This is a genomic window from Flavobacterium flevense (assembly GCF_900142775.1).
Lineage (GTDB): Bacteria > Bacteroidota > Bacteroidia > Flavobacteriales > Flavobacteriaceae > Flavobacterium > Flavobacterium flevense.
Window position 1 is genome coordinate 1 of sequence record NZ_FRCC01000003.1, and the last position, 57,671, is coordinate 57,671.

At 35.1% G+C, this 57,671-nt stretch carries 43 protein-coding genes (1 of these 43 running past the window's edge); 21 read left to right on the forward strand and 22 right to left on the reverse strand.

The genetic code is table 11. The annotated features are described in order from the left end of the window. The 9 genes from BUB89_RS06125 to BUB89_RS06165 form a co-directional block, all read right to left on the reverse strand. Positions 1-670 (reverse strand): PorP/SprF family type IX secretion system membrane protein (locus tag BUB89_RS06125; RefSeq protein ID WP_073243785.1); only part of this gene is annotated, 670 nt, incomplete at its 3' end. Positions 671-731: 61 nt separating this feature from the next. Further along, positions 732-8,378 carry an HYR domain-containing protein gene (locus BUB89_RS17985; protein ID WP_073243077.1) on the reverse strand — a complete coding sequence of 2,549 codons (7,647 nt, stop codon included), beginning with the start codon at positions 8,376-8,378 and terminating at the stop codon, positions 732-734. 491 nt (positions 8,379-8,869) lie between these two features. Next, positions 8,870-11,290, reverse strand: a complete 2,421-nt coding sequence (gene pheT / locus BUB89_RS06135; RefSeq protein ID WP_073243079.1) for a phenylalanine--tRNA ligase subunit beta — start codon at positions 11,288-11,290, stop codon at positions 8,870-8,872. A 332-nt stretch (positions 11,291-11,622) separates the two neighbouring features. After that, positions 11,623-12,486, reverse strand: coding sequence for a bestrophin family protein (locus BUB89_RS06140; RefSeq protein ID WP_073243081.1), 864 nt, complete (start codon positions 12,484-12,486; stop codon positions 11,623-11,625). Between the two features lie 115 nt (positions 12,487-12,601). Then, positions 12,602-13,912, reverse strand: a complete 1,311-nt coding sequence (locus BUB89_RS06145; RefSeq protein ID WP_073243083.1) for a TolC family protein — start codon at positions 13,910-13,912, stop codon at positions 12,602-12,604. A 6-nt stretch (positions 13,913-13,918) separates the two neighbouring features. Then, positions 13,919-17,020, reverse strand: coding sequence for an efflux RND transporter permease subunit (locus tag BUB89_RS06150; protein ID WP_073243085.1), 3,102 nt, complete (start codon positions 17,018-17,020; stop codon positions 13,919-13,921). A 110-nt stretch (positions 17,021-17,130) separates the two neighbouring features. Further along, on the reverse strand, positions 17,131-18,189 hold the full coding sequence (locus tag BUB89_RS06155) for an efflux RND transporter periplasmic adaptor subunit (RefSeq protein WP_073243087.1): 1,059 nt from the start codon (positions 18,187-18,189) through the stop codon (positions 17,131-17,133). 230 nt (positions 18,190-18,419) lie between these two features. Further along, positions 18,420-20,531 carry an ATP-dependent DNA helicase RecG gene (recG, locus tag BUB89_RS06160; RefSeq protein WP_073243089.1) on the reverse strand — a complete coding sequence of 704 codons (2,112 nt, stop codon included), beginning with the start codon at positions 20,529-20,531 and terminating at the stop codon, positions 18,420-18,422. A gap of 140 nt (positions 20,532-20,671) precedes the next feature. Continuing rightward, entirely contained in the window at positions 20,672-21,133 is a 462-nt protein-coding gene (locus BUB89_RS06165; RefSeq protein WP_073243091.1) for a cupin domain-containing protein, read from the reverse strand. A 159-nt stretch (positions 21,134-21,292) separates the two neighbouring features. Between BUB89_RS06165 and nadC the strand changes: the two genes are divergently transcribed. Genes nadC through priA form a run of 4 tightly spaced genes read left to right on the forward strand, consistent with a single transcriptional unit; the run spans position 21,293 to position 26,048 of the window. Then, positions 21,293-22,153 (forward strand): carboxylating nicotinate-nucleotide diphosphorylase, encoded by an 861-nt coding sequence (gene nadC / locus BUB89_RS06170; protein ID WP_073243093.1) that lies wholly within the window; start codon positions 21,293-21,295, stop codon positions 22,151-22,153. A gap of 20 nt (positions 22,154-22,173) precedes the next feature. Beyond that, positions 22,174-23,121 (forward strand): YihY/virulence factor BrkB family protein, encoded by a 948-nt coding sequence (locus tag BUB89_RS06175; protein ID WP_073243095.1) that lies wholly within the window; start codon positions 22,174-22,176, stop codon positions 23,119-23,121. Beyond that, on the forward strand, positions 23,118-23,549 hold the full coding sequence (locus tag BUB89_RS06180; protein ID WP_073243097.1) for a DUF2147 domain-containing protein: 432 nt from the start codon (positions 23,118-23,120) through the stop codon (positions 23,547-23,549). Before BUB89_RS06175 ends, BUB89_RS06180 begins: the two co-directional genes overlap by 4 nt. 45 nt (positions 23,550-23,594) lie before the next feature. Beyond that, complete coding sequence (gene priA, locus BUB89_RS06185) at positions 23,595-26,048, forward strand: replication restart helicase PriA (RefSeq protein ID WP_073243099.1); 2,454 nt, start codon at positions 23,595-23,597, stop codon at positions 26,046-26,048. On the opposite strand, the gene BUB89_RS06190 is transcribed toward priA, so the two are convergent. After that, the gene (locus BUB89_RS06190) at positions 26,045-26,740 is read right to left on the reverse strand and encodes a LytR/AlgR family response regulator transcription factor (protein ID WP_073243101.1); all 696 of its coding nucleotides are present in this window, start codon (positions 26,738-26,740) and stop codon (positions 26,045-26,047) included. The two genes, priA and BUB89_RS06190, sit on opposite strands and share 4 nt — an antisense overlap. 166 nt (positions 26,741-26,906) lie before the next feature. Between BUB89_RS06190 and rpsF the strand changes: the two genes are divergently transcribed. The 17 genes from rpsF to BUB89_RS06275 all read left to right on the forward strand — a co-directional run bounded on the left by rpsF (position 26,907) and on the right by BUB89_RS06275 (position 42,870). Beyond that, positions 26,907-27,248, forward strand: a complete 342-nt coding sequence (gene rpsF, locus BUB89_RS06195; protein WP_072944700.1) for a 30S ribosomal protein S6 — start codon at positions 26,907-26,909, stop codon at positions 27,246-27,248. Between the two features lie 5 nt (positions 27,249-27,253). Next, a complete protein-coding gene (rpsR, locus tag BUB89_RS06200; protein ID WP_007138295.1) occupies positions 27,254-27,550 on the forward strand; it encodes a 30S ribosomal protein S18 in 297 nt (98 codons plus the stop codon). A gap of 69 nt (positions 27,551-27,619) precedes the next feature. Continuing rightward, positions 27,620-28,063 (forward strand): 50S ribosomal protein L9, encoded by a 444-nt coding sequence (gene rplI, locus BUB89_RS06205; RefSeq protein ID WP_073243103.1) that lies wholly within the window; start codon positions 27,620-27,622, stop codon positions 28,061-28,063. Between the two features lie 240 nt (positions 28,064-28,303). After that, a complete protein-coding gene (locus BUB89_RS06210) occupies positions 28,304-28,777 on the forward strand; it encodes a DUF6495 family protein (protein ID WP_073243105.1) in 474 nt (157 codons plus the stop codon). Between the two features lie 75 nt (positions 28,778-28,852). After that, a complete protein-coding gene (gene ligA, locus BUB89_RS06215; protein WP_073243787.1) occupies positions 28,853-30,853 on the forward strand; it encodes an NAD-dependent DNA ligase LigA in 2,001 nt (666 codons plus the stop codon). 154 nt (positions 30,854-31,007) lie between these two features. Further along, complete coding sequence (locus tag BUB89_RS06220) at positions 31,008-31,526, forward strand: DUF6913 domain-containing protein (RefSeq protein ID WP_073243107.1); 519 nt, start codon at positions 31,008-31,010, stop codon at positions 31,524-31,526. Between the two features lie 9 nt (positions 31,527-31,535). Further along, positions 31,536-32,417, forward strand: a complete 882-nt coding sequence (gene dapA / locus BUB89_RS06225) for a 4-hydroxy-tetrahydrodipicolinate synthase (RefSeq protein WP_073243109.1) — start codon at positions 31,536-31,538, stop codon at positions 32,415-32,417. Positions 32,418-32,553: 136 nt separating this feature from the next. Then, on the forward strand, positions 32,554-33,348 hold the full coding sequence (locus BUB89_RS06230) for an outer membrane protein assembly factor BamD (protein ID WP_073243111.1): 795 nt from the start codon (positions 32,554-32,556) through the stop codon (positions 33,346-33,348). 9 nt (positions 33,349-33,357) lie between these two features. Then, complete coding sequence (locus BUB89_RS06235) at positions 33,358-33,675, forward strand: DNA-directed RNA polymerase subunit omega (protein ID WP_073243113.1); 318 nt, start codon at positions 33,358-33,360, stop codon at positions 33,673-33,675. Positions 33,676-33,681: 6 nt separating this feature from the next. After that, positions 33,682-34,893 (forward strand): bifunctional phosphopantothenoylcysteine decarboxylase/phosphopantothenate--cysteine ligase CoaBC, encoded by a 1,212-nt coding sequence (gene coaBC / locus BUB89_RS06240; RefSeq protein ID WP_073243115.1) that lies wholly within the window; start codon positions 33,682-33,684, stop codon positions 34,891-34,893. Beyond that, the gene (gene porD / locus BUB89_RS06245) at positions 34,886-35,770 is read left to right on the forward strand and encodes a type IX secretion system protein PorD (protein ID WP_073243117.1); all 885 of its coding nucleotides are present in this window, start codon (positions 34,886-34,888) and stop codon (positions 35,768-35,770) included. Before coaBC ends, porD begins: the two co-directional genes overlap by 8 nt. Before the next feature lie 53 nt (positions 35,771-35,823). After that, positions 35,824-37,476, forward strand: coding sequence for a DNA repair protein RecN (gene recN, locus BUB89_RS06250; RefSeq protein WP_073243119.1), 1,653 nt, complete (start codon positions 35,824-35,826; stop codon positions 37,474-37,476). Between the two features lie 100 nt (positions 37,477-37,576). Continuing rightward, positions 37,577-38,767 (forward strand): enoyl-ACP reductase FabV, encoded by a 1,191-nt coding sequence (gene fabV, locus BUB89_RS06255; protein ID WP_073243121.1) that lies wholly within the window; start codon positions 37,577-37,579, stop codon positions 38,765-38,767. Between the two features lie 156 nt (positions 38,768-38,923). Then, on the forward strand, positions 38,924-39,922 hold the full coding sequence (locus BUB89_RS06260) for a glycosyltransferase family 2 protein (RefSeq protein WP_073243123.1): 999 nt from the start codon (positions 38,924-38,926) through the stop codon (positions 39,920-39,922). 3 nt (positions 39,923-39,925) lie between these two features. After that, complete coding sequence (gene coaE, locus BUB89_RS06265) at positions 39,926-40,501, forward strand: dephospho-CoA kinase (RefSeq protein WP_073243125.1); 576 nt, start codon at positions 39,926-39,928, stop codon at positions 40,499-40,501. An 80-nt stretch (positions 40,502-40,581) separates the two neighbouring features. Further along, complete coding sequence (locus tag BUB89_RS06270; RefSeq protein ID WP_073243127.1) at positions 40,582-42,162, forward strand: sensor histidine kinase; 1,581 nt, start codon at positions 40,582-40,584, stop codon at positions 42,160-42,162. A 3-nt stretch (positions 42,163-42,165) separates the two neighbouring features. Next, positions 42,166-42,870: a response regulator transcription factor gene (locus tag BUB89_RS06275; RefSeq protein ID WP_073243129.1), complete on the forward strand. Its 705-nt coding sequence runs from the start codon at positions 42,166-42,168 to the stop codon at positions 42,868-42,870. Between the two features lie 54 nt (positions 42,871-42,924). Here the strand turns inward: BUB89_RS06275 and BUB89_RS06280 are convergent, their stop codons facing one another. From BUB89_RS06280 to BUB89_RS06335, 12 genes are all read right to left on the reverse strand, one after another. Continuing rightward, entirely contained in the window at positions 42,925-45,333 is a 2,409-nt protein-coding gene (locus tag BUB89_RS06280; RefSeq protein ID WP_073243131.1) for an alpha-ketoacid dehydrogenase subunit alpha/beta, read from the reverse strand. Positions 45,334-45,517: 184 nt separating this feature from the next. After that, positions 45,518-48,352: a gluzincin family metallopeptidase gene (locus BUB89_RS06285; RefSeq protein ID WP_307723322.1), complete on the reverse strand. Its 2,835-nt coding sequence runs from the start codon at positions 48,350-48,352 to the stop codon at positions 45,518-45,520. Between the two features lie 92 nt (positions 48,353-48,444). After that, a complete protein-coding gene (locus BUB89_RS06290) occupies positions 48,445-49,173 on the reverse strand; it encodes an LOG family protein (protein ID WP_073243133.1) in 729 nt (242 codons plus the stop codon). A 328-nt stretch (positions 49,174-49,501) separates the two neighbouring features. Then, positions 49,502-50,383 (reverse strand): DUF808 domain-containing protein, encoded by an 882-nt coding sequence (locus BUB89_RS06295; RefSeq protein WP_073243135.1) that lies wholly within the window; start codon positions 50,381-50,383, stop codon positions 49,502-49,504. Positions 50,384-50,463: 80 nt separating this feature from the next. Continuing rightward, the gene (locus BUB89_RS06300) at positions 50,464-50,793 is read right to left on the reverse strand and encodes a hypothetical protein (RefSeq protein ID WP_073243138.1); all 330 of its coding nucleotides are present in this window, start codon (positions 50,791-50,793) and stop codon (positions 50,464-50,466) included. A gap of 456 nt (positions 50,794-51,249) precedes the next feature. Further along, positions 51,250-52,434, reverse strand: a complete 1,185-nt coding sequence (gene nhaA / locus BUB89_RS06305) for a Na+/H+ antiporter NhaA (protein WP_073243140.1) — start codon at positions 52,432-52,434, stop codon at positions 51,250-51,252. A gap of 130 nt (positions 52,435-52,564) precedes the next feature. Then, the gene (locus tag BUB89_RS06310; RefSeq protein ID WP_073243142.1) at positions 52,565-53,653 is read right to left on the reverse strand and encodes a PAS domain-containing sensor histidine kinase; all 1,089 of its coding nucleotides are present in this window, start codon (positions 53,651-53,653) and stop codon (positions 52,565-52,567) included. A 260-nt stretch (positions 53,654-53,913) separates the two neighbouring features. After that, a complete protein-coding gene (locus BUB89_RS06315; protein WP_141384534.1) occupies positions 53,914-54,672 on the reverse strand; it encodes a GDSL-type esterase/lipase family protein in 759 nt (252 codons plus the stop codon). Positions 54,673-54,793: 121 nt separating this feature from the next. Further along, positions 54,794-55,693: a pirin family protein gene (locus BUB89_RS06320; protein WP_073243144.1), complete on the reverse strand. Its 900-nt coding sequence runs from the start codon at positions 55,691-55,693 to the stop codon at positions 54,794-54,796. Positions 55,694-55,832: 139 nt separating this feature from the next. After that, the gene (locus tag BUB89_RS06325; RefSeq protein ID WP_073243158.1) at positions 55,833-56,624 is read right to left on the reverse strand and encodes a 3-keto-disaccharide hydrolase; all 792 of its coding nucleotides are present in this window, start codon (positions 56,622-56,624) and stop codon (positions 55,833-55,835) included. 151 nt (positions 56,625-56,775) lie between these two features. Continuing rightward, positions 56,776-57,207, reverse strand: a complete 432-nt coding sequence (locus BUB89_RS06330) for a hypothetical protein (RefSeq protein ID WP_073243160.1) — start codon at positions 57,205-57,207, stop codon at positions 56,776-56,778. 28 nt (positions 57,208-57,235) lie between these two features. Beyond that, positions 57,236-57,671, reverse strand: partial view of a DUF418 domain-containing protein gene (locus BUB89_RS06335; RefSeq protein ID WP_073243162.1) — the 3' end only. Its footprint extends 743 nt past the window's final position; the window shows 436 of its 1,179 coding nt (coding positions 744-1,179); its start codon lies off the right edge, out of view; its stop codon occupies positions 57,236-57,238.

The following is a 57,671-nucleotide window of genomic DNA, read 5'->3' on the forward strand; positions in this document are numbered from 1 at the left end:
GTAAAGGAGCACCTTGTACCATTTTAGTGAGTAATGCCGGTTTGAATTTCAGGTTATAATTTAAATCCATTACATAACCCGCAATTAAATAGTAGCTCATTTTTTCTTTGAATACTTTTACATCATTGTCATTGTATCTGTTGGATTCAATAAAATTAGGAATCGAAAGTCCTACATAGGCTTTATCAGAGTGCAGGTAAATACCCGCTCCAATGTTAGGCGAAATTTTGTTACTAAACCCCTGTAATGATGGGTCACCGCCTTGAGCAGGTGTTAGTTTATTGATGTCAATATCAAACAAGTTAACAGTAGCTTTAAGACCAAAGGATAGTTTTACCGTTTCCGAAGTAGGAATGGTGTAGGAGAGGTCAGTAGAGATGGTGTTTTCCTGCATGGGTCCAATTTTATCATTGATAAGAGATACCCCTAAGCCCAATCTACTATTATTAAAAGGAGTGTTGATAGAAACCGCATTGGTTGTAGGTGCCCCGTCTAATCCGACCCATTGGGTACGATGTAAGGCAAATATGCTCATTGCTCCTCTGGATCCGGCATACGCAGGATTTACATTTATAGTGTTGTACATGTACTGAGTAAATTGTGCATCCTGTTGCGCATAACTTCCCAGAGCAGTAAACATCAAGCTGATTAGTAGTAGTTTTGTTTTCATTTGACTTCTTTTTTAGGAACCAGAGATTTATTAGACCTCTGGTATTAGATTTGAGATTTTATTATCTGGTAAGGTATAAATACCCTTGTTCTCTTTTAGGTATGATTTCATCTTGTAAGCCCACGGTAGTGTAGTTCAGTATGTAGAAGTAGGTTCCGGCAGGTAATCCAGCCGATTTGTCTACGGTTACTCTACCTTCAGAAAAGCCTTTGAAAGAGACCTCTTCATTATTGTATCCTTTGGCCTCGTAAACCAATATTCCCCATCTGTTGTAAATCTCTACAGAGTTTTCAGGGTAACAAATGGTGTCATCGATGTTGTCAATCACAAATTTTTCATTGAATGCATCTCCGTTTGGAGTGAAAGCATTGTGAACAAGGATTGTTCCACAACCTAACACGAAGCTTTGATCAATTTTCAGATTGATAACATAGCTTATTGGACAAGTTTCTGTTTCAATATTGTATTGGAAAGTATAATCTCCAGTTGCAGCATTGTTAGGGTCTAAAATACTACCGTTTAACAGGCCTGAGTTATTCACATCGACCCATGTTCCGTTTGATGGAGCATCTTGCGGTAAGTAAGTAGTTAAATCTACAGGAGTTCCATTAATGCTATTGATAAACTCAGGAACTGTAATTGTTGTAACATCTGTAATAATATTTACGTTTACAGTCTGGATATAATCAGCAGTATTGTTACAAGCATCTTTAACATTCCATTTTCTGATAATGGAATAAGAAGTCGAAGAATTGTTAATGATATCCTCAGAATACACCACTATAGGAGCCATTTCAGAGCAACTGTCTGCAAATAGTAATTCCGGTTTTACAGGAACTTCAGCACAAGTGGTATTGATTACTGTTTGAAATGCAGTTGTAGGTGCAGGAGCTGTATTGTCTTCTACATTTATGGTTTGTGACGCAGTTGTTGTATTGCCTCCAGCATCAGTAGCTGTCCATGTTCTGGTTACTGAATAAGTACCTGCACAAGTACCATTTGTTCTGACATCTACAGATGTTAAACTGATAACGGTACAGTTGTCAGTTGCAGTAGGTGTTACAAATACTGGTGAATTTGGACAGTATATTGTTGACGCTGTTGGTAATGTAGATATTACCGGCTTAATATTATCTGTTACGGTTACTGTTTGTGTACAAGTAGCGGTATTTCCGGCGTTGTCTTCGACAGTCCAGGTTACAGTAGTGTTTCCAATAGGGAACAGTGCAGGAGCATCGTTGGTTACGGATTTTACTCCGCAATTATCAGCCGTAGTTGGAGTTCCCAGCGTTACATTGGCCTGAGCCGTAGTACAAGAAGCCGCATCTACATTTACACTCACAGGAGCAGCACAAGTGATTGTTGGAAGGATATTATCTATTACTGTTACTGTTTGCGTACAAGTAGCTTTGTTTCCGGCATTGTCTTCCACAGTCCAGGTTACAGTAGTGTTTCCAATAGGGAACAGTGCAGGAGCATCGTTGGTTACGGATTTTACTCCGCAGTTATCAGCAGTAGTTGGCGTTCCCAGCGTTACATTGGCCTGAGCCGTAGTACAAGAAGCCGCATCCACATTTACACTCACAGCAGCGGCACAAGTGATGGTTGGATTGATGTTATCGGTTACTGTTACAATTTGAGTACAAGTAGCGGTATTTCCGGCATTGTCTTCCACAGTCCATGTTACGGTGGTGTTTCCAATAGGGAACAGTGCAGGAGCATCGTTCGTTACGGATTTTACTCCACAATTATCAGCCGTAGTTGGAGTTCCCAGCGTTACATTAGCTAAAGCAGTAGTACAGGAAGCCGCATCTACATTAACGCTCACAGCAGCAGCACAAGTGATTGTTGGATTGATATTATCGGTTACTGTTACAATTTGAGTACAAGTAGCGGTATTTCCGGCGTTGTCTTCCACAGTCCATGTTACGGTGGTATCACCGATAGGGAACAATGCAGGAGCATCGTTCGTTACGGATTTTACTCCACAATTATCAGCCGTAGTTGGAGTTCCCAGCGTTACATTGGCCTGAGCCGTAGTACAAGAAGCCGCATCCACATTTACACTCACAGCAGCGGCACAAGTGATGGTTGGATTGATGTTATCGGTTACTGTTACAATTTGAGTACAAGTAGCGGTATTTCCGGCATTGTCTTCCACAGTCCAGGTTACGGTAGTATCACCGATAGGGAACAGTGCAGGAGCATCGTTCGTTACGGATTTTACTCCGCAGTTATCAGCCGTAGTAGGTGTTCCCAGCGTTACATTGGCCTGAGCCGTAGTACAGGAAGCCGCATCCACATTTACACTCACAGGAGCAGCACAAGTGATTGTTGGAAGGATATTATCGGTTACCGTTACTATTTGAGTACAAGTAGCGGTATTTCCGGCGTTGTCTTCCACAGTCCAGGTTACGGTAGTATCACCGATAGGGAATAGAGCAGGAGCATCGTTGGTTACGGATTTTACTCCACAGTTATCAGCCGTAGTTGGCGTTCCCAGCGTTACATTGGCCTTAGCCGTAGTACAGGAAGCCGCATCTACATTTACACTCACAGCAGCAGCACAAGTGATTGTTGGATTGATATTATCGGTTACTGTTACGATTTGTGTACAAGTAGCGGTATTTCCGGCCTTATCAGTTACAGTCCATGTTACAGTTGTGTTTCCGATAGGGAACACAGCAGGAGCATCATTAGTTACAGAATCTACCTGACAGTTATCAGCCGTAGTTGGCGTTCCCAGCGTTACATTGGCTAAAGCTGTGGTACAAGAAGCCGTATCTACATTAACGCTCACAGGAGCCGCACAAGTAATGGTTGGATTGATATTATCGGTTACTGTTACAATTTGAGTACAAGTAGCGGTATTTCCGGCATTGTCTTCGACAGTCCAGGTTACAGTAGTGTCACCGATAGGGAACAGTGCAGGAGCATCGTTCGTTACAGATTTTACTCCGCAGTTATCAGCAGTAGTTGGTGTTCCCAGTGTTACATTGGCCTGAGCCGTAGTACATGAAGCCATATCAACATTAACGCTCACAGGAGCCGCACAAGTAATGGTTGGAAGGATATTATCGGTTACTGTTACTGTTTGCGTACAAGTAGCGGTATTTCCGGCATTGTCTTCCACAGTCCATGTTACGGTGGTGTTTCCGATAGGGAACAATGCAGGAGCATCGTTCGTTACGGATTTTACTCCACAATTATCAGCCGTAGTTGGAGTTCCCAACGTTACATTCGCCTGAGCCGTAGTACAGGAAGCCGCATCCACATTTACACTCACAGGAGCAGCACAAGTGATTGTTGGAAGGATATTATCGGTTACCGTTACTATTTGAGTACAAGTAGCGGTATTTCCAGTGTTGTCTTCTACAGTCCATGTTACGGTGGTGTTTCCGATAGGGAACAATGCAGGAGCATCGTTCGTTACGGATTTTACTCCACAATTATCAGTCGTAGTTGGAGTTCCCAGCGTTACATTAGCTAAAGCCGTAGTACAGGAAGCCGCATCTACATTTACACTCACAGGAGCAGCACAAGTGATTGTTGGAAGGATATTATCGGTTACTGTTATAATTTGAGTACAAGTAGCGGTATTTCCGGCATTGTCTTCCACAGTCCAGGTTACGGTAGTCTCTCCGATAGGGAATAGAGCAGGAGCATCGTTGGTTACTGATTTTACTCCACAGTTATCAGCCGTAGTAGGAGTTCCAAGGGTTACATTAGCTAAAGCTGTGGTACAAGCCGCAGTATCAGTAAATACGCTCACAGCAGCAGCACAAGTAATGGTTGGCTTAATATTATCTATTACTGTTACTATTTGCGTACAAGTAGCGGTATTTCCGGCATTGTCTTCTACAGTCCAGGTTACAGTTGTGTTTCCGCTAGGGAATACCGAAGGAGCATCATTAGTTACGGATTTCACGCCGCAGTTATCTGTAGTAGTTGGAGTTCCAAGAGTTACATTAGCTAAAGCTGTGGTACAAGCCGCAGTATCAGCATTAACGCTCACAGGAGCAGGACATATAATCACTGGTTTTTCATTATCTAAAACCGTTACCGTTTGTTTACAGCCAGCAGAATCATTCCCGGCAGCATCCGTAGCAGTCCATGTTATAGTGGTTACCCCTACAGGATAATTAGCAGATAAAGCCAATGCATCAGAGCGTACCCCGGTAAAAGTGAAAGTAGTAGAACAGTTATCCGTAGCTGTTGGGTTTACGATAGTAACCGCAGCAGCACACATTCCAGCATCTACATTAACGTTCACAGGAGCAGGACATATAATCACCGGTTTTTCATTATCCAAAACCGTCACCGTTTGGTTACAGCTTAGAGAAACATTCCCGGCAGCATCCGTAGCAGTCCATGTTATAGTGGTTACTCCTACAGGATAATTAGCAGATAAAGCCAATGCATCAGAGCGTACCCCGGTAAAAGTGAAAGTAGTAGAACAGTTATCCGTAGCTGTTGGGTTTACGATAGTAACCGCAGCAGCACACATTCCAGCACCTGCATTAACGCTCACAGGAGCAGGACATATAATTACCGGTTTTTCATTATCCAAAACCGTCACCGTTTGTGTACAGCTTAGAGAATCATTCCCGGCAGCATCCGTAGCAGTCCATGTTATAGTGGTTACTCCTACAGGATAATTAGCAGATAAAGCCAATGCATCAGAGCGTACCCCGGTAAAAGTAAATGTAGTAGAACAATTATCCGTAGCGGTTGGGTTTATAATAGATACCGCAGCAGCACAAATTCCAGCATCTGCATTAACGCTCACAGGAGCAGGACACATAATTACTGGTTTTTCATTATCTAAAACCGTTACCGTTTGTGTACAGCTTAGAGAATCATTCCCGGCAGCATCGGTAGCAGTCCATGTTATAGTGGTTACTCCTACAGGATAATTATCAGATAAAGCCAACGCATCGGAGCGTACCCCGGTAAAAGTAAATGTAGTAGAACAATTATCCGTAGCGGTTGGGTTTATAATAGATACCGCAGCAGCACAAATTCCAGCATCTACATTAACGCTCACAGGAGCAGGACATATAATTACCGGTTTTTCATTATCTAAAACCGTTACCGTTTGTGTACAGCCAGCAGAATCATTCCCGGCAGCATCCGTAGCAGTCCATGTTATAGTAGTTACCCCTACAGGATAATTAGCAGATAAAGCCAATGCATCAGAGCGTACCCCGGTAAAAGTAAATGTAGTGGAACAATTATCCGTAGCTGTTGGGTTTACGATAGATACCGCAGCAGCACAAATTCCAGCATCTGCATTAACGCTCACAGGAGCAGGACATATAATCACTGGTTTTTCATTATCTAAAACCGTTACCGTTTGTGTACAGCCAGCAGAATCATTCCCTGCAGCATCGGTAGCTGTCCATGTTATAGTGGTTACCCCTACAGGATAATTAGCAGATAAAGCCAACGCATCGGAGCGTACCCCGGTAAAAGTAAATGTAGTAGAACAGTTATCCGTAGCTGTTGGGTTTACGATAGTAACCGCAGCAGCACACATTCCAGCATCTGCATTAACGCTCACAGGAGCAGGACATATAATTACTGGTTTTTCATTATCTAAAACCGTCACCGTTTGTGTACAGCCAGCAGAATCATTCCCGGCAGCATCGGTAGCAGTCCATGTTATAGTTGTTACTCCTACAGGATAATTAGCAGATAAAGCCAACGCATCGGAGCGTACCCCTGTAAAAGTGAATGTAGTAGAACAATTATCCGTAGCTGTTGGGTTTGCGATAGTTACCGCAGCAGCACACATTCCAGCATCTGCATTAACGCTCACAGGAGCAGGACATATAATTACTGGTTTTTCATTATCTAAAACCGTCACCGTTTGTGTACAGCCAGCAGAATCATTCCCGGCAGCATCGGTAGCAGTCCATGTTATAGTGGTTACCCCTACAGGATAATTAGCAGATAAAGCCAATGCATCAGAGCGTACCCCGGTAAAAGTGAATGTAGTAGAACAATTATCCGTAGCTGTTGGGTTTACGATAGTAACCGCAGCAGCACAAATTCCAGCATCTACATTAACGCTCACAGGAGCAGGACATATAATTACCGGTTTTTCATTATCTAAAACCGTCACCGTTTGTGTACAGCTTAGAGAAACATTCCCGGCAGCATCCGTAGCAGTCCATGTTATAGTGGTTACTCCTACAGGATAATTAGCAGATAAAGCCAATGCATCAGAGCGTACCCCGGTAAAAGTAAATGTAGTGGAACAATTATCCGTAGCTGTTGGGTTTACGATAGATACCGCAGCAGCACAAATTCCAGCATCAGCATTAACGCTCACAGGAGCAGGACATATAATCACTGGTTTTTCATTATCTAAAACCGTCACCGTTTGTGTACAGCCAGCAGAATCATTCCCGGCAGCATCCGTAGCAGTCCATGTTATAGTTGTTACTCCTACAGGATAATTAGCAGATAAAGCCAATGCATCAGAGCGTACCCCGGTAAAAGTAAATGTAGTAGAACAATTATCTGTAGCGGTTGGGTTTACAATAGTAACCGCAGCAGCACAAATTCCAGCATCAGTATTTACATTAATATTAGTTGGGCAAGTGATTGTTGGAGGCGTTAAATCTTTAGCAGAAATGACTTTAGTAATTGTATTGGTATTACAAGGTGCAATTCCGTTTGGGTCAGTTACCGTTAATTGTACTGTATAATCACCATTTGCATTGTAGGTATGAGATGGGTTTTGTAGCGTACTAGTAGCAGAACCATCACCAAAGTCCCATAAATAAGTAGTATTAGCGCTTCCGTTTGTAGCAGTTCCATTAAAGTCAACTACATTATTACACGTTCCAGGGAAATTATTAGTTATGCCTGCTACCACAGCATTTCTAAATACAATTGTAATATTTCTGTGAACGGTTACAATTGTGGTTAAACATGTAGAGCTTAAAGGAACCTGTACCTGAACATCAAATACATAAGTTCCGGCTGTACTAACATTAACAGTGGTAATATCTGCATTGTCAGGGGTAAATGTAGCAGTGCCGGGACCACTGATTTTTGTCCATAAAAATGTTGGAGTACCATATGCGTATCCATTAATAACTACCTGAATATTTAAAGGACCTAAACAAACTTCATTTCCTGAACCACTAATTACATTAAAGCTTGGATCTATTTGAATCGTACCTCCATTTTCAATTAAAGTAGAGAATAATACACATACGTTTCCTTGTCCTGTACAAGCTGAATAATCGACGTTTCCTATTTTTATTTTTTCAGTGTTATTACAAGGATGAGTATCAAAAGTACCGATTGCATCAGTTTGATTATTACTCACTGTTAAATCTTCAATTACAATGGCCGAATTTGTAGCAAGCGTTAATGTGACACTATTTTGACTCCATAAAATATGACCACCATCTTTTATTACTATTCGGTCTATCGTAGATGGAATAGTAATACTGGTATCCATATCTATCGTTATTCCGCTTGGAATGGTGATTGTTCCACTACAAGTATTAGCAAATGCTAAAAATTGTGTTGCATTCATGTTGTTAGGTACCGTACAATCTGCTTTCGCCTGAAATATTCCTAAAAATAAAAATGCAAAAATCAGTATTTGCGATTTAAAATTGATTTTTTTATGGAATAGAAGCAATTCTAAACTATTATAAAACCTAAAAAAAGTAATTTTTTTCATAATATTTATTATTTAAATAAAACAGCAATGAATTTGTTAGAACAGGGAGTTCCCTATATTATTACCAATATAAAATCAGTAATTGTTAAATATTTACATTACAACCTGAGTAGGTACAAACAGTAATTAGTATTACACTAACTGTTGGGGTCTTGAAAAAGCTGTTTATTGTAGGGAAATGAACAAGCCGAATATTTTAGATAAGAAGAGTATTTTTTGTTTTCATAAATAATCACGTTTTAGATATATAGTTGGAGCTTAGTGCATTCCTTTTATGAAAAAAATAGGCTAGCCTAATAATTTAATGCTAATCTACAGATAATAAAATTCTGTAATAAATTTTCTCTTCAAACAACCCAAATAACCGTTTAAAGTAATTTTTAACGGAGTGAAGAGCTTATAAATCAGGTATGTATTTGGTTACAGAATATGAAAAACAAAAAAACCTCGAAGTTAATTCGAGGTTTTTGATTTTTTTTTGGTTGAATTTTTTATCTTAAACTTGCTCCAAGTTCTGTTTCAAAATTCTTCTGTAATTTACCCATGATTTTATCAATTTGAGCATCCGTAAGTGTTTTGGAATCATCCTGAAGGATAAAACTTAAAGCGTATGATTTTTTGCCTTCAGGCAAATTGTTACCTTCGTAAACATCAAACAGATTGATGTCTTTCAACAAGCTTTTTTCTGTTTGTCTCGCAATAGCATAAATACTATCGTAACTTATATTTTGATCGATAAGCAACGCTAAATCTCTTCGTACTTCCGGATATTTTGTAATTTCACTGTACTTGATTTTGTTTGGGATTGTTTTTAAAACAGTTTCCCAGTTAAAATCAGCATAAAAAACCTCTTGTTTGATTCCGAAGTGCTTTAGGATTGATTTTTTTACAACACCAAATTCTACTAAAATATTATGACCGGTACCAATAGCAATTCCTTCTGAGAAAACATCCGATTTTACAGGACTGTTTTGTGTTTTCTGGATTCCTAATCGCAATAATATCGCATCAATATATCCTTTGAACAAAAAGAAATCAGATGGTTTTTGAGGATTTGTCCAGTTTTCCTGATTTTTGTTCCCGGTTAAAAATAAAGTCAGATGTTTTTGTTCTTCATATCCGGAAAGAAATTTATGGTAGGATTTCCCAAATTCAAACAATCTTAAATCGGCATTTTTACGGTTGATATTATAGGCAATAGCTTCTAATCCTGAAAACAATAAGGACTGACGCATAGTAGCTAAATCATTACTCAACGGATTTAACATAGTCACATTATGCTCTTCTTTTAACATCTCAGAAAGCTGAACATAAGAAGCTGTAGTCAATGAATTAGCCATCATTTCATGAAAGCCCTGAGAATTCAATTGACTTCCCACAATATTTTGCAGCTTGTAATCTTCATTTCTGGGTGCATTAAATACCGTAGCACTCAGTTTATTTGAAAAATCAATTTTATTGTAACCATATACTCTTAGGATTTCTTCAATAACATCAATTTCTCGCTGTACATCTACACGGTAAGCAGGTATTGTCAAACCTAATCCGGCATCTGATACACTGTTTACTTTTATGTCTAATGAAACTAAGATTTGTTTGATGGTGTCTTTTGGTATTTTTTGACCAATAATTTTAGTGACTTTATCAAAATTTAAAAAGACGGTGAAATCCTCAATTTTCTTAGTATAAATATCAATAATTTCAGAGGTAATGTTTCCTCCGGCCACTTCCTGAATTAATAAAGCGGCACGTTTTAAGGCATAAGCTGTAATTGTTGGGTCTATTCCTCTTTCAAATCTAAAAGAAGCATCGGTGTTTAACTGATGTCTTTTAGCTGTTTTTCTAATGCTTACAGGATTAAAATAAGCACTTTCTAAGAAAATAGAAGTAGTGTTGTTAGTTACTCCTGAATTTTGTCCTCCAAATACACCTGCAATACACATAGGGCCTTTATCGTCACAAATCATCAGATCTTCTTCGTGTAACGTTCTTTCAACTTCATCCAGAGTGGTGAATTTTGTTCCCGCTTCAACTGTTTTTACATGAATTTTACCATTGATTTTTGCAGCATCAAAAGCATGTAACGGCTGTCCTAAATCATGCAAAACATAATTAGTAACATCCACAATATTATTTTTTGGATTGATTCCAATAGCTTTCAGACGATCCTGCAACCATGCTGGTGAAGGTTTAACCGTAATTCCCGAAATGGTAACACCGCAGTAACGTGGTGCTAAAAGCGGAGCCTCCACTTTAACATCAATTTTTAAAGTGCGCATGTCAACTCTAAAATTACTTACTGATGGGGTAATTAATTCCACACTTACACCATTTTGTAACAATCCGGCTCTTAAGTCTCTGGCTGTACCTAAATGGCTCATAGCATCGGCACGATTTGGCGTTAAGCCTATTTCAAAAACTTCGTCATTTTCTATTTTGAAAACTTTTGCCGCCGGAGTTCCGGGAACCAAATCCGGATCTAACACCATAATTCCCTCATGACTTTCTCCTAAACCTAATTCATCTTCGGCACAAATCATCCCGTGACTTTCCTGTCCGCGTATTTTTCCTTTCTTTATCGTAAACGGATTTCCTTCTTTATCATATAGTACAGTACCAATAGTGGCTACAGGTACTTTTTGACCAGCAGCTACATTAGCAGCACCACATACCACCTGAATAGGAGTTCCTGTGCCAATATCAACAGTTGTTACTTTTAATCTGTCGGCATCCGGATGTTGCTCACATGTAAGCACATGTCCAGCTACAACACCTTCTAATCCGCCTTTTACAGATTGATATTTTTCAACAACTTCTACTTCAAGACCTAAATCAGTCAGTAATGCTGCTGTTTCTTCTGAATTCCAATCGGTTTTAATGAATTGTTTTAACCAGTTGTATGATATTTTCATTTGTAATTTTTAATAAGGTTGCAAATATAAACATTGTCAACCGAGCTTCAAAGTTATTAAAGTCTCTTTTTGTTAATATTATGAATCATTTTAGGAGTACGGCATTTGTTTTTTTAGGGAAGTATCTCCCTGCCATTCCTTACAAGCTTTAAGGCTTCAGGCTCTTTTTCTAAGAAGCTACAGGAGCTTCCGTTGGTCGCTCTGTAGCTTCATGAAAAAGTAGCCTTCATTCCTTAAAGGCTTTTCACTACTGTCAGGACTAGGAGGGAAGTTTATGTTTTCTTTTTTGAAACCTATCATTTTGTGAAAATCTGCATAATTTGTGGTTAAAACTAAATCAGTTCTTCCACATGTTTTTTAATGTTTTCGGCAATTTTAGAGGTAGGTAAATCATTCGCATCATGCCCAAAAGGTTCTTCAATTTCCTCGGCAATGAGTTCTAAACTCGCCAACACGTAAAAAATAAAAACCACCACCGGAATAACAAAATAACCCAGACTAAAAACATAACCAAAAGGCAGTGTCATCACATAGAAAAAGATAAATTTTTTCAGAAACACACTATAAGAATAGGGGATAGGAGTATTCTTAATCCGTTCGCAGGCACCACATATATCAGTGAACGACTGTATTTCGCTGTTCAGAATAATCAATTGGTCGCCTGTAATTTTTTGATTTTTATAGAGCTCATTAATTCTCATGAACATCATTTTTGCCACCTGATTAGGACGATGATGGTGATGATCAACCGGCAGGATGATATCTTCCGCTAATTGCTTACTTGTTTCTTCATCTTTTAAGTGTTTATTCAAAATGGAAGCATAACCGGGAATGATTTTTCTAAAAAAGGCACGGTCTTTTTCATCATCTAAAATAGCATGAAGCTTTAGGGCTAAATTCCGACTATTATTGACCAAAGCTCCCCATAATTTTCGCCCTTCCCACCAGCGGTCATAAGCTGTATTGGTTCTGAAAACTAATAAAAGTGAAATGACAAATCCCAGCATTCCATGCATTATAGAAAGATTTTTTACACGACTATCCTCAGGTAAATCCCAATATTCGAGTTCGAGATAAGCTACAGCCGCTGAATAAAATCCGATTAACAGAATTAAAGGGAATAATTTTCGAAAAGTATCAGCTTTGTGAAAACGGAATAAGAATGTAATCCATTCTTTTGGGTTGTATGAAATCATAGTAGTTAATTTAGCGTAAATTTAATTTTTTTATTGGTTCATAAAAAAAAATAAACCTCAAAAGCGACTTTGAGTAAGAAGCATTTTGAGGTTTGATTTACTGTATATAATAATTTTAATAATCCAGTTTTCCGGATAATTCTTTCAAAGCAATTTCGGATAATTTGGCCTGAAACTGGGCATTACTATAGCGAACAGTAGCATTCACAAAGTTCAATTGTGCTGTTCTGAACTCTAAGGTTGTTATAGTCCCAATATGGAATTTATCCAAAGTAATCGCCAGATTTTGTTTGGCAATAGCCTGATTTGTTTTTTCTAATTCTATGAGTTCTAAATTAGTTAAATAGGTTTGATAAGCGGTAGCTAGCTGCGTTTCAATATTCAGGTTTTGCTGTTCAATTTGTAATTTAGCATTATCAATGGCTAAATGGGCTATTTTTTCATTCCGGTGTTGTGCAAAGCCATCAAATAAATTCAGCGAAGCGCTAAAACCATAATTAAATCCTCTTGCTGAAGATTGAGTAGTAAAACCCAAACTCGATTCGGTTTCAGTAAAATTATAGCCTGTATTTACCCTTATTGTAGGGTATCTGGTTGATTTTACTTGTTTTAATTGCAATTCGGCTACTCTTTTATTGATGATTTGGGCTTCCAGTTGCGGATTTTGTTTTTGTGCTAAATTATTCAGTTCTGCTAATTCCAGTTTTGTATCTACTTTAAAAACATCAGTTACTTTAAAATCTATTTTAGTATCCCGGGCCAGAATTTGGTTCAGCAAAATTTTAGTATTAGTAAAAAGTTCTTTTTGTTTAAGCAAGGTAACTTTATCTGTATTTAAATCTACCTGAGCATTCAGAACTTCTAATTTGGAAGCTTTTCCAATACTAAAACGATTTTGCGCTAAATCGAGTCTTTGATTAGAAATGACCAGTGTAGAATCTAAAGCTGATAATTGTTGCTGTTGTTGTACCAAGTCATAATAAGTGGCGTAAACATCAGCAATTTTAGTCAATATACTTAGTTTTAACTGAGATTCTCCCAGTTTTTGAAGTTCTTCAAGTTGCTCTTTTTTAGCAAACATACTCATACCGTCAAAAATAGTCCAACCTAGACCCACACCATAATTCAGGCTGTTACTCTTCGCATTATCAAGGCTGTTTTCTGTTCCGTCCAAACGGATTTGAGACAGATTCTGGATATTGTTATTATCCGTTACAGTAGCGGTTAGCGTAGGAAGCATTCCTGCATTTCCAATAGTATTATTAGTTTGACTGGCTTTTAAATCATTAGAGGCAATTTTAATTTCGTAATTGTTGTCTAATGCTGTTTTTAGCGCTTCTTCAATCGATAAGGTTTGTTGTGCCTGCAGCGATGTTGCTGAAAGAAGTACTAAAACGAGTAACTGATAGCTGTTTTTTAACTTCATATCTGTTTAGTGCTTTTTAGTTTCTTGTTCATATTCATCAATATGATCAAATTCCGGATAATGTTTTCTGGCTTTAGACCACATCAAATAGATAGCCGGAATCACAAAAAGAGTTAGTGCCAGAGAGAAAATAGTTCCGCCCACAATTACAACTCCCATCCCGATTCTACTGGTAGAAGCAGCTCCAAGTGACATCGCAATGGGCAAAGCTCCTAAAGCAATGGCTAAACTGGTCATCAGGATTGGTCGCAAACGCGATTCTGAAGCTTCCATAATGGCCTCGTATTTTGATTTTCCCTGTTCGCGCAATTGATTGGCAAATTCGACAATTAAAATTCCGTTTTTGGTTACCAGACCAATTAACATTACGGTTCCAATCTGGCTGAAAATATTCCAACTCTGATCAAATAACCACAACGAAAATAAAGCTCCTGCAACTGCCATTGGTACTGTTAAAATTATAATTAACGGGTCAATAAAACTTTCAAATTGGGCTGCTAAAATTAAAAATATTAATAGTAAAGCCAATCCAAAAGCGAAAGAAGTATTCGAGCTACTTTCAACAAAATCTCTCGATTCTCCACCTAAATCGGTTGTAAAAGTATCGTCTAAGACTTTAGCTTTTATTTGATTCATCGCTTCGATACCATCCCCAATACTTTTGCCCGGTGCAAGACCTGCAGAAACCGTAGCCGACATATAGCGGTTATTATGGTACAATTGTGGCGGATTGCTTTGCTCTTCCACATTCACAACATTATCCATCTGAATCAGTTCGCCTTTGTTGTTTTTGACAAACATAGAAGTTAAATCCAATGGTTTGGAACGATCTTGCTGATCAAACTGACCTATTACCTGATATTGTTTTCCGTTTTTAATAAAATATCCAAAACGCTGACCACTTAACGAAAGCTGCAAGGTTTGGGCGATATCAACAATCGAGATTCCTAAACTCTCGGCTTTTGCACGATCAATGGATACATTGAGTTCGGGTTTATTAAATTTTAAATTCACATCGGTAATCGAGAAAACATCGCTTTTGCCCACTTCCTCCATAAACAATGGAATTTTTTCACGGAGTTTTTCAAAAGTAGGTGCCTGAATAATATACTGGATAGGCAATCCTCCACGTCTGTTGACTGAAATGGTAGGCTGTTGAATGACAGATATTTTAGCATCCGGATATTTTTTAGTCCATTGTGATAATTTATCGGCAATATCTTTTTGAGACCTTTCTCTTTCTTCGGGACTTATTAATGAAAGTCTGATAAAACCGGAATTAGATGCCGCACCTCCTGAATTAGGAGCTGTAAGTACCAGACTCACTTTTTTCTCAGGAATAGAATCATCTACCAGTTGTGAAATCTCCTGCATGAAACGATTAGTGTATTCATAAGTAGAGCCTTCCGGAGTTGTCATACGCATTACTACGGAGCTACGATCGTCATAAGGAGCTGTTTCCTTAGGAAGTATGGTAAAGAATAAATAAATAATTCCGAAACAGGCAATTAAAATGGGGAAACTAATCCATTTTTTGTTCATAAAACCCGACAGAGATTCGGCATAACCGCTGTTTAATTTTTCGAAAAAAGGCTCTGTTTTAAGGTAGAATTTTGATTTTTTTTGTTCGCCGCCTTTCATTAAATAGGCATTCAGCATAGGGGTTAAAGTCAGCGATACAAATGCCGAAATTAAAACTGCTGACCCAATGACCACACCAAATTCCCGGAAGAGGCGACCTACAAATCCTTCCAGAAAGATTACCGGTAAAAATACCGCTGCCAAGGTTACTGAAATCGAAATTACAGCATAGAAAATTTCGTTAGAACCTTTTATAGCCGCTTCAATGGGTGACATTCCTTCTTCTACTTTTTTGAAAATATTTTCAGTAACCACAATTCCGTCATCCACTACCAGACCGGTTGCTAAAACAATCGCTAAAAGTGTTAAAACGTTAATAGAGAATCCTAAAAGCCACATGATAAAAAACGTAGCAATTAATGAAACCGGGATGTCAATTAAAGGTCGGAAAGCAATTGCCCAGTCTCTGAAAAACAAATAAATGATAATGATTACTAAAACAATCGAAATCCCTAAAGTTTCGGCTACTTCCAATACTGATTTTTTTACAAAAGCGGTATTGTCTAATGCGATATTCAGTTTGATGTCTTTTGGTAAATCTTTTTGTAAGGCTTCGTATTTTTTATAAAATTCCTCTGAAATATCTAAATAATTAGCACCGGGCATTGGAACTATTGCCATACCAATCAATGGAAGTCCTGATGATGTTAATCCGCTTTCGATATTTTCAGGACCTAATTCTGCTGTTCCAATATCGCTAAAACGAACAATTTTATCTCCGTCAGTACGGATGATAATATTATTGAATTCTTCTGCTTTGGATAAATTCCCAATGGTTTTTACGGTAAGTTCAGTGTTTTTACCTGTGAGTTTTCCGGATGGTAATTCCACATTCTGAGCATTTAAAGCATCCCGAACTTCGGAAACCGTACAACCGTAAGCGGCTAATTTTACTGGATCAATCCATAAACGCATGGCATAGCGTTTTTGTCCCCAAATTTGAACAGCACTAACACCCGGAATGGTTTCTAAGCGTTGCGAAATGACATTTTCGGCATAATCACTTAATTCTAATTGGTTACGGCTGTCACTTTGAAGTGTCATCGAAATAATAGATTCGCTATCAGCATCTGCCTTAGAAACTACCGGAGGAGCGTCAATATCTTTAGGTAGATTTCGAACTGCCTGTGAAACTTTGTCACGGACATCATTTGCTGCATCTTCTAAATTTTTATCCAGATTAAATTCGATGGTAATATTACTGTTGCCCTGATTGCTCGAAGAAGTGATATTCCGAATCCCGTCAATAGCATTGACCGCTTTTTCCAGCGGTTCGGTAATTTGTGATTCGATAATATCCGAATTGGCTCCTGTGTAAGATGTTCTGATCGAAACCTGAGCAGGATCAATGGAAGGGAATTCCCTGACTCCTAAAAAAGTATAGCCCAGAAAACCGAATAATATGATTAAAAGATTCAGTACTATGGTTAATACAGGCCTTTTTATACTTGTAGTTGATAAACTCATTGAGATTACAGATTTTAGATTTTAGACTTCAGATTTACTTTGTCAGTTTGCTATCGCTCGGGTTAGATTTTTTATTACTACTTAATAGTCCAATCTTGGTATTTTAAAACCTATTTTACTTTTACTTTCACCGGAGTACCATCTTTTAATGACATTACACCGCTTGTAAGTACTGTATCTCCTGCTTTTAATCCTGATAGAATTAAAATATCAGCAGCTGTTCTTGTGGTTGCTTCCACCATCACTTCTTTGGCTTTTCCCATATTCGAAATATAAACTTTTTTACCCTCCTGAACAGGAACAATGGCTTGTGAAGGAACTACAATGGCATCTTTGATAATGGCTAAAGGTAATTTTACATCAGCAAAAGTTCCGGGAAAAAGTTTTCCATCAGTATTATCAGCAATCGCTCTAATTTGCAATGTGCGGGTTGCTATTTCTACCTCTGGCTCAACAGCATAAATGGTAGCTTTGTACACTTTATCAGAACCTGAAACTGTAAAATCAATAACAGCATTAGACTGCACTTGAGAAGCATATTTTTCAGGGATAGAAAAAGTGATTTTTAATTTAGCTGTGTTAACTAATTTTGCCACTAAAATAGCTGGAGTAATATAAGTTCCTACCGAGATGGAGCGTAAACCTATTTTTCCCGAAAATGGCGCTCTGACAACGGTTTTAGCTAATTGGGCTTTTATTAATTGGCTTTGTGCCTTTGCAGAATCATATTCGGCTCTGGCAACATCGTATTCTTCCTGACTTATGGCTTCTTTTTGCAATAAAAGTTTGGCTCTTCTTTCATTTTCAGCAGCTAAAGTTTCTTTGGTGGTCGTCTGGCTTAACTGTGCTCTTAATTCAGCATCATTTACTTTAAACAACAATTGTCCTTTGTTTACCTGGCTTCCTTCCTTAAAATTGATGCTTTCTACAATTCCGGATACTTCCGATCGAATTTCCACTTGCTCATTCGCTTCAATAGAACCTGATAAAGAAAGATTGTTATCAAAAGTTTGTGGTTGCACAACAATCCCTTCAACATTCACCGGACCTTTAGTATTTGATTTGATTTTAGAATTTTCCGAATCATTTTTATTTTCCATAACCCGGTAGGTCACAAATGAGCCCAATCCTATGATTAATAAAATGTAGATTAAGTTTCTTATTTTCATATAAAAGATTTGTTTAAGATAGTCGCCATTCTAATTTTTTGCAAGTTAATTTTTATTTAATTGCGGTAAATGAAAATAGTTGAATTAAATACAATTTTAACAGCAGTAAATAGGTTGCTGCTGTTTACCAATAGCTGGTTTGACTTGTTTTTTGCAAAAAGGTTTAGTGGGTTTGATAAAAAAAACAAAAAGTAAAAATAACAGAAAATACTATTTTTAAAAGTAGCGTTCTAACTAATGTAATTCCAGATATTTTTTTTCTTAGTCAGTTCCAGATAAACAGCTTTTAAGGTAGCATGTTCCGGTTTTTGTAACGGAGCATCTTCAGAAAGTATTTTTATGGCATGTGCTCTGGCCAGAGACAGAATTTCCCTGTCTTTAACAATATCGGCTATTTGAAGATTTAGTACACCACTTTGCTGGGTTCCCATTAGATTTCCGGGACCACGTAATTTTAAATCTACTTCTGAAATTTCAAAACCGTCATTAGTCCGGACCATTGTTTCCATTCGGGTTTTGCTGTCGGCACTTAATTTATGGCTGGTCATCAGGATACAATAACTCTGATCGGCACCACGACCTACACGACCACGCAACTGATGCAATTGTGAAAGTCCAAAACGTTCGGCACTTTCGATAATCATTACCGATGCATTAGGAACATTTACACCTACTTCAATCACGGTTGTGGCTACCATAATATTCGTTTTACCTTCTGCAAATCGCTTCATTTCGGCATCTTTATCGGCTGGTTTCATCTTACCATGTACAATAGAAATAGCGTATTTCGGTAAGGGAAAATCTCTTGAAATACTTTCGTAGCCATCCATTAAATCTTTATAATCCATTTTTTCCGATTCCTGAATCAACGGATAGACAATATAAATTTGGCGACCAATAGCAATTTCGTCCCGGATAAATTTCCAGACTTTTAACCGGTTACTGTCATACCGATGAACAGTCTGAATGGGTTTTCGTCCCGGAGGCAATTCGTCAATTACAGAAATGTCTAAATCACCATACAAACTCATCGCTAATGTCCGCGGAATAGGAGTGGCGGTCATCACTAAAATATGTGGCGGAATATGGTTTTTCTTCCACAATTTAGAACGCTGTTCTACCCCAAAACGATGTTGCTCATCTATGATGGCCAAACCTAAATTTTGAAATTTCACCTTGTCTTCCAGCAAGGCATGAGTTCCTATAAGAATTTGTAAAGTCCCGTTTTCCAGTGCTTCGTGGATAATTCTTCTTTCGGAAGTTTTAGTAGAGCCTGTGAGTATTTTAATGTTTATATTCAGCTTGTTAGCTAATTCTGAAAGTCCTGTAAAATGTTGATTTGCTAATATTTCTGTAGGTGCCATTAAGCAAGCCTGAAAGCCATTATCCATAGCTAAAAGCATACTCATAAAAGCGACAATCGTTTTTCCTGAGCCTACATCGCCTTGCAGCAAACGATTCATCTGGGCGTTGCTTCCCATGTCTGTTCTTATTTCTTTAATAACCCTTTTTTGAGCATTAGTAAGTTCAAACGGAAGATGGTTTTGGTAAAATTCATTGAAAAATTCGCCTACTTTAGTAAAAGGATGTCCTTTAATTTTATGTTTCTGAATCAGGTTTTTCATAATCAGCTGGATCTGAATGAAAAACAATTCTTCAAATTTTAATCGGAATTGGGCTTTCGCCAAAGCTTCGGCACTTTTTGGAAAATGAATATTGAATAAAGCGGCATTCTTCGGAATTAACTTTAAGTTCTGGATTAAGTAATCAGGTAAAGTTTCTGAAAATAAAGCCTGTGTTTCTAAAAACAGCTGCTGCATCATTTTACTAACCGAGCGGTTTGAAATCCCTCTGTTAGTTAGTGTTTCTGTCGAAGGATAAACGGGCTGCATGGCTGATCGCAAACTTTGTTGATGCTCGCTCCACAATTCAATTTCAGGATGTGCCATGTTGTACATGCCATTAAACGACGTGCATTTTCCAAAAATAACAATCGCTTCGTTTAGTTTCAAAGATTCCCGGACCCATTTGTGTCCCTGAAACCAGACCAGTTCCATTTGTCCGGTGTCATCTATAAATGTGGCTACGAGACGTTTTCTGCCTTTGGCAAATTCGACAGTTTTAACATTGATAATTTTTCCAATAATCTGAACCTCGGCAACATTGTTTTGTAACTCGTTAATCTTATAATAACGGGTTCGGTCAATGTAGCGATTTGGATAAAAATTAAGTAAATCCCCGTATTTATGAATTCCTAATTCCTTACGTAACAATTCCCCTCTGCTGGGACCAACGCCTTTTAAGTATTCGATAGGAGTAAGCAGGAGATTATTAGAAGACATGAATTGATTTTAGAATTTAGATTGCAGATTTAACCAAAGATAATTTAGACCAATCTTTAAATTATTCAATCTTTAAATTGAAAGACGAAGATAGTTTTTAATTGGGAATTTAAAAAATGGAGATTTCTAAAATGATTGTCTTATTTTGGATTATTGGTAGTGATAACAAAAACAATTAAAACTTCATCGGTAGTATTGATGAGCGAATGAAACCCGATGCCACTCATGGCGGTGATGCTTCCTTTTTTAAGTGTTTTTTTTCGAATAATACCTTCTTTTTTGGTCATTTCTGTATATTCGCCTTCTCCGTGCATGACAATATAAAGTTCTTCTTCGTTTCGCGAACCATGGGTATGAAAACCGGCTTCATCGCCTTTGTTAATGAGCGCCATATAGGCACCAATGCGGTTATTAGTCAATTCCCCTTCATCAAACATTTGTAATAAATAAACCACTCCGTTTCCTCCATACATAGGATCGCGTTTGTCTACTTTTACAACAGTTCTTTCGGGTTTATTGAATGGTGTGACACTCAGGTCAATGTATTGTGATACTAATTCAAGAATGCGATTATTTTCGTTTTCGGGAGTTTCAGATGCCATTTCGATACAAATTAAAAAGGGTTGTTGGGTTCTTTTTTCAAATATAATATTTAAATCTTTGACAGAATTAGCTTCGGAAAAAATTAAAGTGAAGCAGAAACAAATTTTCTATTCCACAAAATATGTCCTACTTTAGCAAGATATAAATTTTTAGTAAAAATGATTAGCGAAACACAATTTCAAAACGAGTTACAACTATTAATTGCAAATGCGATAAGAGAAGATGTAGGAGATGGAGATCATAGTTCATTAGCCTGTATTCCGGCAGCAGCACAAGGGAAAGCCAAATTACTGGTGAAGGATGAAGGGATAATTGCAGGAGTTGCATTTGCTGAAATGATTTTTAATTATGTGGATGCGGATTTAAAAATAGAAACTTTTATAGAAGATGGTGCAGCTGTAAAATTTGGAGATGTTGTGTTTCATGTATCAGGAAGTTCTCAGTCGATTTTAAAGGCAGAACGGATGGTTTTGAATTCCATGCAACGCATGTCAGCAATTGCGACTAAGACTAATAATTATGTGCAATTGCTCGAAGGTACTAATGCTAAAATTCTGGATACCCGTAAAACAACGCCGGGTTTTCGTGTTGCCGAAAAATGGGCAGTAAAAATAGGCGGTGGAGAAAATCATCGTTTTGCATTGTATGATATGGTGATGCTGAAAGACAATCATATTGATTTTGCCGGCGGAATTACATTGGCTATAGCCAAAACCAAAGAATATTTAAAAGAAAATAATCGCGATTTAAAAATTATTGTTGAAGCAAGAGATTTAGACGAAGTAAAAGAAATTGTAGCTGCCGGTGGAGTTTACAGAATCCTGTTAGATAATTTTGATTATGAAATGACAAGAGAAGCCGTTGCTTTTATAGGTGAGTCCTGTTTAACAGAGTCATCAGGAAATATCAATGAAGAAACCATTCGCCATTATGCTGAATGTGGTGTGAATTATATTTCGTCCGGTGCTTTGACACATTCTGTTTATAATATGGATTTGAGTTTAAAAGCAATTGAATAACTGCTTTAAAAAAGAAATTAATGTCAGTAGAAATAGAAGAAAAACTTCAAAAAATCCCTGTATTACGCAATTTTGTCAATTGGTCTAAGAGAATAAAACTCAATTGGCTGGAAGGATTAGCGTTGTATGATTTATTAGAATTATATATTATTGGAATAACCGAAGGAGCGCTGTCTAACCGGGCGGGAGCAATTGCTTTTAGTTTTTTCATGGCATTATTTCCTTTCGCATTATTTATTTTAAACCTTATTCCTTTTATTCCAATTGAAGGTTTTCAGGATGATTTTATGAAATTTGTTGCTGATGGTGTTCCACCGAATACCTTTTATGCCATAAAAAATATTATTAATGATATTCTTCATAACAGTCATTCCGGTTTATTATCATCAGGATTTTTATTGTCTGTTTTTTTGATGGCTAATGGATTGAATGCGATTTTAGGTGGTTTTGAAAATTCGAAACATGTTTTAGTTAAAAGAGGTTTTTTTCATCAATATTTAGTAGCTGTTGGCTTGTCTTTGTTTTTAGCTGTTTTGTTAATCGTTACTGTTGCTACGATAGTTGTTTTTGAGGTTTTTATTCAGCAGCTTCAAAGCAGGGATTTTTTGAGTGATAAAATTCCGTTGATGGTTATGGGGCGTTATGCTTTTTTGATTTTGATGATTTTAGTAACCTCTTCGATTCTGTTTAAATTTGGTACAAAAAACCAGGAAACCCGATCTTTTATTTCGATAGGTTCTGTTTTTACGACTATTCTTACTATCCTGACATCCTATTTTTTTGGAGTGTGGGTAATTCGTTTTGCAAAATACAATGAATTGTATGGTTCTATCGGGACTTTATTAATTGTGATGTTTTACATCTGGATCAATTGCATGATTTTATTATTGGGTTTTGAACTCAATGAAGTGATTAAAAAGTTGAAAAACAGAAATGAAAAACAGGCAGTAATGGAAAATAAATTATGAAAAAGAATATCACCGTACTTTTGTTATTGGTTAGCAGTATTTTTTATTGCCAGAATACAAGTGTTTTAGGAAAATGGAAGACCATAGATGATAAAACAGGAAAACCGATATCTGTAGTTGAGATTTATGAAAAATCAGGAAAAATTTACGGAAAAGTAAATGAGATTTTTGACACAACTTATAGAAATAACCTTTGTAAGGCTTGTACAGGAGAGGATGCTGATAAGCCTATTCTGGGTATGGTGGTAATAAAGGGATTGAGTAAAGAAGGTACAGAATATGGTTCAGGTAAGATATTAGATCCTAAAAACGGAAAGTTATACCAATGTTATATTACGCTTGTTAATGCTGATAAGTTAAAAGTTCGAGGTTATATTGGGATTTCATTATTAGGGCGAACACAGTACTGGCATAGAATTAAAAAATAATTTTTTCATTTTCCCTTCTTTATATTAATTTCTACTTACCGTTATATGTATTTTGTTGAAGTAATTTTACCATTGGCTCTGGCCAAAACCTTTACCTATAGTGTTTCTGAGGCTGAATATAATTATATTCAAAAAGGGATGCGAATAGCGGTTCCATTTGGTAAAAGTAAAATTTACACCGCTTTAGCTATTGATTTGCATCAAAACAAGCCAACATTATATGAAGCAAAAGAAATCCATCAGATTTTAGACGAAAAACCAATAGTCACTCTTAACCAAATTAAGCACTGGCAGTGGATTGCAGATTATTATATGTGTGCGATAGGCGATGTGTATCGCGGAGCATTGCCCAGCGCTTTATTATTGGAAAATGAAACTTTAATTACACAAAAAAGCGGAGTTTTTGTTGATGAAAGTCAGCTTACCGACGAAGAGTTTTTAATTTATCAGGCTTTACAGCAGCAATCCTCCCTTAAGGTTCAGGATATTATTGGGATTTTGAATAAAAAGAATATTTTTCCAATAATACAAAAACTTATAGATAAAGGGATTTTAGTATTGCAGGACGAGATGCAGGAAAATTACAAACCCAAATTAGTCCGATATATTCGCCTGCATCCTAAATATGATTCCGATCAGGGATTGAATGATTTGCTGGACGTTTTAAAAAATGCCAATAAACAAAAAGAAATTGTATTGACTTATTTTCAGCTAAGTGCCAGTGAAAAGAAACGGCCTATTGCTGTAAAACAATTAGTGGAAGCTTCGGGTGCTACATCGACGGTGGTAAAAGCCTTGATTGATAAAGAAATTTTTGAAGATTATCTGATACAAGAAGATCGTGTTAATTTTACAGGAGAATCTAATTCGGATCAATTGCAATTGAGTGAAGTACAACAAAAAGCTTTTGAAGAAATAAAAACAAATTTACAGGAAAAAGAAGTCTGTTTGCTGCACGGTGTAACTTCGAGTGGAAAAACAGAAATTTATATTAAACTCATAGAAGATTATCTTGTTGAGGAAAAACAGGTTTTGTATTTACTGCCTGAAATAGCATTGACTACCCAGCTGGTAACGCGATTGCAGGCTCATTTTGGAAATAAAGTAGCTGTTTTTCATTCAAAATACAATAATAATGAACGTGTAGAAGTCTGGAGTCAGGTATTGCAAAATTCAGAGAAAGCACAAATAGTAATAGGAGCGAGGTCGGCTTTATTTTTGCCTTTTTCAAACTTAGGTTTTATAATTGTTGATGAGGAACACGAGCAAACTTTTAAGCAAACAGATCCCGCACCCCGATATCATGCCCGTGATGCTTCGATAGTTTTAGCCAGTTTTTTTAAAGCTAAGGTTTTGCTGGGTTCGGCAACGCCCAGTATTGAGTCTTATTACAATTCAGCGACAGCTAAATATGGTTTGGTCGAAATCAGCAAACGATATGGCAATGTGATGATGCCTGAAATTGAATTAGTAGATTTAAAAGACAAGTATTTCCGAAAACGAATGATCGGACATTTTAGTGATGTCTTGATTGATGCCATTGCTACTGCTTTGTCTTTAGGAGAACAGGTGATTTTATTTCAAAACAGAAGAGGATATTCACCGTTGTTAGAATGTATGACTTGTGGTCACGTGCCGCAATGCCAGCAATGCGATGTGAGTTTGACCTATCATAAACATAAAAATCAGTTGCGTTGTCATTATTGTGGTTATTCGATTGCTAAACCGGTTAATTGCCATAGTTGTTCCAGTATTGATTTAACAACTAAGGGTTTTGGTACTGAGCAAATTCAGCAGGAATTAACGCAGTTGTTTCCGGAACGAAAAATTGGGAGGATGGATCAGGATACCACTCGTGGGAAATTTGGTTTCGAAAAAATCATCGATAGTTTTAAGAATCGGGAAATAGATATTATGGTAGGAACGCAAATGCTTGCCAAAGGACTGGATTTTGACAACGTAAGTTTAGTAGGGATTATGAATGCTGATAATATGTTGTATCATCCTGATTTTAGGGCTTTTGAAAGAAGTTTCCAAACGATGACGCAGGTTGCGGGGCGTTCAGGGCGATCAGAAAAGCAGGGGAAAGTAATTATTCAGACGTATAATCCTAACCATAACACCATTCAACAGGTTACTAATAATGATTATGTAGGGATGTACAAGGAACAGCTGTATGACCGTCAAATTTATAAATACCCACCATATTTCAGGATTATTAAACTTACATTGAAACATCGTGATTTTAATAAGTTAAAAGAAGGATCAATGTGGTTGTATCAGGTATTGAGTCAAAACTTAAACATTCCTGTTCTGGGTCCCGAAGAACCGGGGATTAACAGAATAAGGAATGAATATATTCGAACAATAATGATTAAGATTCCGCAAAATCTTTCTGTTATTGGCACAAAAAAAACTATCCAAAAAATATTGAATAGTTTTGATGCTGTGCCACAATACCGAGTGATAAAAGTGGCGCTAAATGTAGATTTTTATTAAGCGAAAGATAATGCTTTAATTAAATCGTCTTTTTTGTTTCGGCTTAACGGAATTTTTGTTGTTCCTATTTCGGCAAACTTGCTGTTAAAACGTTCTACTTTATCAATATTAATAATATAGGACTTGTGAACGCGAACAAATTTCTTGTTAGGCAGGTCGTTTTCAAAAGATTTCATCGTAGAAAGTACCAGATTACTGTCGTCTTCTGTAACTACTCTTACATAATCCCCAAAGGCTTCAATCCATTTGATTCTTGAAGTGTAGATTTTTAATTTTTTCAAATTACTTTTGATAAAAATATGTTCTCCTTCCTCTTCTTTTGTATCTTGCTTAAGTAGGTGTAAGTCGATAGCTCTTTTAACAGAGGTGCTGAAACGATCTAATGCTATAGGTTTTTGCAAATAATCAGTGGCATCATAATCAAATGCTTTCAAAGCATATTCTGCTTTTGAAGTAATAAATATGATTTGTGGTTTCGTTTTTAATCCGTCCAGGAAGTCAAAACCACTAATTACAGGCATTTCTATATCAAGAAATATTAAGTCTACTGCATGAATAGACATACAGCTTTTTGCTTCGATAGCATTAGAAAAATCACCTACTAAATGTAGATTAGGATGATTATTTACTAACTTTGTGATGATCATTCGCTGTATAGAACTATCATCTACTATGACACAGTTAAGTTTCATATTTTTTATATTTTAAGATTTGGCTAAGTAAAAGTATTGTAATTTATTTACAAATGCTAATCTTTATCGGTTTTTTTTGCAGTACAACGAATAAAGTTTGTTTTTGTTTTTTTATTCGAAATAAAAGATTACTTTTGCAGCCAATTTAACAAATAAATAAATATTTATGAATCATTATGAAACTGTTTTCATTTTAAATCCCGTTTTATCTGATGTTCAGGTAAAGGAAACAGTAAGCAAATTTGAAGATTTTCTTACTAGTAGAGGAGCAGAAATGGTATCTAAAGAAGACTGGGGTCTTAAAAAGATGGCTTACGAAATCCAAAACAAGAAAAGTGGTTTTTACCATTTGTTCGAATTTAAAGTATCAGGAGAAGTTCTTATCGCTTTTGAAACTGAATTCAGACGTGACGAAAGAGTTATGCGTTTCTTAACTGTAAGTCTTGACAAACATGCTATCTCTTGGGCTGAAAGAAGAAGAGCAAAACTTAAATCTCAAAAAGCTTAATTATCATGGCAACATTACAACAATCTGCTTCAGGAAAAAAAGACGGAGATATCAGATATCTTACTCCTTTAAATATAGAAACTAACAAAACTAAAAAGTATTGTCGTTTCAAAAAATCAGGAATCAAATACATCGATTATAAAGATGCTGATTTCTTATTGAAATTTGTTAACGAGCAAGGAAAAATTCTTCCTCGTCGTTTAACAGGTACTTCATTAAAATACCAAAGAAAAGTTTCTGTTGCTGTAAAAAGAGCACGTCACTTAGCTTTAATGCCATACGTGGCCGATTTATTAAAATAATATTAAAATATAAAGTTGTTGTCTCGTTGTAATGCAACGGGACTAACTTCTATAACAAAGGACAACAACATGGAATTGATTTTAAAACAAGACGTTCAGAATTTAGGATTTAAAGACGATGTAGTAACTGTAAAAAACGGATACGGTCGTAATTACTTAATCCCACAAGGATTTGCTCAGTTAGCTACTGCTTCTGCAAAGAAAGTATTAGCTGAAAACCTAAAACAAAGAGCGCACAAAGAAGCTAAAGTTGTTGCTGACGCAAAAGCATTGGCAGAAACATTAAAAGGACTTGAGATTAAAATTTCTGCTAAAGCAGGTGGTGAAAAATTATTTGGTTCAATCACAAATATCGACATCGTTGCAGCTTTAGAAAAAGCAGGACAATCTATTGACAGAAAATTCATCACTAGCGGAATCGTTAAGCGTACTGGAAAATATTCAGCTACTGTAAGATTACACAGAGATGTTATCGTTGATTTACCTTATGAAATTGTTGCTGAAAAAGCATAATTTCTAAACTCAATATTTAAAATCCCGTCTCGTTCTAAAAAACGAAATCGGGATTTTTTTTTGTTTTAAATTTTGCCACAAAGATTCAAAGACTCAAATCGTAGTATTGTATGAAAATTTTATTTTGACAATAAACTTTTTCAAATCATTGGGCTTTTATGGAGAAGCAAAAGATTTATATTAGACTTGAAAAAAACTTAGTGCCTTAGTGCCTTCGTGGCAAAAAAAAATAATAATCACATGAAATACACAAGACTTACAAAAGAGCAATTCGAAGAACTGCATCCGGAATTCACTAATTTTTTAGCAACCCAATCCATTGATAAAGCAGAATGGGATAAAATAAAAACGGAGAAACCGGAAGTAGCTGAGCAGGAACTGGATATTTTTTCTGATTTAATATGGGAAGGTGTTTTATCTAAAGCAGAATATTTAGAGCATTTTTCGAAAAATCATATTTTTCTTTTTCAGTGTTTTGAAACCGAAGTAAAATCGATTGTTTTGAAATCATTAGTTCCTGAAGTTGATTTTTTAACTAAAGACGGATTGCAATGGCTGAGCGATAATATGTTTACCGAAACAATTGAAATGAAAGTTGGGAAAAAAGTATTTACCGAAGAACGAAATGCATCCATTTTTTCGTTGATTCAACAAGGTGCTTTCCTGAGCGACGGACAATTATTTCAACAAATAAATTCGATTATAGAGTCGTAATAGTGACGATATTTCTTTTAAATTGGTTATTTTAGTACGCTGTTTACAGAAACTAAAATGACCAATTTTTTTTATATGGATGTGCTAAATACGATTCAGAAATTAAGAGAAGAACTCAATCTTCATAATTATAATTATTATGTTTTAGATAATGCTACAATAACTGATTATGAGTTTGATATAAAATTAAAAGAACTCCAGGATTTAGAAAATGCACATCCGGAATACTTTGATATCAATTCTCCCACACAAAGAGTAGGAGGGACAATTACTAAGAATTTCCAAACGGTAGCACACAGACAACGAATGTATTCGTTGGATAATTCCTATTCTAAAGAGGATTTACTGGATTGGGAAGTTCGAATTCAAAAAGTTTTAGGGAATGTCAATTTGCAATACACTTGCGAATTGAAATATGACGGTGCTTCTATTAGTATTACCTATGAAAACGGAAAATTAGTTCGTGCCGTAACTCGTGGAGATGGTTTCCAGGGCGACGATGTGACCAATAATATCAAGACTATTCGTTCTATTCCTTTAACTTTAAAAGGTGATAATTATCCTGATAAATTTGATATTCGGGGTGAAATCATTTTGCCTTTTGCCGGTTTCGAAAAAATGAATCAGGAACTGATTGAGATAGGTGAAACACCTTATTCTAATCCCAGAAATACGGCTTCCGGAAGTTTAAAGTTGCAGGACAGTACTGAAGTGGCTAAGCGACCTTTGGAATGTTTGCTGTATTCTGTGGCAGGCGAAAAATTACCTTTTACTTCTCAGTTTGACGGTTTAATTGCTGCCCGAAACTGGGGTTTTAAAGTGCCAAAAGAAGCAAAGATTGCTGCTAATTTACAGGAAGTTTTTGATTTTATAGATTATTGGGATACACATCGTCATAAATTACCATATGAAACGGATGGTGTGGTAGTAAAAGTGAATAGTATACAATATCAGGAAGAATTGGGCTATAAGGCTAAATCGCCTCGTTGGGCTATGGCTTATAAATTCAAATCGGAGCAGGTATCCACTCAGTTGAAATCTATTTCTTATCAGGTAGGAAGAACCGGTTCTATCACTCCTGTAGCTAATTTAAAAGCGGTTCAGTTAGCGGGAACTATTGTAAAACGGGCTTCCCTGCACAATGCTGATCAGATTAAAAAGTTAGACATTCGGGTAGGAGATACTGTTTTTGTTGAAAAAGGAGGAGAAATTATTCCTAAGATTATTGCAGTTGATTTGGCTCAGCGTCCTGAAAATTCTTTACCTACTCAATATATTACCCATTGTCCGGAATGTCAGACGGAATTAGTCAGAAACGAAGGAGAGGCAAATCATTATTGTCCTAATTTCTATGGTTGTCCACCACAGATTATTGGGCGAATTCAGCATTTTATTTCGCGAAAAGCAATGGATATTGAAGGTCTGGGCGGTGAAACGGTTGCGCTTCTTTTTAATAATGATTTGGTTCATAATTATGCTGATTTATACGATTTAACGGTGGAACAAATTCTGCCATTAGAAAGAATGGCGCAAAAATCGGCTGAAAATTTGGTTAATGGCGTAAAAAAATCGACTGAGATTCCTTTTGAAAGTGTACTATATGCGCTTGGAATTCGTTATGTAGGAGAGACAGTGGCTAAGAAATTAGCCAAGCATTATAAAAATATTGATGCGTTGCGTAAAGCCAGTTTGATCGAATTGATTTTAGTGGATGAAATTGGGGAGCGAATAGCCCAAAGTGTCATTGAATTTTTCGAAAAAGAAGAAAATAAAATTATTATTGAGCGTCTGAAAAGTTATGGAGTGCAATTTGAAATTATTGAAAAAATAAATCTGAATGCAACTACTAAATTAGAAGGAAAAACGTTTGTGGTTTCAGGAGTTTTTACTCAGTTTTCCAGAGATGAACTTAAAAAAGCTATAGAAGATAATGGTGGGAAAGTAGGAAGTTCTATTTCTGCTAAAACAAATTATGTGGTTGCAGGTGATAATATGGGACCAGCAAAACTGGATAAAGCGAATAAATTAAATATCCCCATTATTTCAGAAACTGATTTTATGAGTATGCTTCAATAAAAAAATATGATTTTTGGGGAGATGATTTTTATTTGAAGGGAAAATAAGTGTTAAGAATATAACAAAAAGTTTTAAATCATCGTTATACTTTTTTAGATTTGCCGGCTATAGTGTAACTTAATTAATTAATTTTGTTTACTAATAAAGATAAGTTATGTTTTTAAATTACTTAAAAGAATTTTCGGTAAAGAAAATAGTAAAAAACAGCTTGCTTAATGTAAAAAGTAGCTTGTTTTCGGGTAATGTAAAAACAGTAGGAGTAGTTGTTGATGCAAGTCATTTTGCAAATACAGAGTTGTTAATTAAAGATTTAATAGCTAATGGAATTGCAAAAGAAAACATTGAATTGTTACTTTATAAAAGTAAAGCGAATATAGATTTTGTAACTTCTGTAACAAATTTAAAATCCAGTCATTTAAATTGGAAAGCCCAAATTAAAAATGAAGCGGTAAATGATTTTATCGCAAAGGATTTTGATTTATTAATAAGTTATTATGATGCTGAAAAAGCAATTTTACTAGTTGTCACTCACGAATCTAAAGCTAAATTTAAAGTTGGTTTTTCAACTGTAGACAAACGCTTAAATAATTTGATAATTTCGGCTAATCTGGAAAATAATGAGATTTTTATTCAGGAATTATTCAGGTATTTAAAAATATTAAACAAAATATAATCTAAAAACATGCAATCATTAATAGGAACTGGTGTTGCTCTAGTGACTCCTTTCAAAGAAGATTTTTCAATTGATACCGAAGCATTAAAAAGAATTGTAAATTTTTCTGTAGACGGTGGGGTTGAATATCTGGTTATTTTAGGAACCACAGCTGAAAACGCAACTTTAACCAGTGACGAAAAAGAATTAGTAATTCAAACTATTATAGAAGCTAATAATGGGCGCTTGCCTTTAGTTTTAGGAGTTGGAGGAAACAATACCATGAAAGTGGCTGAGGAATTAAAAACCAGAGATATGTCTCCATTTGTGGCAATTCTTTCGGTTTCTCCTTATTATAATAAACCTACTCAGGAAGGGATTTATCAGCATTTTAAAGTTATCGCAGAAGCTTCTCCGGTACCGGTAATTGTTTATAACGTTCCTGGAAGAACTTCAAGTAATATGTTGCCTAAAACTGTTTTGCGTTTAGCAAATGATTTTAAAAACATCGTTGCTATTAAAGAAGCTGCCGGTGATATTGTTCAGGCAATGCAATTGCTGAAAGACAAACCAAAAGATTTTCATGTGATTTCAGGCGATGATATGACGGCGCTGGCAACCGTATTAGCAGGAGGTTCCGGTGTTATTTCGGTTATTGCTCAGGGTTTTCCAAAGGAATTTTCTGAGATGATTCGTTTGGGATTAAATCGTAAAGTAGATGAAGCTTTCAAATCTCAGTATTTATTGTCAGATTGTATTGATATGATTTTTGAACAAGGAAATCCTGCCGGAATTAAGCAGGTATTTCAGGCGTTAGGTCTTGCTGATAATACTGTTCGTTTACCATTAGTAAGTGTAGATGAAGATTTGCAAAACAGAATAAACGTATTTGTATCTAAAATAGATAAATAGGGGCTGATTGCGGGTGTTTTTTTATGCTAAGAAATATTTTGTAGTCGCTAAATTAATAACTAAATTTGCAACCGAAACTTCGGTATGATTTTTTATGGATTTTAAAAGAATCTGTATTTAAAAAGAAAATAAAAAAATGAAAAAAATTGTATCCTTATTACTTCTTATCGCTCTTTTTAGTTCCTGTAACGAATATCAAAAAGCCTTAAAAAGCGAAAATGTTGCGGTGAAGTTTGCAATGGCGGATACGTTATATGCTCAGGGTAAATATTCAAGAGCCATTCGTCTTTTTGAACAAATTGCTCCTGAATACAGAGGAAAACCGCAGGCAGAGAAGTTGTTTTATATGTATGCACAGTCTTATTATAAAACAAAACAGTATTATTTAGCGGCTTACCAGTTTGAAAGTTTTACTTCGGGTTATCCTAAAAGTGCAAAAATTCAGGAAGCTTCTTTTTTAGGAGCTAAAAGTTATGCTATTTTATCACCGGTTTACAGTTTAGATCAGGCAGATACTTATAAAGCTATTGAAAAATTGCAAGCCTTTATTGACCGATTTCCAAATTCAGAATATTTAGCAGAAGCTAATGGTTTAACGAAATTGTTATCTGAAAAGATAGAGAAAAAGATATATGAAAATGCAAAAACATATAACACAATTTCAGATTATAAATCGGCTTTAGTGGCATTTGATAATTTTATTGCGGAATATCCGGGAACTAAATTTAAGGAAGATGCTTTGTTTTATAAGTTTGATTCCGCTTATAAATTAGGGATCAATAGTGTACCTGCAAAAATGGAAGACAGATTGAATGTAGCAAAGGTTTCTTATCAGAATTTGATAAAATTTGATGCTAATACCAAATATAAAGAACAGGCAGGCGAAATGTATGCCCGTGTTGAACAAGAATTACAAAAATATACTAAATAACTAAAAGTCATGGATTTAAAAAAGACGAATGCTCCGGTAAACACAATAACTTATAACAAAACGGTTATTGAACAACCTACTGGAAATGTGTATGAAGCAATTACCATTATGGCTAAAAGAGCAAACCAAATCAATTCTGAAATCAAAAAAGAATTGACAGAGAAACTGGAAGAATTTGCTACATATAATGACAGTCTTGAAGAAGTTTTTGAAAATAAAGAACAAATCGAGGTTTCTAAATTCTATGAAAAATTACCAAAACCACATGCTTTAGCAGTTCAGGAATGGTTAGATGGTAAAATTTATTACAGAGAATCAAATAAATAAGATACTATGTCAGTTTTAAGCGGTAAAAGAATTTTGCTAGGTGTTTCTGGCGGAATTGCCGCCTATAAAACAGCGTCTTTAGTACGACTTTTTATAAAAGTAGGTGCACATGTCCAAGTGATAATGACACCTGCTTCTAAGGATTTTGTAACCCCGCTTACCTTATCTACCTTATCTAAAAATCCGGTTTATTCTACTTTTTTTAATCAGGATGATGAAGATGAAAAATGGAACAATCATGTTGAATTAGGTCTTTGGGCTGATTTGATGATTATTGCTCCTGCTACCGCAAATACCTTGTCTAAGATGGCAAATGGTACTTGTGACAATCTACTTATTGCGACTTATTTATCGGCAAAATGTCCTGTTTATTTTGCTCCTGCAATGGATTTAGATATGTATAAGCACCCTTCTACAATTGCAAGTTTCACTGCTTTAGAGCAATTTGGCAATACTATAATTCCTGCCGAAAGTGGCGAGTTAGCCAGTGGTTTGTCCGGCGAAGGAAGGATGGCAGAACCGGAAAATATCATTACTTTCCTGGAAGCCGATTTAGAAAGCAAATTACCCCTAAAAGGTAAAAAAATATTAATTACAGCCGGTCCTACTTATGAAGCCATCGATCCCGTGCGTTTTATAGGCAATCATTCTTCGGGAAAAATGGGCTTTGATATTGCTAAAAGTGCTGCTAATCTTGGAGCTTCCGTTATTTTAGTTACAGGGCCAACACATCTTACAGTGAATCATTCTTTGATAAATGTTGTAAAAGTTACTTCGGCACAAGAAATGTATGATGCCTGTCATCAGTATTTCAATGCTGTTGATGTGGCTATTGCCGCAGCTGCCGTTGCTGATTACAGACCTAAAAATATTGCTGAACAAAAAATTAAAAAAAACACAGATAATTTTGTTATCGAACTTGAAAAAACAAAGGATATCCTGCTGTCACTGGGAGAAGCTAAAAAACAACAGTTTTTAATTGGTTTTGCATTAGAAACCGAAAATGAAATTGAGAATGCAAAGGCAAAAATTCAGAAAAAAAACTTAGATTTGATTGTTTTAAATTCTTTACAGGATGAAGGTGCCGGTTTTCAAAAAATGACCAACAAAGTTACTTTTATTGATAAAGATTTTAAAATAGAACCGATGGAATTAAAATCCAAAGAAGCGGTTGCCGATGATATTTTAAATAAAGTAATAGCTCATTTTTATGAATAAAATAGTTCTTTTCCTTTTATTAGTAAGCTTTAGCATTGTTCATGGGCAACAGTTAAACTGTACTGTAACAGTAAATGCTCAAAAAATGGGAAATCCTAACCAGCAAATTTATAAAACGCTGGAGACCTCTCTAAATGAGTTTGTAAACAAAACCGACTGGACAACTGAAACATTTCGCCAACAGGAGAAAATCAATTGTTCCATGTATATTACTTTGCTTTCGCACAGTTCTGATCAATTCTCCGCAACCATTCAGGTGCAGTCTTCCCGTCCGGTTTTTGATTCTTCTTATGAATCTCCTGTGTTGAATATTAATGATAAAGATTTTAGTTTTACCTACACGGAATTTGAAAATTTAGTATTTAATGTCAATTCTTTTCAGTCTAATTTAGTCTCGGTAATTTCATTTTATACCTATGTCATTATGGGGATGGACAGAGATACATTCGAATTTAAATCAGGTGATTCTCATTATCAAACCGCACAAACTATTGCCACAGTAGCACAGCAAAGCAGCTATAAAGGCTGGAGCCAATTAGATGGAAATCAAAATCGGTATTATTTAATTAATGATTTGCTTTCGCCAACGTATGTTGAAATCAGAAAAACATTATTCGATTATCATCAGGGTTTAGATGCTATGAATACAGACAAAAAAGCAGCCAAAGAAAAAATAAAAACCGCTTTAGTGTCCTTAAATAAATTATACAATTCAAAGCCAAATGCTTATTTGACCCGAATACTTTTTGATGCTAAATCAGATGAAATTACTTCTGTTTTTTCAGGTGGACCCAGTATCACAATTACTGATCTAGTAGATAATTTAAATAAACTTTCGCCGTTGAACTCCAGTAAATGGGCGATGTTGAAATATTAGTTATTTTTGATTTTTTAAAATTAACTCCCACAACTCCATAATAATTACAACTAATGATTACTGCACTATCAATAAAAAACTATGCTTTAATAGAGAAATTAACTATTGATTTTTCTAAAGGATTTTCGATTATTACAGGAGAAACCGGTGCGGGAAAATCAATTATTTTAGGTGCATTAGGATTGGTGTTAGGAAAACGAGCCGATTTAACTTCGCTTAAAAATAAAGAAGAAAAATGCATTATTGAAGCTCAGTTTGATATTTCTAAATACAATTTAGCTGCTTTTTTTGAAGCTAATGATTTGGATTATGAAAACGAGACCATCATTCGAAGAGAAATTCTTCCTTCGGGAAAATCGCGTGCTTTTATTAATGATAGTCCTGTAAATCTTCAGGAACTTCAGGATTTAGGATTGTTTTTGATTGATATTCATTCGCAACAGCAAACCAGAGAATTGACTGATGAAAATGTCCAGTTTGATATCATAGACGCTATTGCTGATAATCAAGGGATTATCACTGATTATCAAATGCTTCTTAAAAATTATAAAGCAGATAAATCTAAACTAAACACGCTGATTAAAAAACAAAGCGAATCTAATAAAGAACAGGAATACCATACTTTTTTATTGAACGAATTGCTTGCTGCTCAATTGAAATCAGGAGAACAGGAAGAATTAGAAACCGTTTTTGAGCAACTCAATAATGTTGAAATTATTAAAGAAGCTATTGATAAATCTCTGGCTATTGCCAATGAAGAGCAGTTTGGTGTTTTGAGTAATTTAAAGGAAATTAAAAATTCGATTCAAAAAATTGCTCCATTTTCTTCCGAATATCAGGAGTTGTTAGAACGAATTACCAGTCTAGCTATTGAATTTGATGATATTTCAGATGAAATGAATCGCCATTCTGAAAAAATAATTTTTGATCCGGAGCTATTAGAGCAAACCAATCAAAAGTTACAATTGATTTATAATTTACAAAAAAAGCATCAGGTGCTTACGGTAGATGAATTATTGGAAATTCAGACCAAATTAGAAAATGAGGTTGTTGAATTAGGAAATATAGAAGAAGAAATAGCGCTTTTGAATAATCAAATTCAGGAAAAAGGAATTCAATTAGATACTTTAGCAACCACAATTCATGATAACAGAATTGAGGCGATTCCTGTTTTGTCTGAGAAAATGATAGCTATTCTGGCTACTCTGGGAATGCCAAATGTGCGTTTTAATATTGAAGTTACACAAGGGGAAAGTTATTTTGCTAATGGAAAAGACGAATTGCAATTTCTGTTTTCTGCCAATAAAGGAACTGATTTCGGATTGCTGAAAAAAGTAGCATCCGGAGGGGAAATGTCCCGAATTATGCTCGCTGTAAAAGCAATTTTAGCACAATATTCTAAATTACCAACTTTAATTTTTGATGAGATTGATACCGGAGTTTCCGGAGAAATTGCTATTAAAATGGGGGAGATCATGAAAGAAATGAGTCAGAAAATGCAAATTTTTGCCATTACCCATTTGCCACAAATTGCCGCTAAAGGGGATGAACATTTTAAAGTATCCAAATCAATTGTTGACGAGGATACCCAATCAGAATTAAAGTTATTAACTGATGAAGAACGTGTTGTAGAAATTGCTCAAATGTTATCAGGAACCATCGTTTCTGATTCGGCTCTAAATCATGCAAAAGCCTTGTTGAACTAAAAAAATGCCCTATATTTGCCTTCCAAAATGATAGCCTTTTAGGTACATGTCATTGTTTTATTCGCTAAAAAAAATAAATAAAATATAATATTGATACGTTATGATCATAGAACCTAGAATGAGAGGATTTATTTGCCTGACAGCACACCCGGCTGGAGCTGAGCAAAATGTCAAAAATCAAATTGAATATGTTAAATCCAAAGGAGCTATTGATGGCGCTAAAAAAGTACTGGTAATCGGTGCTTCTACAGGTTTTGGTTTGGCTTCAAGAATTTCAAGTGCTTTTGGTTCTGATGCAGCAACAATCGGAGTGTTTTTTGAAAAACCACCAGTAGCCGGAAAAACGGCTTCACCGGGTTGGTATAATTCTGCTGCTTTTGAAAAAGAAGCGCACAAAGCAGGTTTGTATGCTAAAAGTATCAACGGAGATGCATTTTCGAACGAGGTAAAAAGAGAAACTTTAGACTTGATTAAAGCTGATTTAGGTCAGGTTGATTTGATTATTTACAGCTTAGCCTCGCCAGTTCGTACTAATCCAAATACAGGAGTGACACACCGTTCGGTTTTAAAACCTATCGGAAGTACTTTTACCAATAAAACAGTAGATTTTCATACCGGAAAAGTTTCTGAAGTTTCTATCGAGCCATGCAGTGGTGACGATATCGAAAACACAATTGCAGTAATGGGAGGTGAAGACTGGGCTATGTGGATTGATGCTTTAAAAGCAGAGAATTTATTGGCTCCGGGAGCTACAACTGTTGCTTATTCTTATATTGGGCCATCAGTTACTGAGGCAGTTTACAGAAAAGGAACTATTGGTCGTGCAAAAGATCATTTGGAAGCTACAGCTTTTGAAATCTCAGACAGTTTAGCTGATATTAACGGTAAAGCGTATGTTTCAGTTAATAAAGCATTGGTTACTCAGGCGAGTTCGGCAATTCCGGTAATTCCGTTGTATATTTCTTTATTGTACAAAATAATGAAAGCAGAAGGTGTTCACGAAGGTTGTATTGAGCAAATTCAACGTTTGTACCAACAAAGATTGTTTACAGGTGGAGAAGTTCCTGTGGATGAAAAAGGCAGAATCCGTATTGATGACTGGGAAATGCGCGAAGACATTCAGGCTCAGGTAGCTCAATTATGGGAACAGGCAACTACTGAAAATTTAGCCGAAATAGGAGATTTAGAAGGATACAGAAAAGATTTTTATAATTTATTTGGTTTTGATGTAGCCGGAGTAGATTATAAAGCTGAAGCTGACGAAATGGTTCAGGTGGAAAGTATCGCCTAATTTTATTTCGAAAAAAAAGACGAAGAATAATTTATTGAAATGCGCCTTCATTTTAAGTGTATAAAAACATTTAAAATGAAGGTGCATTCTTGTTTAAAGCCTATCTTTGTTAAAATATTACATTTATATTGTATAATTAATACCGCTTTTAAGAATATGTATTTTTCTTTGATTATTCCCGTATATAATCGTCCGGACGAAGTGGATGAACTTTTAGAAAGTTTGTCTAAATTAAATTATAAAGAAGATTTTGAAATTGTAATTGTCGAAGATGGTTCTGCAATTCGTTGCGAGGATGTTGTCAAACAATATCAAAGCAAGTTGTCGATTTCGTATTATTATAAAGAAAATTCAGGTCCCGGAGATTCCAGAAACTATGGAATGAAAATGGCTAAAGGAGATTACTTTATTATTTTTGATTCTGATTGTATTATTCCGGTCGAATATCTTACAGAAGTTGATAAAGCTTTAAAAACGCATTATGTGGACTGTTTTGGTGGTCCTGACAGAGCTTTGGATAGTTTTTCGAATATTCAAAAAGCGATCAATTTTGCAATGACTTCTTTTCTTACTACCGGCGGAATCAGAGGTGGATCAGAGAAAATAGATAAATTCCAACCCCGAAGTTTTAATATGGGAATTTCCCGTAAAGCATTTGAAGCTTCTAATGGTTTTGGAAATATTCATCCGGGTGAAGATCCTGATTTATCTATCCGATTATGGAATTTAGGTTTTGAAACAAAACTTTTTCCAACAGCTTACGTATATCATAAAAGAAGGATTGACTGGGATAAGTTTTCCATTCAGGTAAATAAATTTGGGAAAGCTAGACCTATTTTAAACAGTTGGTATCCTAAATATAACAAATTGACGTTCTTTTTTCCAACAGTATTTATTATTGGTCTGGCGCTTTCGGTAGCGTTGTTGATTTTTACTTATGATTTGTTGGCTAAGTTGTATTGTGTATATTTTTTCATCATATTTTTAGTTTCAACTTATCAAAATAAAAGTATTAAAATAGGGTATCTCTCCGTAACAGCAGTCTGGAAACAGTTTCTGGGATATGGAATGGGTTTTTTAGAATCTTACATTAAAATAATTATTCTGAAGAAAAAACCAGAAGAAGCTTTTCCTGATTTGTTTTTCAAAGTATAAAGTATGCAAAAGAGTATTGGTTTAACAGGAGGGATTGGAAGCGGGAAGACAACTATTGCAAATTATCTGGCATCTTTAGGCATTCCTGTTTATATAGCTGATGATGCCGGTAAAAAAGTAATGCAGCAGCAGGAAATTATTAAAGCAATACAGCAAAAGTTTGGCTCGGATATTGTTAAAGAAAACCAATTAAACCGCGCCAGATTAGCAGAAATTGTTTTCAATAATCCGGATAGGCTGAAAGAACTAAATGCCATTGTACATCCCGCAGTAAGGAAAGATTATAAAAAATGGCTTGCAGAACATACAGATGCTCCTTTTTTAGTATATGAATCGGCTATTTTATTTGAAAGTGGCAGTTATAAAGATTTTGATTACGTGATTACTATTACTGCTCCTTTGGAGGTAAGAGTTTCACGGGTTTTACAAAGGGATGATACAGAAAGAGAACAAGTAATGAAAAGGATTAATGCACAATGGACAGATGATCAGCGTGTTTCCAAAAGTGATTTTGTAATTGAAAATATTGATATTGACTTAGCTAAGTCAGAAATCAATAAAATTCTTAAAATTTTGTAGATTAAGCAATAAGAAGGGGAGATGTTAATGTTTGGTTAATACATTATTAACCATAGTGTTAAAATGTTAATTTTGTTTTGATGAATAAATTGTTTTTTAAATTTTTGGTTTTATTGATGAGTTTGTCTCTTATCGGGATTATACTTGTTCAGGTATATTGGTTTAATACATCATTTAAAAATAATGATGAACAATTTAAATATCATGTTACTCAGGTGATTGATAATGTAGCAGATAAGCTTGAGAAACAAGAAGAATATAGTTTTTATGAAAAAATTAATCGTATAAAAGACAGCGCAGGTAAAATTCCTGAAAAGAGTGATTTATTCGAAATTTTATTTGTTCAGAGAAATACAAAAACAAATAAAACTATTATTTATAAAAACAGTATTACATCTGAAAAATATGATTTTAACGGGTCATTATTTAATAAAAAAAATGACGGGTTTAAAAGTTTTAGTTCTAAAAGATTAACGGAGGTTTATAATAGCAACAATGTTATTGATAATTCAGGATTGAATAAAAGTGTAATGCCGGATTTGAAGGATTACAAAGATGGAACTCTGGATGTATTAAATAAAGTGCAGTTGCAAATTTCATATAAGGATTACGCATCAACATTGTCTATTGACGAAAGGATTTCAAAGGAAAAATTAAGAAATCTTTTGAAAAAGGAACTTGTAGACCACGGTGTTAATACAAAATTTGAATTTGCAATTTTTAATAAAGGATCGCAGACAAAAATAAAATCAGAAGGGTTTAGTATTGATGAAGATGCTACTTATTCAGTTCCTATTCTTGCTGATAATGAAGGAAATGAGAAATATAAATTATGGGTGACATTTCCCAATAAAAAGAAATTTCTTTTATCTGAATTAGTAAGTATTACCATTTTATCAATAGTATTTACATTGATTATTTTAGTTGCTTATTCAAGTGCTTTAAATCAGTTAATCCGTCAGCGTCAGATATCTGAGATTAAGACCGATTTTATAAACAATATGACGCATGAGTTTAAAACGCCTATAGCCACCATCAATTTGGCATTAGATGCTATAAAAAACCCTAAAATAATTGAAGACAAGGAAAAAGTCTTCAGATATTTGCAAATGATCAGAGATGAAAATAAGCGAATGCATGCTCAGGTTGAGAATGTATTGCGGATTTCAAAATTAGAAAAGAAAGAGTTAGATATAGAAAAAGGTTCAAGTAATGTCGAGGAAGTGATTTATGACGCCATTGAACATGTCAATTTGATTTTACAGGACAGACAAGGCGAAATTAATAATCATTTTGAAGCAGCAAGAACCACCGTTTTGATTAACGAAGTGCATTTTACAAATGTTATTGTCAATATTTTAGAAAATGCGATTAAATATTCGCCTGAAACACCTAAGATTGATATTTACACGGAGAACATTAAAGATATGATTCTCATAAAAGTAAAAGATCAGGGATTAGGAATGAGTAAAGTGGCTCAAAAAAGAGTTTTTGAGAAATTTTACCGAGAGCACACCGGCGATTTACATAATGTTAAAGGCCATGGTCTTGGTTTATCTTATGTAAAAAGAATTGTTGAAGATCATAACGGACAAGTTTACGTAGAAAGCGAAAAGGGAAAAGGAAGTACCTTCATTATAAAATTACCTCTAATAAACTAGAATATGGAAAATATAAATAAAAAAATTCTTTTAGTAGAAGACGACTTAAATTTTGGAGCTGTTCTTAAAGATTATTTAATGCTGAATGACTTTGATGTCACTCTGGCAAAAAATGGAATGGAAGGTTTTGAAAAATTTAAAAAAGATTCTTATGATTTATGCATTTTAGATGTAATGATGCCGTACAAAGACGGTTATACATTAGCTAAAGAAATAAGAGAGAAAAATGCCGAAGTGCCTATTATCTTTCTTACTGCTAAATCTATGAAAGAGGATGTTTTAAAAGGATATAAAGCCGGAGCAGATGATTATTTAAACAAACCATTTGATTCTGAAGTTTTATTGATGAAAATTAAAGCTATTATTCAAAGAAAAGCTTCTGATGTAAAAGCAGAACAAGTTCCTTTTGAATTTACAATTGGTAAATTTCATCTGAATTCCAAATTACGTTTTTTAAGTTTTAATGGTCAAGAACCGGTAAAATTGTCTCCTAAAGAAAATGAATTATTAAAAATGTTAATTCTTCATGAGAATGATTTAATGCCAAGAGAATTAGCACTGACTAAAATCTGGAGAGACGATAACTATTTTACTTCAAGAAGTATGGACGTTTACATTGCTAAACTGAGAAAGTATCTAAAACTGGATGAAAATGTAGAAATTCTAAACATCCACGGAGAAGGTTTCCGATTAGTAATAAAGAAATAAAGCAAAAAAAGCTTCGATGAAAATCGAAGCTTTTTTTTTATAGTTATTATTTTTCTAGTATAAATCCGGATATTGAGAAGGATTAACTTCAGAAATAATGCTGTATACTTTTTCATAAATATCTTCTATAGATGGTTTAGAAAAGTAATCACCATCCGTGCCGTATGAAGGACGGTGCTCCTTAGCAGATAAAGTTTGTGGTTTGCTGTCTAAGAATTTAAAGGCATCCTGATTTTCTATAATTTGTTGCAAAATAAAAGCAGAAGCTCCGCCCGGTACATCTTCATCAATCACAAGAAGACGATTTGTTTTTTGGACACTTTTAGCAATGTCATGATTAATATCAAATGGAAGCAAAGACTGAACATCAATTATTTCGCAGTCAATCCCTATTTCTGAGAGTTCTTTAGCCGCTTGTTCTACTAACCTCAGGGTGGAGCCATAAGATACAAGTGTAATATCAGTTCCTTCTTTAATCGTTTCAACAACCCCGATAGGTGTTTTGAATTCACCATAATTCAAAGGCATTTTTTCTTTCAGTCGGTATCCGTTTAAACATTCCACTACTAATGCAGGTTCGTCACATTCTAATAAAGTATTGTAAAAACCGGCTGCCTTAGTCATATTTCGGGGAACTAAAACATGAATTCCTCTAATGGCGTTTATGATCATCCCCATAGGAGAACCGGAATGCCAGATGCCTTCTAATCGATGACCACGCGTTCTGATGATTAGTGGTGCTTTTTGCTTTCCTACTGTTCTGTATTGTAAGGAAGCTAAATCGTCACTTAAAATCTGAATGGCATACAGCAAATAATCTAAATACTGAATTTCGGCGATAGGGCGGAGTCCTCTTAAAGCAAGTCCTATTCCTTGTCCTATTATGGTCGCTTCACGAATACCCACATCGGCAACGCGCGTTTCTCCATATTTCTCCTGCATTCCTTCGAGTCCCTGATTGACATCACCTATATTTCCGGAATCTTCACCAAAAATGAGTACCTCAGGATATTTAGCAAATAAAGCATCAAAGTTATCGCGGATAATCATTCTTCCGTCAGTGTCTTTTCGGGCATTTTCGGGATAAATAGCCGGAACTTCTTTTACAGAAAACACATTGTTTTTTGATTCTGAATACAAATTATTGCTGAAAATCGCCTGTGTTTTTTGGGTGTATTTCTGTATCCAAAGTGATAATTGAGTTCCTCCGGCTTCATTTACTAACAAACGAAGTGTTTTTCTCGCAGTAACTAATATTTCCTTTTTTAACGGATCTTTTATGTTTTTCAGAGCATTCGAAAGTTTTAGAATCTGCTCTTTGTTTTTACTTGTTACAGCAATTTTTTCCAATAAGCTGACAAGTTCATTTTTTTCAGCGATAATTGGAGCAATAAAGGAATTCCAGGCTGCTTTTTTAGCTTCCAGAACCTCTTTTTTAATCTCGGCATCAATTTCATTTAACTCTTCTGCCGAAGCAATGTTAATGGCTATCATCCACAAACGCATTTGTCTGAGGCAGTCAAATTCTTTTTCCCAGTTAAGTCTTTCTGTGTTTTTATATCTTTCATGGGATCCTGAACTGGAGTGTCCCTGAGGCTGTGTTAGTTCTTGTACATGAACTAAAACCGGTATGTGTTTTTCACGGGCAATTTTGGATGCTTTTTCGTAAGTAGTTATTAAATCCGAATAATCCCAGCCTTTAACCGTAAAAATTTCGATTCCGTTACTGTCACCCTCACGTTGAAAACCGGATAATATTTCAGAGATATTTTCTTTTGTGGTTTGATGTCTGGCATGTACTGAAATTCCGTATTCGTCATCCCAAATACTAATTAGCATTGGAACTTGTAATACTCCTGCTGCATTTATGGTTTCAAAAAAAACACCTTCAGAAGTGCTCGCATTTCCTATGGTTCCCCAGGCAATTTCATTTCCCTGGTATGAAAAATTTTTCTGATTGGGGATATTGGTAACTTCTCTATAAAATTTCGAAGCTTGTGCTAAACCTAATAAACGCGGCATTTGAGCTGCGGTAGGTGAGATGTCTGAGCTGGAATTTTTTTGCTTAGTTAAGTTTTTCCAGCTTCCGTCTTCGTTTAAACTATGTGTAACAAAATGTCCTCCCATCTGCCTTCCGGCTGACATGGGTTCTTGTTTAATATCAGTGTTTCCATATAATCCGGCAAAAAAATTAGCAAGCGTTAATTCGCCAATAGCCATCATAAAAGTCTGATCACGGTAATAACCGGAGCGAAAATCTCCGTTTTTAAAAAACTTCGCCATCGCTATCTGCGGAACCTCTTTTCCATCTCCAAAAATCCCAAACTTCGCTTTACCTGTCAATACTTCTCTGCGTCCTAAGAGACTGCATTCCCGACTTGTTGCTGCTATCTTATAATCGTTCAATACTTCCGTCTTGAAATCCTCAAATGTCAATGTCGTATTGCTTTTTTCTTTTATCATAATTGAAAGATTATAATTCATCGGCAAATTTACTTAAAAACTGGCTATTATCATAATTCAATTATAGAAAAACTATTTGTAATTCGGTATTTTTATTTAGTGTTAAACAAATATTTTTTCAATATCAACATTTTACTGGCTTATTATTTGTGAATAATGTAATTATGTCTTTGGGGTTATTTGTTTAAAACCATTTTCGATTAAATAGGTTGACTAAAATTTTTGGTGAAAAAGTGATAATAAATCGTATTTTTTCATTGTAATTTTTCTGTCCTATTTCCCATCCGTTAGTAGAATAAACAGGTAAGTAGAGTTCAAAATAATCGGTTACTAAGTTCAGTCGGATACCGCTGTCAAAAGCAAATTCCGGATTTTTATTTCTGTTTTTCAACACACCAATATCGCCATACATTTCCACCCAGTTCCAGATGGTATATCCTGCATTTACGGTTGTAATCCATTGATTTGCAAATGCGGTATCGAGTTTTGACTTAAAACCGCCTTCGGCAATAATTAATTGTTGACTAAAAAATCCGCTGTTTTCAGAACGTCCATAATAACCATAATCAAAAAGATAATCCGTAGGTCTGTCTAAGGCAAAATTAAAGAAATTAGAATTACTGTTATTGTACAAAAAAGTCCCTGTATAAAACCGTAAACTAAGCTGACGGTTATTTTCAAAGAGTTTTCGATATTCTAATTCAGCAGCTAATTTTCCAAATTTACCTGACAGTTGCACATCGCTTACAAAATTAAAATGTTCCGTTACTTCTGTTTTGGTATTGAAATATTTGGCATTAAATACCGAATAGTTTTCACTTGAATTATCATTAGGAATAAGGGCACTTTTCTCCCTGTTAACCATCACCTGACGTAAATAAATTAATTGTTTTCGATTGTCTCTAAAGTCGTCTTCCCGAATCCGGATTTGTACATTAGGATTGAATTTACTGTAAGCAGCATCAGGGGCATAATGAAAATAAGATCCCGATAAGGAATATTTCACATTGTACAAGTTGCTGTTGCGGTAATTTTGATTAATTGTAAAAGAGCCTGCACCGGAAAAAGTACTTGTATTAGTGGAATATGCCGGATTTATATCAAAGGTAAAAGGTTTGTCTAAAATGGTTTTGTTATGCAGTCGTATTCCGGGAATCAAGCCGTCATAAAGATTGTATTCTAAAGTAGGAACATACAAAACCTGATTGTAAAAAGGATCTTCTAAATCCTTCATAAAGACAAATTTTATAGGGCGGTTATTAGGAAAAAAGGATTTTAATGATTTCCAGTTGTTTCTTAGGTTGTATTCCGGAACTTCGTTTTTATAATTTAGTACAATTTTGTTGGCATCATTTCTTTTTACGCTGTAAATACTATCATTTTCAGCTGGTTCCAACCATTTTTTAAATACAATTTCTCCGTTTTTTATACCATAAACAGGTACCGGAACATTGATATGGGTCTTATTTTTTAACGAAAAATAAATGCTGTCGGTGGTCTTCGTAACCTTATTGAATTTATAATCTATTAAATCCCTGGAATGGATTATTGTTTTAAAAAACCAGTCAATTTCTTTAGCTGTTTGTTGCTTCAGCAGGTTTTCAAAATCAGATTCTGAGGTTTGTTTTGCTTTGTTTACGGTATAAAACGCACGAATACTTTTGCTTACAGCGTTGTTTTCGCTGTAATTTTCTAAAAAGCGTAAACTTAGACCGGCCCGATATTTACTGGCAATTTGTTCGTTAAATTTTATCAGATTGTTTTTGGGAGTTCCCAGTTCCTGATCAAGATTTTTTCGCGCCATGAGCATATAAAAATAGCTGTACTGTTCGTTAAAATCAAGGTTGGTCAGGTTGTAGCTTTTTAATAATCTAAACGAAGCTGCTTTCCCCAGCATTTTAGTATCCGGGTAATTTTCTTCAATGTATTTCATCATGATAAACACCTGAATTCCGTTATGTATCCAGCTTTCTTTTCGATTATTAATAAAAAGACTGTTATTGAGAAAAACATTAAGATAGGTTTTTAAGAATTTTAACTCATACGTAAATTCATCCGTAAAAGGCCTGATGATAGAAGGCAATTGGTTGAGTCCGTAAAAAGGATTTCTTTCATAATCGGTCTGTGAAACTAAAATTTTTTCAAAAGGATAATCACCTATATTATTTTTTACAAACCGCACAACGTTATCAATAGCTTTTGCCTGGTCTTCAGGAGTTACTTTGTCACCATCTAAATTGGTAATTACTTCAAAACGCTCGCTTTTAAAATTTGTAAAACTGGATTTAGGTTCTATAAAAAGATCAAAATCAACTCTGTTTTTTCCGCTTAATTTATATACAGTGTAATCGTTGTTTCTAATTTCTTCGGTTGTATTTAAGTCAGTAGTAATTGTAAAACCTTTTGCAAGTTTCAGTTCTATATCAAAATCAGTGATTGCATTAGCAATATCGTCCAGATTTTCATTATTGTATATTACAAAAGCATGATTTTCATATCGGGCAGGGGTAAGGAACCAGGATTTTAAATTCATATTTCCCAAATCATCATAGCCAAATTTAGTAAACTTACTACTTGGAATTTTTACAGTATAATTGAGTCTGAGGTTGATTTTTTTATTTGGCGCCAGCTTATTTAATAATTTTACTACAACAATATCGGGATCATTTTTTGGTCTTTTCCACGTTAACGGTAATTGCTCTTGGTTAGTAATGGCAATGTTCGAAGTTTTTCCGCGTTCTTCTTCTTTTGCCAAATGAAATCCGCGATAGAATTCATCTGAAAAATGATTGGCCAATGGTGTTTTTACATCAGCATAAGCATTATTCCAGTCATTTAATACAATTTCCGAAAGGCTGTCTGAGGAGGCATTATAATATTCCAGTTCCTGAGTAATATTCAAGCTGTGCATTTCTGCATCTATTTCTACTAACAGGCGGTTGTGGTTTTGTGCCAGTCCATTATTGGCACAGGCAAAAAACACAACACAAGCAAGCAAAAATTTGAAAATTATATTCAAGGGGTCTTAAAGGTTTTAATAGTTTTTCAAGATACATTTTTTTTGTTTTATATAAGTAGATTAAACAAAAAAAAGCTGTAAAAAACAGCTTTTTAAAAATTAGGTTTCAAGGTATATTTCTTGTAGAAATTGTCTAAAACTTCAACAACTTCATCTTCAGTATCTACAATCTTAATTAATTTTAAATCATCAGGACTTATTGTTTCTTCCTGCTCAATTAATACCGTTTTTATCCAGTCTATTAAACCGGACCAATAGGTAGTTCCTACTAAAATAATTGGAAAACGGGCAATTTTTTTCGTCTGAATCAACGTTATCGCTTCAAACATTTCATCGAGCGTTCCAAAACCTCCGGGCATTACCACAAAACCTTGTGAATATTTTACAAACATCACTTTTCTGACAAAAAAGTAATCAAAATTCAGGTTTTTATCGTGGTCAATATACGGGTTAAAATGCTGTTCAAAAGGCAGTTCAATATTTAAACCCACCGAAGTTCCGCCTCCTAAATGTGCTCCTTTGTTTCCGGCTTCCATGATTCCGGGACCTCCGCCTGTAATAACACCATAACCGGCCTTACTGATTTTAAAAGCAATTTTTTCGGCAAGCTGGTAGTATTTATTATCAGATTTAGTACGTGCAGATCCAAAAATAGAGACACAGGGACCAATGCGTCCCATGTTTTCATAACCATTAACAAACTCCGACATGATTTTAAAAATAGCCCAACTGTCATTGGTACGAATTTCATTCCATGTTTTTTGTTTTAACCTGTCCTGGATTATTTTTTCTTCATCATTGTCAAAATCTTCTAATCTCATATTCCTATATCTTTATGAATGTTGTTTACAACGGAAAGCATGTAGCAATTTTTAGTACTTTTTGCTTATAGAAACTCTGCAAAAAGACTTTCAAAACGAGAACTGCCTGGACTAAAATAAGATTTTTTACTTATAAATGCTATTGTCTAACCGCTAATTTTTTAATTAAAAAGTTCGGTTATTTATAATGCTTTGTGTGTGATTGCTTTGAGGTTCAAAAACAACAATCTAAATAAGGAATATGTACCTGTATGGTAATTTGATTTTTGATTTTAAGATATAAAAATATTTACAACTGCTCCTGAAAAAGAATAATTGTGATCGCCTGTTAATGCGAGGTTGTGGTTTTTTTACCCAGTATCATTTTAATAAGATTTACGATTCCTAAAACAACAAACCCAATCAGGAGTCCAAAGCTAAATTCTTTTACGATAGCAGGTAAATCAGGGAATAAATGATGAAAAAAGTCGATATTGTGTACAAAGATACCACCGGCAACCAGTAGCAATGCAATGGTACCAATAACAGACAAGCTTTTAATGATTTTAGGTAATGCCTGTACCAATAGTTTTCCAACTGTTTTTAAAAAACCACCTTCTTTGCTGCCTTTCTGGATTAATTTATAACCCAGTTCATCCATTCTTACAATTACCGCTACAATTCCGTAAACGCCCACTGTGGCTATTATTGCAATTAATGAAACTACTAAAATCTGTGTTAAAAGTGGTTCGTTTAGTACAGTACCCAGTGCAATAATCACAATTTCTACTGACAGAATAAAATCGGTTACAATGGCCGATTTGATTTTGCTTTTTTCCAACGCTAAAATTTCAGCTTCGGTCACTTCTTGTAATAGGGCAGGAGTTTCTTTATGTTTATGAAAGAAGAATTCGTGTATTTTTTCGGCTCCTTCATACGCCAGAAAAAGTCCGCCAAGTATTAATATTACGGTAATTGCCAAAGGAAAAAAGGCACTTAAAAGAAAAGCGATAGGTAGAATGATGACCTTGTTGAGCAAGGAACCTTTGCCTATTGCCCATAAAACGGGTAATTCTCTGGAAGAAACAAATCCCGAAGCTTTTTCGGCATTAACCGCTAAATCATCTCCTAAAATACCGGCTGTTTTTTTTGCCGCCACCTTACTCATTATTGAAACATCATCCATAAGTGCTGCGATATCATCTAATAATGCGAAAAATCCTGATGCCATTGTAATTGTTTTTTAAAATAAGAGTACGAAACTAATGATTTTTATTGAATTTGAAACTAAATTAACACTCCACTGCGCGACTATTCATCGGAGTTTGTATTTCCACGATTTTTGTGACTTTCAGGGTTTGAATTGGGATATCGGTTAGGGGTAATGTCTGAATTCAGGTCTTTGTTTTCTACCGTTTTCATCGCTTCTTTTTCGGTAGTTACCCCACGGTTGATATTCGGGTTTTCCGGGTTTGTTTCGCTCAGAATACTTTCATCTTTTACATCTTCCTCCCGGGCTCTGTCCACTACGATTTTGTTTCCGTCAGTATCTACATCTATTTCTTTACGCAGTTTTAAATCTTTTGCTTCAGCATCCTGATTACTGTTTGTTTGCTTTGATGGTGTCTTTTTCTCTTCCATAATACGGTATTTTAATTGTTGTTTTTTTGTTTTAAACGAAATCACAAAGAATCGTTTAATGGCTGCATTGCCCTAATAACACCCAGATGAGTATAAAAATTAAGATGGTGCTAAAACAGCCTCCACCTAATTTTTTCGCACCGTAACCTGCTAACAGAGCTCTAAATAATTTGTTCATAATATGCTGTTTTAGTTAATATTGGATAAAATTAGTTGTAGCATTTATTTACAAAGTAAGTTCGGAATTTAATCAGCGTTTCATTTTACAAAACAATGGAAAATAGTTTCAAAATTTGTGGCGCTTCCGCAAAAGTGTATCGGGAATTAACGGCGTGGAAAATCATCCGATTCCGAATAATATAAGACAGAATCAGACGGGCAGTAATTGCTAAATGGAGGTTTTTGCTTTTTTTAAAAATGCAATTTCAAGGACATTATTCTGCTTGAAAGAGTTAATTATACATCGATTGTATTTTTGCTTTTGGACGAAATTTTCAAAATAAGATAACCTAAAATACCCGCTATTAAAGAGGTAATCAGTATCGATAATTTGGCCTCTTCAATAAATAGCTGATTGTTAAATGACAACATCGATATAAAAATAGACATGGTAAAGCCTATTCCTGCTAACAATCCCAGACCGGTCATGTGAATCAACGTACTGTGAGCGGGTAACTGCCCAATCTTTAATTTCGAACAGATAAAGGAAGTAGTAACGATTCCGATAGGTTTACCAAAAATCAATCCCATCGAAATACCTAAGCCTAACGGTGAAGTTAATCCTTCTATCATTTCGTTCTGTATGGTAATATTAGTATTGGCAAAAGCAAAAAGCGGAATGATAAAAAAGTTGACTGGTTTTACAAGTGCATGCTCTAATCTTTCTAAGGGTGATGCTACATTTGTTTCATTTGTAGGTAATGTCATTGCTACCAATACTCCCGCAATTGTGGCATGAATTCCCGAATGATGTACAAAGTACCAAATAAAAATTCCCGGTATCAAATACAAATACGGATTCATGACATTCAATCTGTTCATTGCAATCAAAAGTACCATTCCGATTCCTGCATAGGCTAAATACGTGAGTTCAATTCCTGATGAATAAAAAACAGCAATTACTAAAATAGCAATCAGATCATCCACAATAGCTAAAGCGGCCAAAAATATTTTTAAACTGGCAGGCACTCTTTTGTCCAGCAGCGAAATTACGGCTAATGCAAAAGCGATATCAGTTGCCATAGGGATACCCCAACCCGAAACGGTCTCCATCCCGGAGTTAAAATACGAATAAATTAAGGCAGGCACAATAGCTCCTCCAACGGCAGCTATAATGGGTAAAATGGCTTTTTTAGGCGAAGAAAGTTCTCCTTCTATAATTTCTCTCTTGATTTCTAAACCTACTAATAAAAAGAAGATTGCCATTAATCCGTCATTAATCCACATGCTTACGGAATAATTCAGGTGTACGGCTTCATTTTCAAAACCTAATTTGGTTTCTAATATCTTTTGTAAAGGAACAGCAAGAGATGAATTTGCAATTACTAATGAAACTATTACGCATAAAAAAAGGAGGAACCCTCCGAAATTACTTGATTGAACAAATTCCTTAAAAGCCTTTAAATTGATCTTATCCTGCATAGTTAGTTGTAATTATTGAATGGCAATTTACCAATATTTAAACAAGCATCCTATACTACAAGTCTTAAAATTTTAAAAAAAAGTTGCTTATTTACTTGTTTTTTTGAGGCTAAAAGTAAGAAGGAATCCCTTAATCCCTGAATGTTATTGTGAATTTTGCTCCTTCGTTTATTTTACTTTCTACTTCGATACGTCCTCCTAAATTAGTGATGTGATTGTAAATTAAGTAAAGTCCAATACCGTTGCTGTCAATGTGGTTGTGAAATTTTTGGTGTAAACCAAATATTTTATCCCGCACTTTATCCATATCAAACCCAAGACCGTTGTCAGAATAAATTAGCTGATTTTTTCCATTTTCTTTTGCAGAAATAATGGAAACAGAAGGAAAAGCATCCAGCTTGGAATATTTAATAGAATTGGTAATCAAATTTAAGAAGATACTTTTCAGGTATTCTTTATTGAAATTGATTTCAGGAACTGCCGAAAAATCAATCGTAATATCTGTTTTTGAATTCACTAATAAAGAGCGTATCGAATGCAACACTTCGTTTAAGTTATCCTCTAGATTCAATACTTCAACAACTGTCTGCAAATCTTCTTTATGGGTTAATTCCTCTACTGAGTTTGTCAAAGTTTCTCTTAAATTTTCTGTAGTTATTTTTAAAATATTTATAAATTCAAGCGTTTCTTCATCATTAATTTTAGAAGTATCAATAAGATCAAATACTGATAGTAAATTATTGACCGGAGATTTTAAGTCATGCGAAGTAGTGTAGGATAGATGTTTGAGCTTTTTATTGATTTTTGTAAGATTGGCAAGCAGAATATTTCGTTCTTCTTCAATTCTTTTTTTATGGGTAATGTTCTTCGCAATAGCATATACTAATTTTTCATCGGGAACAGGCATAGAGGTCCAGGACATCCATACAATCTCACCGGATTTTGTCAGGTATCTGTTTTCAAAATTTAATAAAGGTTTGTTTTTATATACTTCTTCCCGGGTTTCCAGCGTGGCTTTAAGATCCGGCGGGTACACAAATGTGTGTATCGGGCGAGCATATAATTCCTCCTCAGTATAGCCTAATAATTTAGAAACAGCCGGGTTTATTCTTTTGAAATACCCATCAAATCCGGCAATACAAATGAGGTCAGCTGAGATATTAAAAAAATTATCAAAATGATATTCTTTATCGGGGGTAGAATTAGTGTTTTCTGGCATTGCTATCAAGAAGTATTGCTTTTTAAAGAGGTATCAATCCGTATGGGAATCAGGTATATCGGAAAAAGTACTTCTCAAATTTAATTAATAATTTTTTTAAAACAGAAGCAGGATTCTAATTTAAAACAAATATAATTAATCACTAAAGCTTATTTTTTCTTGGGGCAGCGGGATAGAATTGTTGAAATATTTTATTATTAAGAATAGTAGTGCTATGAATATTTCTTTTGGTATGCAATAGTTAAAGCAGACGTATTACGTTAAAGTGTTTCCATTATAGGTTTTTCAAAATTAATCCATTTTTCATAACCTTTATCATTTAAATGAACGCCATCAACGGTTAGTTCTTTAAACAAATCACCATTCGCATCAACAAATTCGCTATAGAAGTCCAGAACCTGATAATAGCCTTTCGCTTCATTTTTTTTAATGATAGTATTTACCACTACAATATCTTGTTTTAAATACGCTCTGCGTGTTGGTAAGACGGTACGAACATAAATTTTAGTGTCCGGAGATTGACGATGGACTTTTTTTGCAATATTTAAGATGTTTTCACCCACATAAGCTGCCGAAGGTATTATTTTATCATATTTTAATTTTCCTGTATCTTCTTTGTGGTGCTTGTTAAACAAATCATTGATACCTATCATGATAAATACTGCCTTGGGTTTAAAATAGACAATTTCGTTTAGCCGTTTTAAAACACCGTCTGTAAGGTCACCAGCAATTCCGCGATTGCGTACATGAGGTTTGTTGAATGCCTCATCCCAATTTTTAATTTTTTCTGTAATGCTATTTCCAATAAAAACAATATCACCCGTTTCTAAAGGTTCTTTCTCAAAAAGCGCTATTCTTTGTCGGTAATGCTTTTGGGTCCAGTTATTATGGTAGCGGGAAACAATTTCCTGATGAGGATAGAGTTTTGCTTTTTGCTTATCAGTAAGTGGCGTTGTTTGTGCGGTTAGCGCTTCGCAGACTAAAATTAGAGAGAAAAGAAAAAGTTGTTTTTTTAGCATTTTAGGATAATTTATTTTTTTATTCAAAGTGGAGAGTACTTCAAACGCTAGGTTTATTTTTTTTATGAATTTTAGTTCTTTTTCTATCGAATTTTATTTGTTTTAGAAGTAGGGGAGCTTACTAATTATTGAATTTTGGTTTTGGTAAAGGAACAAATTCTTTATCATCATCAGGAATTTTAGGAAAAGCTTCCAGGTTTTGATTCTCCCAATTTTCTTTAGCTTTTTCTAAAATAGTTTTATCCGAATTGACAAAATTCCAGTACATAAAACGTTCTTCATCAAAAGGTTCTCCTCCAAAAAGGTAAAGTGTCGTTTCTCCATTGGTTTCAAATGCACATAATGAAGCATTCTGGGCAATTAATAATTGTTTACTGCCATAGTCAGTATTGTCAATTTTTACACTTCCGTTTAAGACATACATTCCCACTTCACCAAAAAGTTGGTCTCCAATAGTTACTTTTTGAGATGATTTCGTTTTTATTTCGACAAAATACAACCGACTATGCACGGGAACAGGTGATTTTATATCTTTCAATTCTCCTGCTATGAGTTTGTAAGTAACACCATTTTCTTCCCAGACAGGGATTTCTTCTTTATCAAAATGACTAAAAGCAGGTTCGCATTGCTCGAGTTCTTTTGGTAAACCAATCCAAATCTGCAAACCGTGTAAAAATTTATCTTTGGTACGCAAATATTCCGGAGTTCGTTCAGAGTGTACCACACCTTTTCCGGCAGTCATCCAATTGACCTCACCAGGCTTTATTTCTATAGCATTCCCCATGCTGTCACGATGAAAAATGGCTCCGTCAAAGAGATATGTCAAAGTAGAAAGCCCGATATGCGGATGAGGGGGAACATCCAGATTTTGATGTTCTTCAAGACAGGCGGGACCCATGTGATCTATAAATAAAAAAGGACCTACGGCTCTTTTTTGTCGAAATGGCAAAAGCCTACCAACTAAAAAATTACCAATACTTACTGCTTTTTCTTCTATTATTAACCCTACGTTTGATTGCATATTAGGCCATTTTTAATTTAAATATTTCATTTGCAATGATACCTGAATAAGCACATACACTGCATTATTTATTATTCCTTCCCACCCAGTAGCTATAGTATTTTTCTAATGGAGGTATGCAAAAGTAGCTGTGGATTCCTTATTTTTTAGATAAATCTTTAAGTTGGATGTTTCTGAAATCTACAGGCTGTCCTTCGCTTTGTAACGCTATAAAACCACTTTTCAACAACTTTCCATCTACTTTAATGGCCGGATCAAAACGATTGACCACACCTCCGCCTATCTGAGGTTTTGAATATTCCAGCACGTTTTCGCCATTGATAATATGCGTAATCAATGAATCACCCAGTACAATTATTTCTGCTTTAACCCATTGATCCCCATCATAGGTTTTTGATTTAGAATTGATACAGTGGGTTTCATCAAGCTTGCCGTTATACACAACATTCGTTCCTGGCGAACACATATTCCCTGTAGGTCGCGGCTTACCATCACCGAGTCCGCCTAACATTTGAAACTCAACTGAAATAGGCCAATCCTGCTCTTTAGGCATCGTTCTGGGATCCTGAGAATGAAACATGACACCACTATTGCGTAAGGTATAACTAGGCGCCCCTTTTTGAAGTTCGCCTACAAAACGATATTCTAATTTAAGATGGTAGTAGGAATACGGAATCTTGTAATACAAATGCCCAAACTGGTCATTAAAATCGCCGTATTGGTCATAGCGTACTTTTAAAATGCCGTCTTCTGCTCTGAAAGTATTACCAAAATTTTCTCCCACTTCATGGTGGTGAATTTTTACAAACCAATCCTTAATATCCTTCCCGTTAAAGAGTGTAATCCACTCCTCATTTTTTGGTAACTTCTTAACAGAGGTACAACTGTTTATTGCCAATACCATCAAAACCGAAATTATAACTACTCGCATGCGCTATATTTTTAAGTTTATAAAAATAAGTATTTTTAGCTGCAATGCAAATGTTACGATTTATCTTTTGATTGGAATATAGTTTTTTATGACGAACCACACGAAAGGATTGACTAGGTCGAATTTCATTTCGTGCGGTAGTAATGGGGTCTCAATCTTTACATATAACTCCGTTAATCACCTGCTCATTACCATTAATTTTAGCCAATGATTTATAGTAAATACAATTACCTTCAATTTTTATAAACTCTGTTAATATTCCACCAGATGAATTTATCAATTTTTGAGATTCATTTAATTCGTCTTTAGATTCGTCATAAATTAGACGATAAGAACAGTCATCAATCCACTCAATTTTCCCATAAATTGTTTTATTAAATAATCCTAAGTCTTTTAATTCATCTGGGATTTCTGTGATTACTTCTTTTTGTTCATTGCCATTTCGAATTAATATGCATTTCATTTTCATCGGAATTGTAATTTCACTTGTAAAAGTTCCTTTTTTAAAATCTTCGCACTTTAAATTTTGTCCGAATGAAATTGTTCCAATTAATATTAAGACTGTAAGTAATATGTTTTTCATAGTTTTATAGAATTTCACAAAATGATTTTTAAGACCTTGTGCCAAGCCATGTGGCTTTATGCCATAGTGTTTCAAAAGGGCCTTGTTTATGATGCTTTGCCCACCATTTGCAAAATATTCCCATAAGAATGGTTAACCCTAAAGCGATTAAAACACAATAAGTTGCTCCTGTGTATTGATACAAACCTAATCCCCAACCGTAATAAATTCCGGTTCCTATGATAGATTGAATAATGTAATTAGACATACTCATGCGTCCAAAAGATGAAAAATACATGAGTTTACTTTTTAAATTGGTTTTGTAGAACAGCAAGGTGATTCCTGATACTAAAATCATCATCAGGGCTAAATTAGACCAGCTCGTTTCCATGGTTACTATCGGTCGCCGAATAATTGCACTTGTAATTAAGGGCTTCAATTGTTTTTGGATAAGATAAAGCGGAATAAAAGCTAGTACAGCAATT

What these genes read in the sequence shown, in the direction of transcription:
- BUB89_RS17985 (WP_073243077.1), bottom strand. Translation starts at nt 8,378, where the DNA reads ATGAAAAAAATTACTTTTTTTAGGTTTTATAATAGTTTAGAATTGCTT.
- pheT (WP_073243079.1), bottom strand. Translation starts at nt 11,290, where the DNA reads ATGAAAATATCATACAACTGGTTAAAACAATTCATTAAAACCGATTGG.
- BUB89_RS06140 (WP_073243081.1), bottom strand. Translation starts at nt 12,486, where the DNA reads ATGATTTCATACAACCCAAAAGAATGGATTACATTCTTATTCCGTTTT.
- BUB89_RS06145 (WP_073243083.1), bottom strand. Translation starts at nt 13,912, where the DNA reads ATGAAGTTAAAAAACAGCTATCAGTTACTCGTTTTAGTACTTCTTTCA.
- BUB89_RS06150 (WP_073243085.1), bottom strand. Translation starts at nt 17,020, where the DNA reads ATGAGTTTATCAACTACAAGTATAAAAAGGCCTGTATTAACCATAGTA.
- BUB89_RS06155 (WP_073243087.1), bottom strand. Translation starts at nt 18,189, where the DNA reads ATGAAAATAAGAAACTTAATCTACATTTTATTAATCATAGGATTGGGC.
- recG (WP_073243089.1), bottom strand. Translation starts at nt 20,531, where the DNA reads ATGTCTTCTAATAATCTCCTGCTTACTCCTATCGAATACTTAAAAGGC.
- BUB89_RS06165 (WP_073243091.1), bottom strand. Translation starts at nt 21,133, where the DNA reads ATGGCATCTGAAACTCCCGAAAACGAAAATAATCGCATTCTTGAATTA.
- nadC (WP_073243093.1), top strand. Translation starts at nt 21,293, where the DNA reads ATGATTAGCGAAACACAATTTCAAAACGAGTTACAACTATTAATTGCA.
- BUB89_RS06175 (WP_073243095.1), top strand. Translation starts at nt 22,174, where the DNA reads ATGTCAGTAGAAATAGAAGAAAAACTTCAAAAAATCCCTGTATTACGC.
- BUB89_RS06180 (WP_073243097.1), top strand. Translation starts at nt 23,118, where the DNA reads ATGAAAAAGAATATCACCGTACTTTTGTTATTGGTTAGCAGTATTTTT.
- priA (WP_073243099.1), top strand. Translation starts at nt 23,595, where the DNA reads ATGTATTTTGTTGAAGTAATTTTACCATTGGCTCTGGCCAAAACCTTT.
- BUB89_RS06190 (WP_073243101.1), bottom strand. Translation starts at nt 26,740, where the DNA reads ATGAAACTTAACTGTGTCATAGTAGATGATAGTTCTATACAGCGAATG.
- rpsF (WP_072944700.1), top strand. Translation starts at nt 26,907, where the DNA reads ATGAATCATTATGAAACTGTTTTCATTTTAAATCCCGTTTTATCTGAT.
- rpsR (WP_007138295.1), top strand. Translation starts at nt 27,254, where the DNA reads ATGGCAACATTACAACAATCTGCTTCAGGAAAAAAAGACGGAGATATC.
- rplI (WP_073243103.1), top strand. Translation starts at nt 27,620, where the DNA reads ATGGAATTGATTTTAAAACAAGACGTTCAGAATTTAGGATTTAAAGAC.
- BUB89_RS06210 (WP_073243105.1), top strand. Translation starts at nt 28,304, where the DNA reads ATGAAATACACAAGACTTACAAAAGAGCAATTCGAAGAACTGCATCCG.
- ligA (WP_073243787.1), top strand. Translation starts at nt 28,853, where the DNA reads ATGGATGTGCTAAATACGATTCAGAAATTAAGAGAAGAACTCAATCTT.
- BUB89_RS06220 (WP_073243107.1), top strand. Translation starts at nt 31,008, where the DNA reads ATGTTTTTAAATTACTTAAAAGAATTTTCGGTAAAGAAAATAGTAAAA.
- dapA (WP_073243109.1), top strand. Translation starts at nt 31,536, where the DNA reads ATGCAATCATTAATAGGAACTGGTGTTGCTCTAGTGACTCCTTTCAAA.
- BUB89_RS06230 (WP_073243111.1), top strand. Translation starts at nt 32,554, where the DNA reads ATGAAAAAAATTGTATCCTTATTACTTCTTATCGCTCTTTTTAGTTCC.
- BUB89_RS06235 (WP_073243113.1), top strand. Translation starts at nt 33,358, where the DNA reads ATGGATTTAAAAAAGACGAATGCTCCGGTAAACACAATAACTTATAAC.
- coaBC (WP_073243115.1), top strand. Translation starts at nt 33,682, where the DNA reads ATGTCAGTTTTAAGCGGTAAAAGAATTTTGCTAGGTGTTTCTGGCGGA.
- porD (WP_073243117.1), top strand. Translation starts at nt 34,886, where the DNA reads ATGAATAAAATAGTTCTTTTCCTTTTATTAGTAAGCTTTAGCATTGTT.
- recN (WP_073243119.1), top strand. Translation starts at nt 35,824, where the DNA reads ATGATTACTGCACTATCAATAAAAAACTATGCTTTAATAGAGAAATTA.
- fabV (WP_073243121.1), top strand. Translation starts at nt 37,577, where the DNA reads ATGATCATAGAACCTAGAATGAGAGGATTTATTTGCCTGACAGCACAC.
- BUB89_RS06260 (WP_073243123.1), top strand. Translation starts at nt 38,924, where the DNA reads ATGTATTTTTCTTTGATTATTCCCGTATATAATCGTCCGGACGAAGTG.
- coaE (WP_073243125.1), top strand. Translation starts at nt 39,926, where the DNA reads ATGCAAAAGAGTATTGGTTTAACAGGAGGGATTGGAAGCGGGAAGACA.
- BUB89_RS06270 (WP_073243127.1), top strand. Translation starts at nt 40,582, where the DNA reads ATGAATAAATTGTTTTTTAAATTTTTGGTTTTATTGATGAGTTTGTCT.
- BUB89_RS06275 (WP_073243129.1), top strand. Translation starts at nt 42,166, where the DNA reads ATGGAAAATATAAATAAAAAAATTCTTTTAGTAGAAGACGACTTAAAT.
- BUB89_RS06280 (WP_073243131.1), bottom strand. Translation starts at nt 45,333, where the DNA reads ATGATAAAAGAAAAAAGCAATACGACATTGACATTTGAGGATTTCAAG.
- BUB89_RS06290 (WP_073243133.1), bottom strand. Translation starts at nt 49,173, where the DNA reads ATGAGATTAGAAGATTTTGACAATGATGAAGAAAAAATAATCCAGGAC.
- BUB89_RS06295 (WP_073243135.1), bottom strand. Translation starts at nt 50,383, where the DNA reads ATGGCATCAGGATTTTTCGCATTATTAGATGATATCGCAGCACTTATG.
- BUB89_RS06300 (WP_073243138.1), bottom strand. Translation starts at nt 50,793, where the DNA reads ATGGAAGAGAAAAAGACACCATCAAAGCAAACAAACAGTAATCAGGAT.
- nhaA (WP_073243140.1), bottom strand. Translation starts at nt 52,434, where the DNA reads ATGCAGGATAAGATCAATTTAAAGGCTTTTAAGGAATTTGTTCAATCA.
- BUB89_RS06310 (WP_073243142.1), bottom strand. Translation starts at nt 53,653, where the DNA reads ATGCCAGAAAACACTAATTCTACCCCCGATAAAGAATATCATTTTGAT.
- BUB89_RS06315 (WP_141384534.1), bottom strand. Translation starts at nt 54,672, where the DNA reads ATGCTAAAAAAACAACTTTTTCTTTTCTCTCTAATTTTAGTCTGCGAA.
- BUB89_RS06320 (WP_073243144.1), bottom strand. Translation starts at nt 55,693, where the DNA reads ATGCAATCAAACGTAGGGTTAATAATAGAAGAAAAAGCAGTAAGTATT.
- BUB89_RS06325 (WP_073243158.1), bottom strand. Translation starts at nt 56,624, where the DNA reads ATGCGAGTAGTTATAATTTCGGTTTTGATGGTATTGGCAATAAACAGT.
- BUB89_RS06330 (WP_073243160.1), bottom strand. Translation starts at nt 57,207, where the DNA reads ATGAAAAACATATTACTTACAGTCTTAATATTAATTGGAACAATTTCA.